The sequence below is a fragment of the Marinobacter sp. G11 genome, from assembly GCF_021282325.1.
Classification (GTDB): Bacteria; Pseudomonadota; Gammaproteobacteria; order Pseudomonadales; family Oleiphilaceae; genus Marinobacter; species Marinobacter vinifirmus.
In genome coordinates this window covers 169,948-226,033 of record NZ_JAJSPB010000001.1, presented here as the reverse complement: position 1 = coordinate 226,033, position 56,086 = coordinate 169,948, and the positions used below count along the sequence as shown (strand labels likewise).

Annotated in this window: 53 protein-coding genes, 3 tRNA genes and 1 pseudogene (2 of these 57 running past the window's edge); 35 read left to right on the top strand and 22 right to left on the bottom strand. The window is 59.4% G+C overall.

The window, feature by feature from the left end; all coding sequences use genetic code 11:
• From nadD to lipB, 9 genes are all read left to right on the top strand, one after another.
• Positions 1-501: the 3' portion of a nicotinate-nucleotide adenylyltransferase gene (gene nadD, locus LWH94_RS01045; RefSeq protein ID WP_022988719.1), read on the top strand. The gene continues 150 nt to the left of window position 1, outside the view; only the last 501 of its 651 coding nucleotides appear in the window; its start codon lies beyond the left edge, outside the window; its stop codon occupies positions 499-501.
• Positions 502-594: 93 nt separating this feature from the next.
• The gene (gene rsfS, locus LWH94_RS01040; RefSeq protein WP_022988720.1) at positions 595-945 is read left to right on the top strand and encodes a ribosome silencing factor; all 351 of its coding nucleotides are present in this window, start codon (positions 595-597) and stop codon (positions 943-945) included.
• Positions 946-947: 2 nt separating this feature from the next.
• A complete protein-coding gene (gene rlmH, locus LWH94_RS01035) occupies positions 948-1,418 on the top strand; it encodes a 23S rRNA (pseudouridine(1915)-N(3))-methyltransferase RlmH (protein ID WP_022988721.1) in 471 nt (156 codons plus the stop codon).
• Positions 1,419-1,426: 8 nt separating this feature from the next.
• A complete protein-coding gene (gene mrdA, locus LWH94_RS01030) occupies positions 1,427-3,322 on the top strand; it encodes a penicillin-binding protein 2 (protein ID WP_232900862.1) in 1,896 nt (631 codons plus the stop codon).
• Positions 3,322-4,464 carry a rod shape-determining protein RodA gene (gene rodA / locus LWH94_RS01025; RefSeq protein WP_022988723.1) on the top strand — a complete coding sequence of 381 codons (1,143 nt, stop codon included), beginning with the start codon at positions 3,322-3,324 and terminating at the stop codon, positions 4,462-4,464. The genes mrdA and rodA overlap by 1 nt, the downstream gene beginning before the upstream one ends.
• 113 nt (positions 4,465-4,577) lie before the next feature.
• Positions 4,578-5,477, top strand: coding sequence for a septal ring lytic transglycosylase RlpA family protein (locus LWH94_RS01020; protein WP_022988724.1), 900 nt, complete (start codon positions 4,578-4,580; stop codon positions 5,475-5,477).
• A 39-nt stretch (positions 5,478-5,516) separates the two neighbouring features.
• Positions 5,517-6,698, top strand: a complete 1,182-nt coding sequence (locus LWH94_RS01015) for a D-alanyl-D-alanine carboxypeptidase family protein (RefSeq protein WP_036219341.1) — start codon at positions 5,517-5,519, stop codon at positions 6,696-6,698.
• Positions 6,699-6,739: 41 nt separating this feature from the next.
• Complete coding sequence (locus tag LWH94_RS01010) at positions 6,740-7,009, top strand: HP0495 family protein (protein WP_036219349.1); 270 nt, start codon at positions 6,740-6,742, stop codon at positions 7,007-7,009.
• Complete coding sequence (lipB, locus tag LWH94_RS01005; RefSeq protein WP_022988727.1) at positions 7,010-7,648, top strand: lipoyl(octanoyl) transferase LipB; 639 nt, start codon at positions 7,010-7,012, stop codon at positions 7,646-7,648. It begins immediately after the preceding gene.
• 6 nt (positions 7,649-7,654) lie between these two features.
• Here lipB and LWH94_RS01000 read toward each other — a convergent pair whose 3' ends face one another.
• The gene (locus LWH94_RS01000; RefSeq protein ID WP_232900861.1) at positions 7,655-8,746 is read right to left on the bottom strand and encodes a GGDEF domain-containing protein; all 1,092 of its coding nucleotides are present in this window, start codon (positions 8,744-8,746) and stop codon (positions 7,655-7,657) included.
• 254 nt (positions 8,747-9,000) lie between these two features.
• Between LWH94_RS01000 and LWH94_RS00995 the strand changes: the two genes are divergently transcribed.
• Entirely contained in the window at positions 9,001-10,446 is a 1,446-nt protein-coding gene (locus LWH94_RS00995) for an ABC1 kinase family protein (protein WP_094624603.1), read from the top strand.
• On the opposite strand, the gene LWH94_RS00990 is transcribed toward LWH94_RS00995, so the two are convergent.
• On the bottom strand, positions 10,386-10,829 hold the full coding sequence (locus tag LWH94_RS00990; RefSeq protein ID WP_232900859.1) for a YqaA family protein: 444 nt from the start codon (positions 10,827-10,829) through the stop codon (positions 10,386-10,388). The two genes, LWH94_RS00995 and LWH94_RS00990, sit on opposite strands and share 61 nt — an antisense overlap.
• 131 nt (positions 10,830-10,960) lie before the next feature.
• Between LWH94_RS00990 and LWH94_RS00985 the strand changes: the two genes are divergently transcribed.
• Positions 10,961-11,203, top strand: coding sequence for a GrxA family glutaredoxin (locus LWH94_RS00985; protein WP_232900857.1), 243 nt, complete (start codon positions 10,961-10,963; stop codon positions 11,201-11,203).
• A gap of 75 nt (positions 11,204-11,278) precedes the next feature.
• On the opposite strand, the gene LWH94_RS00980 is transcribed toward LWH94_RS00985, so the two are convergent.
• Entirely contained in the window at positions 11,279-12,541 is a 1,263-nt protein-coding gene (locus tag LWH94_RS00980; protein ID WP_232900855.1) for a 6-phosphofructokinase, read from the bottom strand.
• A 145-nt stretch (positions 12,542-12,686) separates the two neighbouring features.
• Between LWH94_RS00980 and mpl the strand changes: the two genes are divergently transcribed.
• The 4 genes from mpl (at position 12,687) to LWH94_RS00960 (ending at position 18,001) form a co-directional block, all read left to right on the top strand.
• Positions 12,687-14,081: a UDP-N-acetylmuramate:L-alanyl-gamma-D-glutamyl-meso-diaminopimelate ligase gene (gene mpl, locus LWH94_RS00975; protein WP_232900853.1), complete on the top strand. Its 1,395-nt coding sequence runs from the start codon at positions 12,687-12,689 to the stop codon at positions 14,079-14,081.
• Positions 14,074-14,697, top strand: a complete 624-nt coding sequence (locus LWH94_RS00970) for a flavin prenyltransferase UbiX (RefSeq protein ID WP_232900852.1) — start codon at positions 14,074-14,076, stop codon at positions 14,695-14,697. The genes mpl and LWH94_RS00970 overlap by 8 nt, the downstream gene beginning before the upstream one ends.
• Before the next feature lie 122 nt (positions 14,698-14,819).
• Positions 14,820-15,959, top strand: coding sequence for an acyl-CoA dehydrogenase family protein (locus LWH94_RS00965; protein WP_094624608.1), 1,140 nt, complete (start codon positions 14,820-14,822; stop codon positions 15,957-15,959).
• Between the two features lie 143 nt (positions 15,960-16,102).
• Complete coding sequence (locus LWH94_RS00960) at positions 16,103-18,001, top strand: hypothetical protein (protein WP_232900849.1); 1,899 nt, start codon at positions 16,103-16,105, stop codon at positions 17,999-18,001.
• Positions 18,002-18,140: 139 nt separating this feature from the next.
• On the opposite strand, the gene LWH94_RS00955 is transcribed toward LWH94_RS00960, so the two are convergent.
• Positions 18,141-18,227, bottom strand: a tRNA-Leu gene (locus LWH94_RS00955).
• A gap of 253 nt (positions 18,228-18,480) precedes the next feature.
• Between LWH94_RS00955 and rnr the strand changes: the two genes are divergently transcribed.
• The 8 genes from rnr (at position 18,481) to alr (ending at position 26,595) form a co-directional block, all read left to right on the top strand.
• Positions 18,481-20,934, top strand: a complete 2,454-nt coding sequence (rnr, locus tag LWH94_RS00950; RefSeq protein ID WP_232900847.1) for a ribonuclease R — start codon at positions 18,481-18,483, stop codon at positions 20,932-20,934.
• Positions 20,935-20,959: 25 nt separating this feature from the next.
• Positions 20,960-21,697: a 23S rRNA (guanosine(2251)-2'-O)-methyltransferase RlmB gene (rlmB, locus tag LWH94_RS00945; RefSeq protein ID WP_232900844.1), complete on the top strand. Its 738-nt coding sequence runs from the start codon at positions 20,960-20,962 to the stop codon at positions 21,695-21,697.
• A 241-nt stretch (positions 21,698-21,938) separates the two neighbouring features.
• Complete coding sequence (gene rpsF, locus LWH94_RS00940; protein WP_058340370.1) at positions 21,939-22,355, top strand: 30S ribosomal protein S6; 417 nt, start codon at positions 21,939-21,941, stop codon at positions 22,353-22,355.
• A gap of 24 nt (positions 22,356-22,379) precedes the next feature.
• Complete coding sequence (gene rpsR / locus LWH94_RS00935; RefSeq protein ID WP_008937282.1) at positions 22,380-22,610, top strand: 30S ribosomal protein S18; 231 nt, start codon at positions 22,380-22,382, stop codon at positions 22,608-22,610.
• Between the two features lie 25 nt (positions 22,611-22,635).
• Positions 22,636-23,502, top strand: a complete 867-nt coding sequence (locus LWH94_RS00930) for a hypothetical protein (RefSeq protein ID WP_232900842.1) — start codon at positions 22,636-22,638, stop codon at positions 23,500-23,502.
• A 20-nt stretch (positions 23,503-23,522) separates the two neighbouring features.
• Positions 23,523-23,969, top strand: coding sequence for a 50S ribosomal protein L9 (rplI, locus tag LWH94_RS00925; RefSeq protein WP_022987835.1), 447 nt, complete (start codon positions 23,523-23,525; stop codon positions 23,967-23,969).
• Positions 23,970-24,115: 146 nt separating this feature from the next.
• Positions 24,116-25,522, top strand: coding sequence for a replicative DNA helicase (gene dnaB / locus LWH94_RS00920; protein ID WP_036218876.1), 1,407 nt, complete (start codon positions 24,116-24,118; stop codon positions 25,520-25,522).
• The gene (gene alr, locus LWH94_RS00915; RefSeq protein WP_232900840.1) at positions 25,522-26,595 is read left to right on the top strand and encodes an alanine racemase; all 1,074 of its coding nucleotides are present in this window, start codon (positions 25,522-25,524) and stop codon (positions 26,593-26,595) included. Before dnaB ends, alr begins: the two co-directional genes overlap by 1 nt.
• On the opposite strand, the gene LWH94_RS00910 is transcribed toward alr, so the two are convergent.
• The gene (locus LWH94_RS00910) at positions 26,570-26,926 is read right to left on the bottom strand and encodes a hypothetical protein (protein ID WP_022987832.1); all 357 of its coding nucleotides are present in this window, start codon (positions 26,924-26,926) and stop codon (positions 26,570-26,572) included. The two genes, alr and LWH94_RS00910, sit on opposite strands and share 26 nt — an antisense overlap.
• Positions 26,927-27,082: 156 nt before the next feature.
• On the opposite strand from LWH94_RS00910, the gene LWH94_RS00905 reads away from it, so the two are divergent.
• Positions 27,083-27,976 (top strand): sugar nucleotide-binding protein, encoded by an 894-nt coding sequence (locus LWH94_RS00905; protein ID WP_232900838.1) that lies wholly within the window; start codon positions 27,083-27,085, stop codon positions 27,974-27,976.
• Between the two features lie 38 nt (positions 27,977-28,014).
• Here LWH94_RS00905 and fnr read toward each other — a convergent pair whose 3' ends face one another.
• Both fnr and ylqF read right to left on the bottom strand, forming a co-directional pair.
• Positions 28,015-28,764: a fumarate/nitrate reduction transcriptional regulator Fnr gene (fnr, locus tag LWH94_RS00900; RefSeq protein WP_232900837.1), complete on the bottom strand. Its 750-nt coding sequence runs from the start codon at positions 28,762-28,764 to the stop codon at positions 28,015-28,017.
• Positions 28,765-28,849: 85 nt separating this feature from the next.
• The gene (gene ylqF, locus LWH94_RS00895) at positions 28,850-29,773 is read right to left on the bottom strand and encodes a ribosome biogenesis GTPase YlqF (RefSeq protein WP_232900835.1); all 924 of its coding nucleotides are present in this window, start codon (positions 29,771-29,773) and stop codon (positions 28,850-28,852) included.
• A 235-nt stretch (positions 29,774-30,008) separates the two neighbouring features.
• On the opposite strand from ylqF, the gene LWH94_RS00890 reads away from it, so the two are divergent.
• Together LWH94_RS00890 and LWH94_RS00885 are read left to right on the top strand one after the other, a co-directional pair.
• Positions 30,009-30,449 carry a Spy/CpxP family protein refolding chaperone gene (locus LWH94_RS00890; protein ID WP_232900833.1) on the top strand — a complete coding sequence of 147 codons (441 nt, stop codon included), beginning with the start codon at positions 30,009-30,011 and terminating at the stop codon, positions 30,447-30,449.
• 257 nt (positions 30,450-30,706) lie between these two features.
• Entirely contained in the window at positions 30,707-32,758 is a 2,052-nt protein-coding gene (locus LWH94_RS00885; protein ID WP_232900831.1) for a BCCT family transporter, read from the top strand.
• A 51-nt stretch (positions 32,759-32,809) separates the two neighbouring features.
• On the opposite strand, the gene LWH94_RS00880 is transcribed toward LWH94_RS00885, so the two are convergent.
• From LWH94_RS00880 to LWH94_RS00815, 14 genes and pseudogenes are all read right to left on the bottom strand, one after another.
• Positions 32,810-35,287 (bottom strand): efflux RND transporter permease subunit, encoded by a 2,478-nt coding sequence (locus LWH94_RS00880; RefSeq protein ID WP_232900829.1) that lies wholly within the window; start codon positions 35,285-35,287, stop codon positions 32,810-32,812.
• A gap of 88 nt (positions 35,288-35,375) precedes the next feature.
• A complete protein-coding gene (lipA, locus tag LWH94_RS00875; RefSeq protein WP_199456223.1) occupies positions 35,376-36,419 on the bottom strand; it encodes a lipoyl synthase in 1,044 nt (347 codons plus the stop codon).
• A 131-nt stretch (positions 36,420-36,550) separates the two neighbouring features.
• A pseudogene (locus LWH94_RS00870) lies at positions 36,551-37,820 on the bottom strand (O-acetylhomoserine aminocarboxypropyltransferase/cysteine synthase family protein).
• 117 nt (positions 37,821-37,937) lie between these two features.
• A complete protein-coding gene (locus LWH94_RS00865) occupies positions 37,938-39,149 on the bottom strand; it encodes a serine hydrolase domain-containing protein (RefSeq protein ID WP_232900828.1) in 1,212 nt (403 codons plus the stop codon).
• 25 nt (positions 39,150-39,174) lie between these two features.
• The gene (locus LWH94_RS00860) at positions 39,175-39,618 is read right to left on the bottom strand and encodes a PACE efflux transporter (RefSeq protein WP_094624621.1); all 444 of its coding nucleotides are present in this window, start codon (positions 39,616-39,618) and stop codon (positions 39,175-39,177) included.
• A 110-nt stretch (positions 39,619-39,728) separates the two neighbouring features.
• A tRNA-Met gene (locus LWH94_RS00855) sits at positions 39,729-39,805 on the bottom strand.
• A 91-nt stretch (positions 39,806-39,896) separates the two neighbouring features.
• Positions 39,897-40,988, bottom strand: a complete 1,092-nt coding sequence (ychF, locus tag LWH94_RS00850; RefSeq protein WP_022987812.1) for a redox-regulated ATPase YchF — start codon at positions 40,986-40,988, stop codon at positions 39,897-39,899.
• A gap of 84 nt (positions 40,989-41,072) precedes the next feature.
• Positions 41,073-41,663: an aminoacyl-tRNA hydrolase gene (gene pth / locus LWH94_RS00845; protein WP_232900827.1), complete on the bottom strand. Its 591-nt coding sequence runs from the start codon at positions 41,661-41,663 to the stop codon at positions 41,073-41,075.
• A 21-nt stretch (positions 41,664-41,684) separates the two neighbouring features.
• Positions 41,685-42,323, bottom strand: a complete 639-nt coding sequence (locus tag LWH94_RS00840; RefSeq protein WP_058340356.1) for a 50S ribosomal protein L25/general stress protein Ctc — start codon at positions 42,321-42,323, stop codon at positions 41,685-41,687.
• Between the two features lie 162 nt (positions 42,324-42,485).
• Positions 42,486-43,436, bottom strand: a complete 951-nt coding sequence (locus tag LWH94_RS00835; protein WP_058340355.1) for a ribose-phosphate diphosphokinase — start codon at positions 43,434-43,436, stop codon at positions 42,486-42,488.
• Positions 43,437-43,488: 52 nt separating this feature from the next.
• Positions 43,489-43,563: transfer RNA gene (locus LWH94_RS00830), tRNA-Gln, on the bottom strand.
• A gap of 22 nt (positions 43,564-43,585) precedes the next feature.
• Positions 43,586-44,446 carry a 4-(cytidine 5'-diphospho)-2-C-methyl-D-erythritol kinase gene (gene ispE / locus LWH94_RS00825; RefSeq protein ID WP_232900825.1) on the bottom strand — a complete coding sequence of 287 codons (861 nt, stop codon included), beginning with the start codon at positions 44,444-44,446 and terminating at the stop codon, positions 43,586-43,588.
• A 4-nt stretch (positions 44,447-44,450) separates the two neighbouring features.
• Positions 44,451-45,077, bottom strand: a complete 627-nt coding sequence (lolB, locus tag LWH94_RS00820) for a lipoprotein insertase outer membrane protein LolB (RefSeq protein WP_232900824.1) — start codon at positions 45,075-45,077, stop codon at positions 44,451-44,453.
• Positions 45,074-46,819, bottom strand: coding sequence for a tetratricopeptide repeat protein (locus tag LWH94_RS00815; RefSeq protein WP_232900823.1), 1,746 nt, complete (start codon positions 46,817-46,819; stop codon positions 45,074-45,076). The genes lolB and LWH94_RS00815 overlap by 4 nt, the downstream gene beginning before the upstream one ends.
• Before the next feature lie 236 nt (positions 46,820-47,055).
• Here LWH94_RS00815 and hemA point away from each other — a divergent pair, with 236 nt between their 5' ends.
• Genes hemA through LWH94_RS00795 form a run of 4 tightly spaced genes read left to right on the top strand, consistent with a single transcriptional unit; the run spans position 47,056 to position 51,029 of the window.
• A complete protein-coding gene (gene hemA, locus LWH94_RS00810) occupies positions 47,056-48,345 on the top strand; it encodes a glutamyl-tRNA reductase (protein ID WP_232900822.1) in 1,290 nt (429 codons plus the stop codon).
• Positions 48,342-49,430 (top strand): peptide chain release factor 1, encoded by a 1,089-nt coding sequence (gene prfA / locus LWH94_RS00805; protein WP_094624627.1) that lies wholly within the window; start codon positions 48,342-48,344, stop codon positions 49,428-49,430. The genes hemA and prfA overlap by 4 nt, the downstream gene beginning before the upstream one ends.
• Positions 49,420-50,274, top strand: a complete 855-nt coding sequence (prmC, locus tag LWH94_RS00800) for a peptide chain release factor N(5)-glutamine methyltransferase (protein WP_232900820.1) — start codon at positions 49,420-49,422, stop codon at positions 50,272-50,274. The genes prfA and prmC overlap by 11 nt, the downstream gene beginning before the upstream one ends.
• 11 nt (positions 50,275-50,285) lie before the next feature.
• A complete protein-coding gene (locus LWH94_RS00795) occupies positions 50,286-51,029 on the top strand; it encodes a HesA/MoeB/ThiF family protein (protein ID WP_232900819.1) in 744 nt (247 codons plus the stop codon).
• Between the two features lie 149 nt (positions 51,030-51,178).
• Here the strand turns inward: LWH94_RS00795 and phrB are convergent, their stop codons facing one another.
• Entirely contained in the window at positions 51,179-52,570 is a 1,392-nt protein-coding gene (gene phrB / locus LWH94_RS00790) for a deoxyribodipyrimidine photo-lyase (RefSeq protein WP_232900818.1), read from the bottom strand.
• Between the two features lie 138 nt (positions 52,571-52,708).
• Between phrB and LWH94_RS00785 the strand changes: the two genes are divergently transcribed.
• The 5 genes in view from LWH94_RS00785 to LWH94_RS00765 are tightly spaced (at most 23 nt apart) and all read left to right on the top strand, a layout consistent with a single transcriptional unit that may run on beyond the window.
• Positions 52,709-53,527: a hypothetical protein gene (locus LWH94_RS00785; RefSeq protein ID WP_232900816.1), complete on the top strand. Its 819-nt coding sequence runs from the start codon at positions 52,709-52,711 to the stop codon at positions 53,525-53,527.
• 23 nt (positions 53,528-53,550) lie between these two features.
• Positions 53,551-54,438, top strand: a complete 888-nt coding sequence (locus LWH94_RS00780; protein ID WP_232900814.1) for a mechanosensitive ion channel family protein — start codon at positions 53,551-53,553, stop codon at positions 54,436-54,438.
• Positions 54,419-54,910, top strand: a complete 492-nt coding sequence (locus LWH94_RS00775) for an ATP-dependent zinc protease family protein (protein ID WP_058340344.1) — start codon at positions 54,419-54,421, stop codon at positions 54,908-54,910. The genes LWH94_RS00780 and LWH94_RS00775 overlap by 20 nt, the downstream gene beginning before the upstream one ends.
• Before the next feature lie 2 nt (positions 54,911-54,912).
• Positions 54,913-55,818 (top strand): 30S ribosomal protein S6--L-glutamate ligase, encoded by a 906-nt coding sequence (rimK, locus tag LWH94_RS00770; protein WP_058091875.1) that lies wholly within the window; start codon positions 54,913-54,915, stop codon positions 55,816-55,818.
• 6 nt (positions 55,819-55,824) lie between these two features.
• Positions 55,825-56,086 carry the start of a succinylglutamate desuccinylase/aspartoacylase family protein gene (locus LWH94_RS00765; protein ID WP_058340343.1) on the top strand. The gene runs 806 nt beyond the window's last position, so only the first 262 of its 1,068 coding nucleotides appear in the window; the start codon lies at positions 55,825-55,827; its stop codon lies beyond the right edge, outside the window.

Genomic DNA, 56,086 nt, shown 5'->3' with positions numbered 1-56,086 from the left:
GCCCAGCGGCTCGAGCTGATCCGCCTGGCCATCGCCGGCGAAGAACGCCTGCGGGTGGATGACCGTGAACTTCAGCGGGCCGGTGCCTCTTACACCGCAGACACTTTGCGCCAGCTCCGGCAGGAACTGGGTGCGGAGGCGCCCCTGGTCATGGTCGTGGGTACTGATTCCTTTGCCGGCTTTGACCGCTGGCAGGACTGGCAGCAGATTCCCGAACTGGCGCACATTGTGGTGGTACGCAGGCCCGGCGCTGAGCTGCCTGAAAACAGTGGTGCGGCACACTTGCTTGCGGGCCGGCGCGCTGCCGGTGCGGCCAGTTTGCGGGAGAGCCCGGCTGGCCGGGTACTGGAGCTGGATCCGCCGCTGCTGGACATCTCGGCAACCGGCATTCGGGAGCGCATTGCAACCGGCCGTTCTCCCCGATACCTGATGCCCGATGCCGTGTGGCAGAGAGTGCAGGCACTGGGCCTTTATGGTTCCGGCAGCGCCAACGGTTTTTAGGAGTTATCCACAGCCGGCTTTGATGCTACAATCGCGGCTGAATATCACTTATCGGGTGGCCACTCCGGCCAGAGCCCGGAAAACAGGGTAATTATGCAGGCAGAACAACTGAAAGATCTGGTCGTAAACGCTCTTGAAGAGGTCAAGGCACAGGATATCAGCGTGATTGATGTCCGTGATCGCACCAGCGTGACCGACTTTATGGTTCTCGCATCGGGTACTTCCAACCGTCACATCAAATCCCTTGCCGATTCCGTGGTTATCGAAGCCAAGGAACAGGGTGTGCGCGCCAACAATGTTGAGGGCGGCGCCGGTAGTGACTGGATTCTGGTAGATCTGGGCGATGTAGTGGTTCACGTGATGATGCCTGCTACCCGCGAATTCTACGATCTGGAGCGCTTCTGGCGTGATGCTCCGGACCTTGGTGCAGCGGGCAGCGAGTAACCATGCGCCTGCGTCTGATCTGTGTCGGGCAGAAAATGCCCGACTGGGTCAGTGCGGGGTACAACGACTACGCCCGCCGGATGCCTCCGGAGTTGCCCCTCGAACTGACTGAAATCCCCATGGCCCATCGCGGCAAGAATCCGGATATTCCCCGGTTGATGCAGCGTGAAAGCGACGCCATCCTGTCGGCAGTGGGTCAGCGTGACCGCGTGATTGCACTGGAAGTGGGTGGCCGTCCCTGGTCCACCGAGAAACTGGCGAGTCAGCTGGAAAACTGGCAGCAGGATGGTCAGGATGTCTGCTTTCTGGTGGGCGGCCCCGATGGCCTGGCTGACGCCTGTCGCAACCGTGCCGACCAGCAATGGTCACTTTCCCCCCTTACCCTGCCGCACCCGCTGGTGCGTATCGTCCTGGCCGAACAACTGTACCGGGCCTGGTCCATCACCCGTAACCATCCTTACCACCGGGCATAGGGCTGCCAATGGCCTGGGGCGAATTCAAGGACACCGTAGCAGAGCGCCGACTGTTCCAGCGCCGGGCAATGGTTATGCTGGTGCTGGTTATGCTTGCGCTGGGTGGTTTGCTGGCGCGGATGTACCAGTTACAGATCGTCGAGCATGAAATCTATACCACGCTGTCTGACAAGAACCGGGTGCAGGTGCAGTCAGTGCCGCCTCCGAGAGGGCTGGTTTACGACCGTAATAACCTGCTGCTGGCGGAAAACCGGCCGGTGTTCAGCCTGACCCTGGTACCCGAGCGGGTGGGCAGCATGGATGAAACCCTGGCCCGGCTGACGGAAATCCTGAGTATTTCCGATGAAGACATTGAACGCTTCCAGCGCCGGCTGAATGAACCGCGCCGCCCGTTCCAGGAAATTCCCCTGAGTTACGACCTGAACGAAGAGGAAATCGCCCGGATGGCGGTACACCGGCACCGGTTCCCCGGCGTCGAGGTCAAGGCCGAACTGGTTCGCTATTACCCGCACAGTGAGTTGACCGCCCATGCCCTGGGCTATGTCGGCCGTATCAACCGGAATGAACTGCAGCGCATTGATCCGGTGAATTACGCCGGCACCAACTACATCGGCAAATCCGGTGTGGAGCGATTCTACGAAAAAGTGTTGCACGGCAAGGTGGGGTACCAGCACGTAGAAACCAATGCCCGGGGGCGGATACTCCGGGTACTGGAGCGGGAAAACCCGGTACCCGGGGAAGACCTGCAGCTGCACCTGGATTTGCGCCTGCAACGCAAGGCCCACGAATTGCTGGAAGGCCGGCGTGGCGCCATCATTGCGATCGAGCCCGCCACCGGCGGCATCCTGGCCCTGGCCAGCGTGCCCGGCTTCGATGCCAACAAGTTTGTGACCGGTATCAGTGTCAAAGACTACCGGGATTTGAGTGAAAGCATCGACAAGCCCCTGTTCAACCGGGCTCTGCGTGGCCAGTATCCTCCCGGCTCCACCATCAAGCCCATGATGGCCGTGGCAGCCCTGGACAGTGGCGTAACCACCCGCGAGCGAACCATCTGGGACCCGGGCTATTTCCAGCTCAAGGAAAGCGGTCGACGCTACCGGGACTGGAAGCGAACCGGGCATGGCTGGGTAGACCTGATGGATTCCGTGGCGGAGTCCTGCGATGTGTATTTTTATCAGATCGGCGTCGAAATGGGTGTCGACGTGATGTACGACTATCTGTCCCGCTTCGGGTTTGGTGAAGACGCCACCCTCGACGTCGCCGGTGCCCTCAGTGGTCTGCTGCCGTCCCGGGACTGGAAGCGGGCGGTCCGCAGTGAACCCTGGTATCCGGGGGATTCCGTCAATATGAGTATCGGCCAGGGCTTTTTCCTGGCTACACCCCTGCAACTGGCGACCGCCACGGCCCTGATTGCCAACCGGGGTGAGTGGGTAGAACCGCGCCTGCTGAAAGATATCCGTGGTGACCGCCCGGTGGAAGAGTTCCTGCCGGCATCCACCCATAAGCCCCTGGATCTCAAGAATCCTGACGATTGGGAATACGTGGTGGATACCATGGAAGAAGTTATGCACGGAACCCGCGGCACTGCTCGTGGTGCCGCCAGGGGTGCCAGCTACCGGATGGCGGGTAAAACCGGTACCGCCCAGGTGTTCAGCCTGGGTGAAGATGAAGAATACGATGCCGAGGAGATCCGCGAGCGCCTGCGGGATCACGCGCTGTTTGTCGGCTTTGCCCCCACAGACGATCCGAAAATCGCCGTTGCCATCATTGTCGAGAATGGCGGTGGCGGCAGCAGTGTCGCGGCACCGGTTGCCCGCGGGCTGTTTGATGCGTGGCTGGAGGAATTCCCTGCGGCAGAGGCGGCCCAGGTGGTGGGCCAGGCTGAAACCGGAGGTGAGGGCTGATGGCACTCGGAAAGCTGTTGAACAGCCAGGAATCGGGCGCTCTGGGCCGGCCCAGAAGCATCTGGTCAACGTTACACCTGGACCCCATCTTGCTGGCTCTATTGTTGCTGCTTGTCGGTGGTGGACTGTTTGTATTGTACAGCGGCGCAGACCGGAACTTTGCCGTGGTTAAGGGCCAGATGATCCGGTTGGGCGTGGCCTTTGTAGTGATGTTTGTGTTTGCCCAGCTGGACCCTGCAATATTCCGGCGCTGGGCTCCCTGGCTGTACCTGGCTGGCCTGGCCGGGTTGGTGGCGGTGTTGCTGGTGGGTGTTGGTGCCAAGGGTGCCCAGCGCTGGCTGGCGCTACCCGGGCTGCCCCGTTTCCAGCCTTCGGAGCTGATGAAACTGGTGGTGCCGATGATGGCGGCCTGGTATTTGTCCCGCTATTACCTGCCACCCACGTTTTCGCGGATTGTGGTTGGCCTGGTGATTGTTCTGTTGCCCATGTTCCTGATCATCCAGCAGCCTGACCTGGGTACTTCGCTGCTGGTGGGTATGGCAGGTATCTTCGTGGTGTTCTTTGCCGGCATCAGCTGGAAGCTCATTACGGCCTTTTTCGGCATGGTGGCGGTTTCCGCGCCGCTGATGTGGTTCTACGTGATGCGGGACTATCAGAAGCAACGGGTGCTGACCCTGCTTGACCCGCAAAGTGATCCCCTGGGCGCTGGCTGGAACATTATCCAGTCGAAAACCGCCATTGGCTCCGGTGGTATGGATGGCAAGGGCTGGCTCCAGGGCACCCAGTCGCACCTGGAATTCCTCCCGGAAAGCCATACCGACTTTATTGTGGCGGTGCTTGCCGAGGAATTCGGCTTTGTCGGCATGATGCTGCTGATGGCGGTGTATTTCCTGATTATCCTGCGGTGTCTCTATATTTCCGTAACCGCCCAGGATTCCTTCAGCCGTTTGCTGGCGGGAGCCCTGACCATGACCTTCTTCATCTACATCTTTGTGAACGTGGGAATGGTCAGCGGGCTGCTGCCAGTGGTTGGAGTTCCGCTGCCGCTGATCAGTTACGGGGGCACGTCCGGGGTGACCCTGATGGCGGCCTTCGGGGTGCTGATGTCGATTCACACTCACCGCCGGATGATCTCGGCGTAGCCTGGCTGGCAATAATGGCCGGCCGGTAATGGTGAATCACGCCTGGAACCCGTTACAATGTTGCCGGTCAGTAATGACTGACCAACCGAGACAATACAGGGGTAGGCGCTGATATGCTGCAGGTTCCGAAACATTGGCTGCCGGGGTTGATCACACTGGTTCTGGTGTCTGGCTGTGCCAGCACTCCGGCTCCGGAAACCGATCATTCCTCGCGCTATACCATAAAGCAGGATCGTGGCCCCTCCGGTGACTACGACATCAGCGGCCTGACCGACGCGGTGCCCCGGTATGAGGAGCCTCGCCGGGCCGGTAACAAATCCCCGTACACCGTGTGGGGCAAGAGTTACCGGGTGATCGACAGCAATGACGGTTATGTGGCCCGGGGTACAGCCAGCTGGTATGGTGAGAAATTCCACGGCCACAAAACGTCCAATGGCGAGACCTTCGACATGTACGCCATGTCGGCCGCCCACAAGTCGCTGCGCATACCGGGATATGCCCGGGTGACCAACCTGGACAATGGCCGGTCGGTGATTGTCCGGGTGAATGATCGTGGCCCGTTTCACGGCGACCGCCTGATTGATCTGTCCTATGCGGCAGCCAAGAAGCTGGATTATCACGCCCGCGGCACAGCCCGGGTGGAAGTGGCCGCTATCACGGTTCGTCCGGATGGCGCCATGTTCCTGGCGGGCGAGCCATTTGAGCCCACTGGCAAGGTCCAGGCACCGGTGCAGGTAGCCTCAGAACCTGCCTCTGCGCCGGCAGCATCGGGACAGGCGTTGTTTGTGCAGCTGGGTGCCTTCAGCAGCCGGGATCCGGCCGAAGCCCTGCTGGCCAGGGCCCGGAAAGCAACGGAGACTCCGGCACGATTGCGTGAAGTGAGCACCGGCTCGGGACGTTTCCACCGTGTACAGGTGGGCCCGTTCCCGAATGAAGACGAAGCCCGCTATGCCCGGAACCTGCTGGAATCCCGGGGTTTCGGCCAGCCCATAGTCCTGACGGATTCGCACTGAGTTGCCGCCGGCACACATAAGACCAACATCTGACGACGAATGACACAACCCATGGCTTTCAAAATGTTTACCCGAATTTTTCTACTGGCATTGGCTCTGTTTGTAACCACAGGGACGGCTTCGGCCCAGTCCCAGTCGGTCCTGATTCCTTCTCCTCCGGCCATTGCCGGCAGCTCCTGGGTTCTGATGGACCCCCTGAGCGGCCGTGTGATCATGGAGAATAACAGCAACGAGCGTTTGCCCCCGGCCAGTCTGACCAAGATGATGACGGCTTACATTGTTGAGCGCGAGCTGGACGAAGGCCGGATTTCCATGTCTGACATGGTGCCCATCAGTGTGAAAGCCTGGCGTACCGAGGGTTCCAGGACCTTCGTACAGGAAGGCACCACGGTATCCGTGGAAAACCTGCTGAAAGGCGTGATCATCCAGTCCGGTAACGACGCTTCCGTGGCCCTGGCCGAATTTATTGCCGGTAGTGAGGGTGCGTTCGTGGATATCATGAACCAGCAGGCGCAATTGCTGGGTATGACGAACACCAACTTCCAGAATGCCACCGGCTTGCCGGCCCCGGACCATTTTTCGACCGCCTACGACCTGGCCCTTCTGGCCCGGGCAATTATCCAGGACTATCCGGAAAACTATCCGCTGTATGCGGAGAAGCACTTCACCTACAACAATATCCGTCAGCCAAACCGCAACGCCCTGTTGTGGCGGGATGACAGCGTGGATGGCCTGAAGACCGGCCACACCGAAGAAGCCGGTTACTGCCTGGTGGCGTCTGCCAAGCGTAACGACACCCGGCTGATTGCCTCGGTAATGGGCACCTCGAGTTCCGAAGCCCGGGCCCAGGAAGTTCAGAAAATGCTGAACTACGGTTTCCGTTACTACGAAACCGAGCGTTTGTTCCGTGCCGGCCAGGAGCTGGTGCAGGCAAAGGTCTGGGGCGGCCAGGCTGACCAGATTTCCGTGGGTATGCCGGAAGATGTGTACGTAACCATTCCCCGCGGCTCCAGAAACCAGCTGGAATCTACCGTAGACCTTGATTCTGTGATCAAGGCACCCATCAATGTGGGAGACGAGCTGGGTCGCGTTCGGGTTATCCTGGATGGCGAAACCCTGGTGGACGAACCGGTACTGGCGCTGACCGAAGTGCCGGAAGGCGGGCTGTTCAAGCGGCTTTGGGATGCCATCAAGCTCTTTTTTGTTCAACTGTTTGAGTGAGCCACAGGCACAGAGTGTGCCCTGGCCGGGAGAAAGACGGCGTGAGTGAGCCGAAAGCACCGAAAATTGAATTTCCCTGCGATTACGTGATCAAGGTGATCGGTAACGCCGCCCCGGATTTCACGGAATTCGTGGTGGAAGTGGTGGAGCAGCACGCGCCGGGCATCTGCGAGGCAGATATCTCGGTAAACGACAGCAGCAAGGGCCGGTTTTCGTCTGTGCAGCTGAAAATCGTTGCCACCGGTGAAGAGCAACTCAAGGCACTGTTTGAGGACCTCAAAGCCAGTGGCCGGGTTCACATGGTGCTGTAAATGCCAGACCTGATTGTCCGCTCGCTGGGCCAGCAGCCCTACATGGAAGCCTGGGAGGCGATGAAAACTTTCACCGCCAACCGAGACGAATCCACGGTCGACGAACTCTGGTGCCTGGAACATCCCCGGGTGTTTACCCAGGGGCAGGCGGGCAAGGCCGAGCATATCCTGTTACCGGGTGATATCCCGGTTATCCAGGTAGATCGTGGCGGCCAGGTGACGTACCACGGCCCGGGCCAGCTGGTGATCTACCTGTTGATTGACCTGTCCCGGCGCAAGCTGGGAGTCCGGGCCCTGGTGGATGTGATCGAGCAGGCTATTGTGCGCACACTGGCCCAGTCCGGTGTGGAAGCGGCACCCCGTGCCGACGCGCCCGGTGTCTATGTGAACGGGGCCAAGATTGCATCGCTGGGCCTGCGGGTACGCCGGGGCTGTTCTTTCCACGGCCTGGCCCTGAACGTGAATATGGACATGGAACCGTTCTCCCGCATCAATCCCTGTGGCTATGCCGGCATGAATATGTGCCAGGTGAAAGACTTCGAGCAGGGCGCCTCGGTATACGAGCTTGAACGCCGCCTGGTGAAAGAGCTGGTAGCCGGGCTGGGCAACCAGCAGGTGGAGCATCGCCAGGGCTGGTAAGCCGGTTCAGCGTGCAGCCGTGGCCTCGATGCACACCTGGTCGCGGCCGCCGGACTTGGCGGCATACAGGGCTTCATCGGCCCGCTGCAACAGCCGGTCAATCGATTCCGATCCCCGAATGCTGGCAACGCCGGTACTGATGGTCACCCCCATGGTTTTGCCGCTTTCGGTCTGAACGGACTGCGTGGCTACTGCGGCCCGCATCCGTTCAGCGCTGGCATTGGCTTCGGCCAGGGTCGTCTCCGGTAACAGCACCAGGAATTCCTCCCCGCCCCACCGGGCAATGGTATCCATCTTGCGACAGCCGGATGCCAGCGTGCGCGCCACCAGGATAATCAGTTCGTCGCCCACCTGGTGGCCATGCTGGTCGTTCACGGTCTTGAACAGGTCAATGTCCATCAGTAACACCGAGAAAGGCCGCCCGTTGCGCAGGTAGCGCTGGTATTCGCCTTCGAGCTGGGTCAGGCCTTCGCGGCGGTTGGCCAGCCCGGTCAGGGCATCGTGCTTGGCCGCATATTCGAACTCGGCCGCCAGTTTCAGCAGCCCCAGCTTGCTGCGGCGCCGGCTCTGGTCGAGGATGTAGCAAGTGACCATCTCGAACGCGAGCACGATCACCAGGGAAATCCGGAAACTGCTGCTGTAAGGAGAGCCAAACAACCATTCGCCGGCGGGGCTGAACAGGAACAATACCGCCAGCCAGCCGCCAGCACAGGCAAACACGCCCACCCGGGCTTCACTGATGTAAAAGATGATGGGCGGGTAGGCAAACAGCCAGATAATGGCGGAGCCATCTTCCACCGCGTGCACGGCAAGGTAAGTGAACAGCACGGTGATCAGTGAAATGAAGCCCCGACGCTGCAAGGTTTTGTGGCGAAAGCCCAGAAACACCAGCAGGTTGAGTGCCAGCAGGCCGGAGAATACCAGCAGAACGCTAGCGTTCAGGTTGTCGCCATGCTGGCTCGAGCGCCAGGCGAAGAAGGCCAGTATGGGAACTGCGGCCGCGCTCAGCCAGTTGATCAGGGCCGGTACGGGAATTTCGCCTTTAACCCGAAACTGAGACAGCTCGGAATCGGCAGCGGAGTGGGGTGTCTGCGTCATGGCATTATTGTTGTGTAAGATTTCAGGGCGGCCATTCGTGGCCGGTCTGTACATAGTAGAGGCTCTTAAGCGCTGTGACTGTATCGAATCGTAACCTTCAGCGGGTACTGATTATTACTGGTTAAAGTTTGTGCACATTGGCCCCGGAAACGGAAATCCGGCGACGAATCGGTTAGCTTGTATCGGGGCAGGATCCGTATAATGCATGGAAGTATCGGAAAAGCAGCAAATTCCCAGACAAAGACAGGTCGTTCATGACAGAAAGGCGCTCCGGAAAATCCGTCTCACGCATCAAGACCGGTAGTTTTGAGCGTCGGCTGTCGCTGACCAAGGCCGGTCTCTTTGCTGGAACCCGCATGGCCTCCCACATGGCTACCAACTGGTTCAGCAGCAAAGACACCCGTGAGCAAAGGCACAAGGCCATGCTGTCCAGCCAGGCCCGGTTCCTGGTGGATGAGCTTGGCCGCCTGAAGGGCAGTGTGGTCAAGATCGGCCAGGTGATGGCGCTGTACGGCGAGCACTTTCTGCCGGAAGAAGTGACTGAAGCCCTGCATACCCTGGAAGACCAGACCACTTCCCTGGAGTGGCCGGCCATTGAACGGGTGCTGAAGGCGGAAATCGGTGCGGACCGGCTGGCAGAGCTGGAGGTAGACCCGGAACCCATAGGCGCTGCCTCGCTGGGGCAGGTGCACCGCGCCGTGCGCCGCAGTGATGGCCTGGAACTGGTGCTGAAGGTTCAGTACCCCGGCGTGGCCGATGCCGTAGACAGCGACCTCAACGCCGTGGCCCAGTTATTGAAAGTGGCCAGGCTGGTGAGCTTCGGCCCCGAATTCAATGACTGGCTCGAAGAAGTCCGGCAGATGATGCACCGGGAGGTGGACTACCGGCTGGAAGCCCGCACCACGGAAAAATTCCGCCAGATGCTGGCGGACGATCCCCGGTTTATCGTGCCTCGGGTTCTGCCGGAATATTCCACCGATCACATCATCGCCTCAACCTATGAACACGGCCATTCCGTAGGCTCCCAGGAAGTGCGGGAGCTGTCCCTGGAGCGCCGGAGCGCCCTGGGCAAGGCGGCCCTTGAGCTGTTTTTCCGGGAGCTGTTTGTCTGGGGCGAAATCCAGACCGATCCCAACTTCGGCAATTACCGCATTCGTATTGCCGGTGAAGCCGGGGAGGAGCCGGATTATGATCGCATTGTGCTGCTCGATTTCGGTGCGGTACAAAGCTATTCCCGGGAGTTTCTGGATCCGGTCATCCAGATGATCCGCGCGTCTTATGAAGACGACCTGGAGCAGGTGATCGAGGGCGGCGTGAAGCTGCGCTTTATGAGCTACGACTGGCCCCGGGAAGTGCTGGAAAAGTTCGGACAGGTTTGCATGTCGGTGCTGGAGCCCCTGGCCCGGGACCAGGGCCAGTGGCCGGACTATGCGGTGAACAGCCACGGCCAGTACCGCTGGAAACAGAGCGACCTGCCCTCCCGGGTGGCCCGGCAGGCGGCACGCTCGGCCATCAGCCGTTACTTCCGGGTACCGCCCAAGGAGTTCGTGTTTCTGAACCGGAAGCTGATTGGCGTGTACACCTTTGTGGCAGTGATGCATTCCGAGTTTAATGGTGAGCCACTGTTGCGCCGTTACCTTTACGGTGAGGATCCGACCAACCCGGACGCTTCGAGTACCACCCAGATCACAAAGGCGTAGCGCAAGCCCTTGCCGATGGCTACCAGCACCACAAAGTTGAGCCAGGGCACCCGCATAATGCCGCCCACTAGTGTGAGCGCGTCACCCCCGATCGGCAGCCAGCCGAGCAGCAAAGACCACTGGCCGTAGCGGTTGAACCGGTTGCGGGCTTTGTGCAGTTGCAGTTCGCTGACCGGAAACCAGCGTTTGTGTTTGAACCTGTCTACCTGCCGGCCAATGATGCCATTCACCACCGAGCCCAGGGTATTGCCGGCGGTGGCCCAGAACCAGATCCAGAACAGGGTGTAATCCTGGTTCACCAGGGTGCCCACCAGGATCTCGGAGTAGGCTGGCAGCAGGGTAGCGGCCGCGAAGGCGGTCAGGAAAAGGGTCAGGTAGGCCATGGCGTCTCCATGGCTGAATCGTAAAGTACTATGGCTGTAATGGTAAGTGCCAATTTCCAATCCCCGGACGAGCTGTCATCATTTGCGCAACTTTCAGGTTTTGGTTTTCCTTTATTTCCCGAGGAGGTTTTATGGAGCAGGTTACCATCTACGGTCGCATGAGCTGCCCGTTCTGCGTTGCCGCGAAGAATCTGTGCGAGTCCCGGAACATGCCCTACACATGGGTCGACATGATCGAGAAAGGGCTGAGCAAGCAGGATATTGCTGACAGGATTGGCCGCCCGGTGTATACCGTGCCGCAGATCCTGGTGGGTGACGAATGCGTTGGCGGCTACGACGATTTCTCCGCCTACGTGCGCAGGCAGCCCGCCTGACGCCATTTTCCGTCTTCCGGAAACACAAAGGCCCGACTGTAAAAAGCCGGGCCTTTGTGTTTCTGGCGATAGCTGTTACAGGGTGAACTCTGTTTTCAGCTTTTTCTCGGCCAGTTGGTTTTTCAGCTTGGCCACCTTGGGCAGGCCATTCTCGAACGGCGGGAAGCTCTCGCCCTCGATCAGCGGCTGCAGGTAGTCACGGCACTCCTGGGTAATGCCGAAGCCGTCATCCGTAATGTAGTGGATGGGCATTTTCTTTTCCTGGTTAGCCACTTCGCTCAGGTTGGCCTGGCCAATGCTCCAGCGGTAAGGCTTGGCCTGGTCCCGCACGATGGTGGGCATCAATGCCTGTTTGCCGTTCAGGGCCATTTCCACGGCAGCCTTGCCCACGGAGTAGGCCTGTTCTACGTCGGTAGCGGAGGCAATGTGCCGCGCTGCGCGCTGCAGGTAATCGGCAACGGCCCAGTGGTACTTGTGGCCCAGGGCCTGTTTCACCATATTGGCCAGGGCCGGTGCAACACCGCCCAGCTGGGTGTGGCCGAAGGCATCCTTGGCGCCAGCGTCGGCTACAAACCGGCCGTCTTCGTACTGGGCACCTTCCGAGGCAACCACCACGCAGTAGCCGTAATCTTTCACGCACTGGTCTACGCGCTCCAGGAACTTCTCCCGGTTGAACGGGATTTCCGGGAACAGGATGATGTGGGGCGGCTCCCCTTCACCCTGGCCGGCCAGGCCGCCGGAAGCGGCAATCCAGCCCGCGTGCCGGCCCATCACTTCCAGGATGAACACCTTGGTGGAGGTTTCGCACATAGACTTGATGTCCAGGCTGGCTTCCAGGGTAGAGGTGGCAATGTACTTGGCGACCGAGCCAAAACCGGGGCAGCAGTCGGTGAACGGCAGGTCGTTATCAACGGTCTTGGGCACGCCGATGCAGGTAATCGGATAACCCATCTTGTCGGCCAGCTGGGACACCTTGTAGGCGGTGTCCTGGGAATCGCCGCCACCGTTGTAGAAGAAGTAGCCGATGTCGTGGGCACGGAACACTTCGATCAGGCGTTCGTACTCGCGCTGGTTTTCTGACAGGTTCTTCAGTTTATAGCGGCAGGACCCGAAAGCGCCGCCCGGGGTATGAATCAGCGCCTGGATGGCGTCGTCTGACTCCAGGCTGGTATCAATCAGCTCTTCTTTCAGGGCGCCGATGATACCGTTGCGGCCGGCAAACACCTTGCCGATCTTGTCCGGGTGCTGGCGGGCGGTCTGAATAACGCCACAGGCACTGGCGTTAATAACGGCGGTTACCCCGCCAGACTGGGCATAAAACGCATTCTTGATAGCCATCTCGGGCTAAAGCCTCCTGCTGGTTCAATGATGGCGCAAATCATACGCGAATCAGGTGGAAGTTTCATGAGCATATACCGTGCCCTTGACCCCGTAGAAAGTATGGTAGAGGCTTGGCAGGTTTCAAACCGGAGGCCTTACCTTAATGCACATACACATACTGGGAATCTGCGGCACTTTCATGGGCAGCCTGGCGGTCATCGCCCGGGAACTGGGGCACACTGTGACCGGCTCCGACCAGGGGGTATACCCGCCCATGAGCACCCAGCTGGAGGCCCAGGGTATCTCGTTAATGGAAGGCTACCGGGTGGAGAACCTGGAGCCCAGGCCGGACCTGGTGCTGATTGGTAATGCCATGTCCCGGGGCAACCCGGAGGTGGAAGCGGTGCTCAATCGGCGCATTGATTACATGTCCGGCCCCGAGTGGCTGGCCCGGGAAGTCTTGCGCCATCGCTGGGTGATGGCGGTGGCCGGCACCCACGGCAAAACCACCACCACCGCCATGCTGCTGTGGATCCTGGACCAGGCCGGGTTTGATGCCGGCTACCTGGTGGGCGGAGTGCCCCAGGATTTCCCGGTGTCCGCGCGCCTGGGCAGCAGCGACTTCTTTGTCATCGAGGCCGATGAATACGACAGCGCGTTCTTCGACAAGCGCTCCAAGTTTATCCATTACCGCCCGAACACCCTGATCCTGAACAACCTGGAATACGACCACGCCGATATTTTCGAGAACGTGGAAGCCATCGAGCGCCAGTTCCACCACCTGGTGCGTACCGTTCCGTCCCAGGGGCTGATCATTCGTCCGGCCCTGGACCAGCACCTGGATAATGCGCTGGAAATGGGCTGCTGGAGCCCGGTGCAGGATACCGCCATCGGCAGCGAGATCAGCCGCACCGCAGACTGGCGCGCGGAGCTGCTGGCAGAGGACGGCAGCCGCTTTATGGTCATCCACCACGAGCAGCCGGTGGCTACCCTGAAGTGGAAACTGACGGGTATGCACAACGTGCGTAATGCGCTGTCAGCCATTGCCGCTGCCCGCCATGTGGGTGTAACGCCGGACCATGCCGTGGCCGCCCTGTGCCGGTTCTCCGGTGTTAAACGACGGATGGAGCTGGTGGGCGAGGTTGGTGGCGTGCGGGTGTATGACGACTTTGCCCATCACCCGACTGCCATTGCCCTGACCCTCGAGGGCTTGCGCAGCCAGGTGGGGGACGAGCCGATTCTTGCCATTATTGAGCCCCGTTCCAACACCATGAAACAGGGTGTACACCAGCAGACCCTGATTCCCAGTGCCGCGGCAGCAGACCGAGTGCTCTGGGGTAACCTGAGCGAGATGAACTGGCTGCCGGAACTGGTGAACGGCTGGCGTGCCGAGCACGGCGAGCTGGACCACCACGGCGTGGAAGAGTCGGTCGATGCCCTGATTGCCCGGGCCGTGGATCAGCTGCCGGAAACCTGCCACATTGTGATCATGAGTAACGGTGGCTTCGGTGGTATTCACCGCAAACTGGTCGCCGAACTGGAGAAGCGTCGTGGCTGAAACATCACCGGTAATTAACCTGGCATTTACCGGCGCGTCCGGGGCCCAATACGGACTGCGCCTGCTGCAGTGCCTGGTAGCCAACGGTTGCCGGGTGAACGTGATGATCAGCAAGGCGGCCCAGGTGGTGATGGCCACTGAAACCGATTTTCGCCTGCCCGGCTCCACACCCGCCATGGCGGAGGCTTTGGCGGCCTATGCCGGTGCTGAAGATGGCCAGGTGCAGGTGTTCGGCCGGGAAGAATGGTTCTCGCCCCCGGCCTCCGGCTCCGGCGAGAAAGCCCCGCTGGTGGTTTGCCCCTGCAGCACCGGCACCCTGTCGGCCCTGGCCACCGGTGCCAGCAACAACCTGATCGAGCGGGCCGGGGATGTTGCCCTGAAAGAGCGCCGCAAACTGATCCTGGTGTTGCGGGAAACTCCCTACTCCGAAGTGCACCTGGAGAACATGCTCAAGCTCACCCGTATGGGGGCGGTGATCATGCCGGCCAGTCCGGGTTTCTATCACAACCCTCAATCCCTGGATGACCTGGTGGACTTCATGGTGGCCCGGATTCTTGACCACCTGGACTTGCCGCAAACCCTCGTCCCGCGCTGGGGTGCAAAGAACGCGGACTGATGCCTTCCCGGGGCGTTGGTTTTGGCCAAAGCGATTGATGGTTTTCACCATTGAGCCAAAACCCGCTCCGCCACAGACTTGCTGGACACAACGATAAACCAACCCGTTCACCGAGGTTCAGCATGATTCCACGTACTCTGTTCGACGCCGATCTTGATGGCTTTCGCGATTCCGTTCGCAAGTTCCTGGAACAGGAAGCCGCGCCTTATCACGAGCAATGGGAAAAGGATGGCCAGGTCAGCCGCGAGCTCTGGCAAAAGGCGGGGGAGCTGGGCTTCCTGTGCCCGATGCTGCCGGAAGAGTACGGCGGCGTAGGGGCCGATTTCCGCTACTCGGCGGTGATTATGGAAGAAATCTCCCGGGCCGGTTTGTCCGGCATTGGCTGGGGGCTGCACTCCGATATTGTGGCGCCGTACATCCTGAACTACGGCTCGGAAGAGCAGAAGCAGAAGTACCTGCCGAAAATGGCCTCCGGTGAAATGATTACCGCCATCGCCATGACCGAGCCGGGCGCCGGTTCTGACCTGCAGGGCGTAAAGACCACCGCTATTCGTCAGGGCGACCACTACAATCTCAATGGCTCCAAAACGTTTATCACCAACGGTCAGCTGGCAGACCTGGTGATCGTTGTGGCCAAGACCGATCCCAAGGAAGGCGCCAAGGGCACCAGCCTGTTGCTGGTGGAAACCGCCTGGGAAGGTTTCGAGAAAGGCCAGAACCTGAACAAGGTGGGCATGAAGGCCCAGGACACCTCCGAGCTGTTCTTCCAAGATGTAAAAGTGCCGGCCGATAATCTGTTGGGCAGCATGGAAGGGCAGGGCTTCTTCCAGCTGATGCAGGAGTTGCCGGCGGAGCGCCTGCAAGTGGCTCTGACTGCCGTAGCCGCTGCCGAAGCAGCCTGGCAGTGGACCCTGGACTACGTGAAAGAGCGCAAAGCCTTCGGTAAACCGGTTATCGCGTTCCAGAACACCCGTTTCAAGCTGGCGGAGCTGAAAGCCGAAATCACGGCCGCCCGGGTGTTTACCGACCGCTGCCTTGAGCTGCACCTGGACAAGAAGCTGGATATCCCCACTGCAGCCATGCTCAAGCAGCACACCACAGACCTGCAGTGCAAGGTGATGGATGAATGTGTGCAGCTGCACGGCGGCTACGGCTATATGTGGGAATACCCCATTGCCAGGGCCTGGGCCGATTCGCGGGTGCAGCGCATCTATGCCGGCACCAACGAAATCATGAAGGAAATCGTGGCTCGTTCATTCTGAGGGTTTTGACCCGGCTGGCCCCGACACCGTGCGGGGCCAGTGCTTTACCAAACTTTACAATTTGCCAAGCCTGTCAAGGTCTCCCGGCGGTACATCCCCTAAAGTAGCGGCACAACCTCTAACAAGGATAACCGGTTGCCGCGATGAAACGCCTGACTGCTCTCTCCGTTCCCCTGCTTACCCTTGCCATCGCCGGTTGTGGCGAAGAATCCGACCAGCTGCCCGTGGATGGCCGCGAATTCGATGGCGTGAATTACAGCGAACCGGCGCCTTATCAGGGGCGGGTGATTGATGGCTATCTGAGGAATGCCAGGGTGTGGCTGGATGTGGATGGCGACGGCCAGTACACACCGGGTCCGCTGGAAGTCACGCTGGATAATGGAAATACTGCCGTGCTGGAGTCCGGGGAGCCCACCACCATGAGTGGCGAAGGTGGTGCCTTCAGCCTGGACATCAGTGAATTTCAGTTGCCGGCTGAGGTCGGGCGGGCATTGGACCCCCGGCAGTACCCCTTGCATGCCGTCGCTTTGCCGGGGCAGACCCTTGAGCAGAGCGATAGCGGTGACCGGCCGGTAGAGAAGGCGTTTGTTCTCTCGGCCAGCCCCGGTGTCACCAACGTTACTCCCCTGACCACCCTGGCGCGGCACCGAGCTCGCCTCAGCCTGGGCTCGTATCTGGGCATCCCTGATAACTCAGCGGTAGGCCTTGCCGGCATTAACCTCCTGGCCGACTACATTCGTGGCCAGGATGACCAGGCCCACGCCTATGCACGGGCACTGGCCCGGTTTATGGCCAGCCAGTTGCCGGAGGCCTATCAGGAGGCGCTTTCACAAGCCGGCAGCGATGGCACCGAGCGAGGCCTCAGCCTGCAGGCGGTGAACCTGCTGGCGATTTCGCTGGTGCAGAATGCACCAGCGGTGATTGCAGTGGTCGATGAAGCAGCCGGTGCTGGCGGAAATTATGCCGGTGTAGTCGCCGAGGCGCTGGAACTGCCGGAGGTCGCATTGGAACTAAGCGACCCGTTGCTGCTCTCAGCCCAGAGTGTCTATGCCCATCCGGAATCCGGAACCTTGCCCTCCGGCACGTCCGGCCTGGAGCTTTCCGCCGAACTTGAGTTCGAGTATTCGCAGGGCGGGCAACTGCTGGCTGTCCATGCCAATGGTTGTATGATGCCGTCCTTGCCTGAACTGGCACGGCTGATCGAGGTCAATGGGTTTCCCGGCCAGCTGGCCAGCCAGTGGCGCCCCGCCGTTTCACTGTCACCCCAAAGCCGGCAAGTGTCGGACCCGGACAATGATCCGGATGGTGTTGTGGATGAGCGCCTGAGCTTTGATTGGGCTGAGCAGCGTATTACCTTTGAAACGTCTACCACCTGCCACAGCCATGAGGGCATCTCACCGGACTCCACGGAACTGGGCGGAACTCCGGACGTCGTCTATAGCTGGAGCGAGGGCGAAAGTGGAGTGGAGGAAGTGGTTGCTGAGATCACCGCTACCGGCCAGAAAATCCGCTATGTTCCCGAGCCGGCTGAGGCACCGGCCGGCTTCCTTGGCTACCGGCTGGAAGAAGGTGACGTCGAAACAGCATCTCTCAGGTTCAGTGGTGAAGGCGAACAATGCGAGGCGATTGAGGACGCCGTGGAGAAAGACCACGTGGTTACCCGGAAGTATGGTTATGACTTTACGGGCTACGAGCCTCAGCCTGACGGATTCACCGGCCTGTTTGCGGATTATGACACCCGGGAGTTGGTTTCAGCTGGCGGGGAAACGCTGACCGTTAACCGGTTGCTTCGCTACGCGTTTCTGGATCCGGCCCTGGCGGGGCTGGATAACGTGAGCGCTGAAGGAGGCTTTCAGTGGGTCTTGCGTTACGCAGGGGTGCCCGAGCAGGAGAATGCTGAGCATATCGAGTTGGCCTATTTGACCGAGTACACGGGTAATCGGGCTTGTGGTACCGAAGTGGCTGCGCCAAGTTCCGCCTATGCCCGGGTAGAGTATGACTATCAGAGGCTTTCAGAATATTTGCTCGGGCAGCTCGAATAACGCCGGGCCCTGATGCTTCGCGGCTTGTCGGCGAGACAGGGCAAGCCGTGGCGAAAACAAAAAAAATCCCTGATCAGAGTCACTGACAGAGTTTATTGGGTATGATTCTGGAATCTTTGCCATTTCCTGGGGGAGGAAATGGTGCCGAGGAGAGGACTTGAACCTCCACGGGGTTGCCCCCACTAGCACCTGAAGCTAGCGTGTCTACCAATTTCACCACCTCGGCAGGTGATTTGCAGATTCGCTGTTAGTTTGTTGAAAACCTAGCGTTTCTGCCAGCCTGGTGAGGTGTTCCCCTCAACCGATGGCGCGTACTTTAATGATTCCGTTCGGGGCTGTCAAACATTTTTTCAAAAAAAGTTTTCGCCGTATTTGTGCCTATTAATTGTCCCCTGGTTAGGCAGGTTCGACATACCAACGTTATACTGCAGGGATAATGAATTCCGCCGCAGTATCGCGGCCAGATAGCAAGGATCCGAATGGTTTCCAGGAAGAAAGAACACAAAGACCCTCACGCCAGTCGCGAGGCTCAGAAATACGAAAACCCCATCCAGAGCCGGGAGTTTATTCTCCAGCACCTGAAAGAGCGGGGGGCACCGGCCACCCATGAGACTCTGTGCCAGGAGCTTGGGCAAACTTCCGAGGAAGGTATAGAAGCCCTTCGCCGCCGGCTGATTGCCATGTGCCGCGACGGGCAGCTGATTTGTAACCGCCGGGATGCGTTCCTGCCTATAGAAGAAGCAGACCTGGTAACCGGCCGGGTGGTCGGGCATCGGGACGGCTTCGGTTTCCTGATTCCTGATGATGGCGGTTCCGACCTGTTTCTCACCGCGCGCCAGATGCGCCAGGTGTTTCACGGTGACCGTGTAGCTGCGCGGGTTGACCAGGTGGATGACCGTGGTCGCCGGGAAGGCAAAATTGTTGAAGTGCTCGAGCACCGTACCGAGCAGATCGTTGGCCGCTTCTTCAAGGAAAGCGGTATTACCTTCGTGGTGCCCGAGAATGCCCGCATCAACCAGGAAATCCTGGTTCCGGACGAGCACGTAGGCAAGGCGGTGCATGGTCAGTATGTAGTCGTACAGATTCTGCGTCAGCCGACAATCCGTACCCAGCCGACAGGGCAGGTTGTCGAAATCCTGGGGGAGCACATGGCGCCCGGGATGGAAATTGATGTGGCCATCCGTTCCTACGAGATTCCCCACAGCTGGCCGTCCGCCGTGGGTGAGCAGGCAGCAGCGATTCCTGCCGAAGTGGCAGAGAAGGACAAGGCCAACCGGGTTGATATCCGCAATATGCGGCTGGTGACCATCGACGACGAAAGCGCCCGGGATTTCGATGACGCCATCTATTGCGAGCCGCGCCCCCGTGGCGGCTACCGCTTGGTAGTGGCGATTGCTGACGTATCCCACTATGTGCGTCCGGGCTCCCCGCTCGACGAAGAAGCCATTCAGCGTGGCAACTCGGTGTATTTCCCGGATCATGTCGTGCCCATGCTGCCGGAGAAGCTCTCCAATGGTCTGTGCTCCCTGAATCCGGGCGTGGATCGCCTGTGTATGGTGGCGGATATGACCATCAGTGCTGCTGGTAATATCAGTGGTTACACCTTCTACCAGGCGGTGATGCGCAGCCATGCCCGGCTGACCTACAACAAGGTCAGTGCCATGCTGGAGCATCCGGATACCGAGCAGGGCTACAAGCTCAGCAGCCATTACGCTGATTTGTTGCCGCACCTGCATAACCTGTATGAACTGTACAAGCTGCTGCGCCGTGCCCGCACCGAGCGGGGCGCCATCGATTTCGAAACCACCGAAACCAAGATTGTGTTCGATCCCGAGCGCAAGATTGAGGAAATCGTTCCGGTGCACAGGAACGATGCCCACAAGATTGTGGAAGAGTGCATGCTGTGCGCCAACGTGGCGACGGCGCGGTTCCTGAAAAAACACAAGATGCCGGCGCTTTACCGGGTACACGATGGCCCGTCGGAAGAGCGTCTGGGCAACCTGCGCCTGTTCCTGGGCGAGCTGGGTTTGCAGCTGGGTGGTGGTGACAAGCCCACCTCCGGTGATTACCAGCAGTTGCTGGAGCAGGTGGCGGATCGCCCGGATGCCAACGTCATCCAGATGGTGATGCTGCGTTCCCTGAGCCAGGCGGTCTATAGCCCGGAAGAAGCGGGCCACTTCGGCCTGGGCTTCCCCAGCTATACCCACTTTACGTCGCCGATTCGCCGCTACCCGGATTTGATTGTGCATCGGGCTATCAAGTCCCGCATCCATAATCCGGAAGTGACCAAGGATGTGGTCTCACCCAAGGTGGCGGATCCGCAGCTGGCAGAGTACCCCTACGACCTCGCCAAAATGGAACAGCTCGGTGAGCATTGTTCCATGACCGAGCGCCGGGCTGATGATGCCACCCGGGATGTGATGGCGTGGCTGAAGTGCGAATTCCTGCGTGACCACGTGGGCGAGGAGTACAACGGTGTGATTGCCGCCGTGGTGCCTTTCGGTTTCTTTGTGGAGCTGTCTGATATCTACATCGAAGGCCTGGTGCACGTTTCCACCCTCAGTGGTGACTACTTCCACCACGATGCCGCCAAGCATCGCCTGATCGGCGAGCGCACGGCAGTCAGCTTCCGCCTGGGTGATGAGGTGCGTGTGAAGGTGGTGCGGGTCGACCTGGAAGATCGCAAGATTGACCTGGAGCTGGTCAGCACCCCGAAGAAGCGCACGGCAGACCGCGATGCCCTGGATATGTCCAAGCGAGAGTCCCGTGGTCGGGGCGATCGTGCAGGCAAGGGTGGTAAAGGCGGTAAGCGTACCGGCAAGCCGGCCAGTGCCAAGGAAAAGCTGGCGGCTGAAGCGGCCAGGGACGCAGCGCGCAAAGGTGGCAAGGGCAAATCTCCGGCGGCAGGCAAGAAGCGCAAGCCCCGCAAGTAACCAGTTACACAGGAATTGATCGTTAGTGTCTCAGGAATATGTATTTGGCTGGCACGCCGTGGATGCGGTGCTGAAGCGGGAGCCGGAACGGCTTCAGCAGGTATGGATCCAGACCGGACGGCAGGACAAGCGCGTAAAATCGGTGACCGATGCCCTGGATAGCCTGGGTGTGCGCTGGAAAGTAGTGCACCGCCGGGAGCTGGATGAACGCGTGTCCGGCGTCCATCAGGGTGTTGTGGCGGCCGTGTCGGAAAGCCGTGAATGGACGGAAGACGACCTGCTGGCCCAGCTGTCCAATAGCGACAAGCCGCCGTTTTTGCTGGTCCTTGATGGCGTAACCGATCCGCACAATCTCGGTGCCTGCATGCGCACCGCAGATGCGGTTGGTGTCCAGGCCGTTATTGTGCCCAAGGACAAGTCCGCCTCGCTCACACCGGTGGCCCGTAAAGTGGCCTGCGGTGCGGCAGAAACCGTCCCCTTTGTGCGGGTAACCAACCTGGCCCGCTTCCTGCGGGAGCTGAAGGACCTGGGGGTGTGGCTGATCGGCACCGCCGGCGAGGCCGATGCCGGCCTGTACCAGGCTGATTTCAAGGGGCCGGTAGCGCTGGTTATGGGGGCCGAAGGCAAGGGTATGCGCCGGCTGACCCGGGAACACTGCGACCAGCTCATCAACATCCCCATGCAGGGCCATGTCGACAGCCTGAACGTATCGGTGGCGACCGGCGTTTGCCTGTACGAAGCCCTGCGCCAGCGACTCGGTTAATCCTTGCACTGCAGGCCCCTTGGGCCTAGAATACGTGACCCCTTTTTTAAGGGGCGGTTTTGTATTGCCTGTATTCCGGGCTGCAAAACGTCGCTTTTGATCTGGCCTTACCCGTAAGTGCCTTGTTGATAAAGCAAAAAAGAAGCCGGCAGCTTTGCTGTCACCTCCTTGCTTTCACGCTGGGTCGCGGTCCGGAAGGATCGCCGAAAGAAGAAAGCTGTTTAACCCGTAGGGAGAACTCATGCGTCACTACGAAATCGTTTTCATGGTACATCCGGATCAGAGCGAGCAGGTGCCCGCGATGATCGAGCGTTATACCAGCGTCATCACTGAAGATGGCGGTAAGGTACATCGCCTGGAAGATTGGGGCCGTCGTCACCTGGCATACCCGATCAACAAGATTCACAAGGCTCACTACGTACTGATGAACGCCGAATGTTCACAGGCCGCTATGGACGAGCTGACTCATAACTTCCGGTTCAACGATGCCATCATCCGTGACCTGATTCTGCGTCGCGACGAGGCTGTTACCGACATGTCTCCGATGAAAGCCGCTGAGTCCCGCGAGGACCGTCGTTCCGGCGGAGACGATCGTCCGCGTCGTTCAGCTGATTCTGACGACCGTCAGAGCAGCGCATCCCAGGACGAAGAAGAGTAATTAACCGGAGTTAGGAGTTACGTTATGGCTCGTTTTTTCAGACGTCGTAAGTTCTGTCGTTTCACGGCAGAAGGTGTTAAAGAGATCGATTACAAAGATCTGGACACCCTGAAAGGCTACATCACTGAAACCGGCAAAATCGTGCCCAGCCGCATCACCGGCACCAAAGCACGTTATCAGCGTCAGCTGGCTACCGCTATCAAGCGTGCCCGCTACCTGGCACTGCTGCCGTATACGGACAGCCACGATCACTAAGCACAGATAGACAGGACCCGGGACCATGCGTGCACTGGCACAGTATGTAATGCGCGGTCCCATGCAGGCCGGCGGGGTTGCGGCAGTTGCGACTGCATTACCCTTGCTGTTCTGGATTGGCGCAGCAGTTATCGGCCTGGTCATTTTGCGACTGGGCATCCGGCAGGGGCTGAATATCGGTCTCTGGGCAGTACTACCCGCACTGGGTTGGGCCACCTTCGGGCAGGATCCGACCGCGCTGGTGGTGCTGTTGCAGGTGATGCTCATGGCGTCGATTCTCAGAACATCGCTGTCCTGGGAGAGAGCGCTGCTGTCGGGCGCCTTTCTGATGATACTGACAGGGCTGATGATGCCCTTGATGTATCCGGCACTGCTGGACGAACTGGTCCAGGCCGGTGTCGGGTTTTACGAGCAATACAACGCCGAGGTGGCGCGGTCACTGGGCAGCGAACTTGAGCTGATCATCCGCAACACCATGAACGCCAGTATGGCGGGCACCTATTTCGCCACGGCCATTGGTATGACAATGCTGGCGAGGGCATGGCAGGCGGGGCTGTATAACCCCGGAGGTTTCCGCAAGGAATTCCATGCCCTGAGGTTGTCGCCGGCCATTGCGGTTGTGTGCGCTGTCACCATGGTGATAGGCCCGCTACTGGGGCTCAATTCCATGCTGCTGGCATGGGCTGCGGGTACACCGCTGTTCATCGCTTCGCTGGCACTGGTGCACGGGTTTGTTGGTCGTAAACAGTGGGGCGGGCAGGGATTGGTAGCATTCTATGTGCTACTGGTTCTGCTGGGTCCGAGTCTGATGATGCTTTTGTTGGTTCTGGCTTTTGTGGATAGCTGGCTGGATATCCGGGGGCGAATAAAACCCGCCGGGCCGGCTGAATAAAGCACGAAGAGGTTAACGAGATGGAAGTTATTCTGCTCGAGAAAGTAGCAAACCTTGGCTCCCTGGGTGACAAGGTAAAGGTTAAGGCCGGTTACGGTCGTAATTTCCTGCTGCCGTATGGCAAGGCTGTTCCTGCCACGGCTGCAAACGTACAGGCGTTCGAAGAGCGTCGTGCCGAGCTGGAAAAAGCTGCCGCTGAGAAGCTGGCCGCTGCCCAGGCCCGTGCCGAGGCTCTGGAAGGTGCGTCCTTCACCATCAGCTCCAAGGCTGGTGAAGAAGGCAAGCTGTTCGGTTCTATCGGTGTTCGTGACATCGCAGAAGCTGTTTCTGCCGGTGGCACTGAAGTCGAGAAGAGCGAAGTTCGTCTGCCGGAAGGTCCGCTCCGGACTGTCGGCGAGTTCGACATCGAACTGCAGCTGCACACTGATGTTGAAGTTACTATCAAGCTGGCGGTTGTTGCCGAGTAATCGGTAGCCGCTACAGGTAGCTTCAAAGGAGCTGAAACCCCGGGTTTCAGTTTCCCCAGACGGGCCCGAACCGGAGACGGTTTCGGGCCCGTTGCTTTCTGGTATTCTTGTACTCCCGTATTCCCATTTCAATGTTGTCGGTATTTATGGCCAATCCCACTCTGAAACCTGCGTCGATGGATCCCGAAACCAGCCGGATCAAGGTTCCCCCTCATTCGGTAGAGGCAGAACAGGCTGTTCTCGGTGGTTTGATGCTGGATAACCGCCGTTTTGACGAAATCTCCGAAGTTATTTCTGCCTCCGACTTTTACCGGCAGGATCATCGGCTGATCTTCGGTGCGGTGGAACGGCTGGCCAGCGAAAGCGAGCCGCTGGATGTGGTTACCCTGGCCGAGTTCCTGGAGCGGGCCGGCGACATTGAAGATGCCGGCGGCTTGTCGTACCTGGCCGAGCTGGCCGAGAAAACCCCGGGCGCGGCGAATATTCGCGCCTACGCTGACATTGTCCGCGAGCGTTCGATCCTGCGAAAGCTGGTGGAAGTTTCCGGCCAGATTTCCGACTCGGCCTTTAACCCGCAGGGTCGCAAAAGCAGCGAGATTCTGGACGAAGCCGAGCGCAGCGTGTTCCAGATTGCAGAATCCCGCAGCAAGGAGGGCTCTGGCCCCAAGGCCATCAACCCGATCCTGGCCACCACCCTGAGTCGTATTGAAGAGCTGTTCGAATCCGGTGAGCAGACCACCGGCCTGACCACCGGTTTCCGGGACCTGGATGACCAGACCTCCGGTATGCAGCCGGCAGACCTGATTATCGTGGCGGGGCGGCCCTCGATGGGTAAGACCACCTTCGCCATGAACATTGTTGAAAACGCGCTGATCAGCACCGGCACCCCCATCCTGGTGTTCAGTATGGAAATGCCCGCCGATGCACTGGCCATGCGTATGCTTTCTTCACTGGGCCGGATCGACCAGACCAAGGTACGGAGCGGCAAGCTGGAAGAAGACGACTGGCCGCGGTTGACCTCGGCGGTCAGCCTGCTGAAAGACAAGCCCCTGTACATAGACGACACCCCGGGCCTGAGCCCCACGGAAATGCGTTCCCGTGCGCGCCGTATTGCCCGAGAGAATGGCGGCAAGATCGGCCTGATCATGGTCGACTACCTGCAGCTGATGCGGGTGCCCGGTAACACCGAGGGCCGTACCGCCGAGATCTCGGAAATTTCCCGTTCCCTGAAAGGCATTGCCAAGGAACTGAGCTGCCCGGTGGTTGCCCTGTCGCAGCTGAACCGGAGCCTGGAGCAGCGGCCCAACAAGCGCCCGGTGAACTCGGACTTGCGGGAATCCGGTGCGATCGAGCAGGACGCCGACGTCATCATGTTTGTATACCGGGACGAGGTGTACAACGAAGACACCCAGGATAAAGGTATTGCCGAGATCATCATCGGTAAGCAGCGGAACGGCCCCATCGGCACCATTCGCCTGGCGTTTATCGGCAAGTACACCAAGTTTGAGGACCTCGCCCACGGGGATTACGGTGACTACGGTGGTGATTACTGATGCCACGCCCCACCGTTGCCCGTATCGACCTTGAGGCGATCAGGTTCAACTATCGACTGGCTCAGCAGAAGGCTGGCAACGCCCGGGCCATGGCTGTGGTCAAGGCCGACGGTTATGGCCATGGCATCCAGGCGGTGGCCGGTGCCCTGGACGGGCTGGCCGGGAAATACGCCGTAGCTTGCCTTGAAGAAGCGGAAGCCGTCCGTGAGGCGGGCCTGCAGCAACCTGTGGTGTTGTTGCAGGGCGTGCACGAAGCGAGAGACCTGGCCAGTTGTGCAGCCATGGACTTCGAGCCGGTGTTGCACTGCCGGCAGCAGCTGGACTGGCTGTCTGAAGCCTCGGTGCCGAGCTTCTGGCTGAAGGTAAATACCGGTATGAACCGGCTGGGTTTCCGGCCCCGGGAGTTACCGGAGGTAGTGGCCGGCCTGGAGTCCATGGGCGCCCGAACCCGGTTACAGGGCTTTGTCACCCACTTTTCCTGTGCGGATGACCTGGCCAGTGATTTCACCGGCCAGCAAACCCGCAGCTTTGAAGCGGCGGTCGCGCCCTGGCCGGATCTGATGCGCAGTGTCGGTAACTCGGCGGCCCATTTCCGGCCCAACCAACCCCTCTACGAATGGAGCCGGCCTGGCATCATGCTGTACGGCGCCTCGCCAATGATTGGTAAAACCGGGTTGGATCTCGGGCTGAAGCCGGCCATGACCCTGGAAGCACCGTTGATAACTACCCGCACCGTGCGTGCCGGTGAAGCCATTGGCTATGGGTGCACCTTTACCGCAGACCGGGACACCCGCATGGGCATGGTGGCGATCGGTTACGGCGACGGCTACCCGCGCCATGCGGGCACGGGAACGCCGGCGGCCATCAATGGCCAGCGCATACGGCTGCTGGGCCGGGTTTCCATGGATATGCTGGCGGTGGACCTGGGCAATGCGCCTCAGGCCCGTGAAGGGGACAGGGTGGAGCTTTGGGGCCCGACCGTCAGCGTGGATGAGGTGGCGGAATGTGCCGGCACCATCGGCTATGAGTTACTGACCGGGGTTTCTGCTAGGGTGCCTCGGGTTCATGAATGATCTCCTCGATGAAATCGAGAATCGCCGCCAGGCTACGGTCATCCAGTTTTTTCAGAACCTTGTGAATCACCATCTTGCTGCCCTTGAGCATGCTGCTGATGCCCATCCTGGCCATGCCCATCATCATGCTGCCGGCTTTCAGGCGGCGCAGCGGTTCGATGAAGAAGAAATCCAGCCCGGCTTCGGTCAGCTCGTTGATCAGGTCGTACAGCTGTTCAATAGCCTGCTTGTCGGCCTTGCCGCGGCTTTTCAGCTCGCTTACTGTGTACAGCGCGCGGGTACGGAGTTCATCGGGAATCGGGGCAACAATATGGCTCTGTTGTTTCAGCATAGGGCTTCCTGTTGTTGTATGCTCGCAAGTGAGACTTCAATTAACACCGGCGTTTCAGGTTGCAGGCATAGTGCAGCAACCCTCCGCTCCGGCCATTGGCCTGAGTGGTTCCCGACAGGCGTCATATCAGTGATATTCCGGAGGCGTTGATTCCGCGTGCATGTACTTGTTGTTCACGACTACGGCCCACTGGGGAAAGTGCTCCTGGAGCGCTTGCGCAAAACCCATCTGCGGGTGAGCCCTTTGCTGGTCAGCGACCCGGCCAACGCCGACCTGAAAGCCCTGGAAAGCTGGATTCCGGAAGATGCAGACCTGCTTGTGAATGCGCTCTGGCTGGCTGACCCGGAGAAGGCCGAAGCCAACCGGGAAGCGGCCCATGAGGTGGCCTTTTCGCTGCCCCTGTGCCTGGCCGAGCACGCCCGGGACCGAGGCATGGCTCTGCTGCAGTTGTCTTCCTGCTACGTGTTTGACGGCCGCAAACAGGGTGCTTACATAGCGTCTAACCCGGGCCAGCCAATCAACGAGCTGGGCCGCTGGCAGTGGGAGTGTGAACAGGCGCTGCGTACACTGCTGCCCCGGCACATCCTGCTGCGTACCGGTTGGAGCCTGGGCCGCTTTATCCGCAAGCTGTACGAAAGCACGGGGCGCGCAGACACCTTGTCGCTGCCCGGCCGCTGCCAGGGCCAGCCGGTGGCAGTCCAGGACCTTGCCCGGGTGATAAGCGCGATTGTGCTGCAACTGGATTGCGGTGCCGAAGTCTGGGGCACCTATCAGTATGCCGGTTCCGAAGAGATCAACCTGTATGAGCTGGGGCTGGCGATCGCCGGTATGCCCGGTATTCCGGAAGACATTCGCGTGGTGGACGAACTGCCAGAGTGGGGACACCTGGAGCCGGTAAACACCACCATGGTGTGCAGCAAGATCAAGAACACGTTCGGTATCAAGCAGCTGCCCTGGCGCACATGGCTAAATGAAGAGGTTGCCATGATCAAGGGTACGGGTAGTATCGACGAAAAAGCTGAAGAGAAGACCGAGCCGACGGACCTGTAATCCGCCGGCCAGTGATATTCAGAAAGGAGTCAGGTTGGTTACTGACAGCCCTGGCGGGCGAAGTCACGGGTAACCAGCTGCAGGGCTTCTACATCCAGCAGTTCTACTTCACGGCCACGGGCACGGATAATGCCCTGGTTCTGGAAGCGGGTGAACACCCGGCTAACGGTTTCTACTGCCAAGCCCAGGAAGTTGGCAATGTCGTTCCGTGCCATGGGCAGGCTGAAGTTGGTCGGCGACATGCGACGGCGACGGAAGCGGCTGGACAGTGACAGCAGCAGGGCGGCAATGCGCTCTTCTGCGGTGTTCTTGCTCAGCAACATGGCCAACTGGTGGCTGTTCTGGATTTCCTGGCTCAGCAAGTGGTACATATGATGCTGAAGCTCGGGCAGTTTGCCGGTGAGCTCTTCCAGCTTTTCGATCGGGAACTCGCACACACTGGTGCGTTCCAGGGCCTTGGCCGTGCAGGCGTAGGTGTCGCTGCTCATGCTGTCGAGCCCGACCAGTTCGCCGGGCATAAAGAAGCCGGTCACCTGCTCGTCACCGCCTTCGGTAATGATCGAGGTCTTCACTGACCCGCTCTTCACCGCAAAGCAGGACCGCATCGGGGTGCTCTGGTCAAAGATGTGCTCGCCCCGGTTGTAGATTTTGCCCTGCTGGACAATATCTTCAAGCCGCTCGAGATCGTTCGCTTCAACGGCAAGGGGAAGGCAGAGGTTGCTCAGGCTACACTGCTGGCATGAGGCTTTGAGCGGAGACACTTGGTGGAGATGAATTGCCTGGGCCATAGTTGATAAACCATCCGGGTTGATCCAAATCAAGCATAGCAGAATGGTAGCCTGATATGTAAGTGTTGAACAGCGAACGATCGATTCAGCGTTTCTTTCGTTTCCGCTGTTCGGCTTTGATGGCTTTTTCCTTCGCTTCCTGCTCTTCCTTGATACGCGCTTCTGCCAGTTCCTGTTCAACCATGTCCGGTGTTTCCAGGGAAATCTGCCCCAGTGTGCCGGCCCGGAATTCGTTCAGCAACACCTCGGAAACCTTGTGCAGGTCCGGTACGCCGCCGCGGCCCAGGAAGCGCCGCTTTTCCGCAATCGCGTCCATCAGCGCCAGCCCGTCCCGTGGCTTCTGGCCGAGGCCGTAGCGGGCCATGACCAGCTCCGGGTAGGCCTGCACCAGGTAGTCGGCTTCGAACATCGCAACATCTTCAAAATCCAGTACCGCGCTGCGGATGGCGCCGGTGACGGCCAGCCGGTAGCCGCACTGCTCCGGTGACAGCTTGGGCCAGAGAAAGCCCGGGGTGTCGTACAACAGCACGTTATCCGGCAGCTTGATGGCCTGCTGGGCCCGGGTAACCGCGGGCTCGTTACCGGTCTTGGCGGCAGGGCGACCGGCCAGGGTGTTGATCAGCGTAGACTTGCCCACGTTGGGGATGCCCAGAATCATTACCCGCAGGGCGCTTTTTTCCCGGTTGTGGGTAGGGGTCATTTCCTCGGCCAGCTTGAGGATGCCCAGGGCTTCCTGGCGCTGGTTGTGGGTGAGGGTGATGGCCCGCACTCCGCGTTCTTTTTCAATCCAGGCCAGCCATTGTTCGGTGATCGCCGGGTCTGCCAAGTCTCGCTTGTTCAAAACCTTAATCAGCGGCGTGTCGCCACGCAGCGACGGCACCAGCGGGTTCTCGCTGCTGAACGGGATTCTGGCGTCTACCACCTCGATGATCAGGCCCATCTGGGGCATGACCTGTTTGATCTCCTTGCGAGCCTTATGCATATGCCCGGGAAACCAGTTAATCGCCATCGGTGTTGCTCCGCCTGTTGCTGAAAGGCGCCATTATGCAGGGGAATGACTAAACTTTCACATTTATCGGAAGCCCCGTGATGTCTGGGCTGGCAACGGTTTTTCTGTGTGCTGTGTACAGAATGACGGGATATCGGGATGAAATCCGGTGTGTGATTGTTTTAGGGTGTGGGGTCTCAAACGTTAAGCCAATAAACGGCGGCTTTGACAGTGGCCGTCTGCGATGGAGAAAATTATGCAGCAAGTTGTGAAATTTATCGGTTCCGCACTGATTGCCCTGGGCCTGTCGGCCACCGCATTCGCCCAGCAGCCCGGCCAGCCGGACCAGGTTGCCCAGCTTGCAGAAATGGTGGGGCTGTCTGACGACCAGCAGAGCGAAATCCGCGGCATTATTGATGACATGCAGGGCGAGATCGGCGAGCTGCGCCAGAGTGCCCAGAACCTGCAACAGAAGCTGCAGGGTGAAATCAAGCCGGACTACAACGAATCCGCTATCCGCGACAACGCCGAAGAGCTGGGTGATGTAACCGGTGAAATTGCCGCGCTTTCCGCACTGATGCAAGCGAAAGTGGATGCCGTTTTCACTGAGGAACAGCGCGCAGAGCTGGACCGCCAGATGCAGGAAATGCAGCGTCAGATGCAGCAACAGCGCCAGATGATGCAGCCGGGCCAGTAAGTTCGCCCGTCGTAATACCGCCCGCGCCTGCCGATGCTGCAGGTGTGGGTTGTTTTCTCTCCGGTTACCCCCTTTGCCACTCCGCCTTTTCCCCGTAATTCCTTCTGCACAAAAGCCTTGACCGGTCTATAAGTTTATTTCACGGTTAGAAGTATTCTGTGTCATCCAAATAATGCATTTGATCCTATACTTTTCGTAATGCTCGAAAGGGCTCGCAAGAAGCCCTGTAAAACTCACTCATAACATGGATGGACTCTATGGCTTCAGATACGAAAGCTATCCGTTCCACTATCCTCGTACCGGTCTTTATTCCGGCCGTTGTTGTTGCGCTGTTGCTGGTGATCGGAACCATCAGCAATCCCGAGCTGGCAGGGGAAGCGTTCAGCGCGACCCTGGCCTGGATTACCGATACCTTCGGCTGGTTCTACATGCTGTCGGTTGCCATCTTCCTGGTCTTTATTGTCTCTGTGGGTGCATCCAAGTGGGGCAATATCAAACTGGGGCCGGACCACGCGGAAGCCCAGTACTCCTTCCCGGAATGGTTTGCCATGCTGTTCTCGGCCGGCTACGGTATCGCGCTGCTGTTCTTTGGCGTGGCCGAGCCTGTGCTGCATTACGCCACGCCGCCTGCCGGCGCTGCTGAAACCGTCGATGCGGCCAAGCAGGCCATGCAGATTGCTTTCTTCCACTGGGGCTTTCATATCTGGGCTATCTACGGCCTGGTAGGCCTGGTGCTGGCGTACTTTGCCTTCCGCCATGGTCTGCCGCTGTCTATCCGCTCCGCGCTCTACCCGCTGATTGGCGAGAAGATCTACGGCCCCATCGGCCATGCAGTGGATATCTTCGCCATTCTGGGCACCATGTTCGGTATTGCCACTACGCTGGGGCTGTCGGTTACCCAGATCAACGCAGGCATCAACTATCTCTGGCCGGAAGTTCCCATCAGTACCACGGTGCAGATTATTGCCATTGCGGTGATTACCGCGGCGGCGACCGTGTCGGTGGTGGCAGGTATGGATAAGGGTGTAAAGCGTCTGTCCATTCTTAATATGGTGCTGGCGGTATCCCTGATGCTGTTTGTGTTTGTGGTCGGGCCCACCATCCACATCCTGGAAACCTTCCTGCAGAACACCGGCAGCTACCTGAGCGGTATTGTCGAGCGTACCTTCAACCTGCAGGCCTACACCCGCAGTGACTGGATCGGTAACTGGACGCTGTTCATCTTCGGCTGGACCATTGCCTGGGCGCCGTTTGTGGGCATGTTTATCGCCAAGATCAGCCGCGGCCGTACCATCCGCCAGTTTGTGTTCGGCGTCATGCTCGTACCATCGGTGTTCACCTTCCTGTGGTTCTCGATATTCGGCGACACCGCCCTGAACCTGATCATGAATGAAGGCCTGAATACCCTGATCACGGACGTGCAGGATGACCACGCGGTTGCCCTGTTCAAACTGTTCGACGTGCTGCCCTGGTCGTTCTTTATTTCTCTTCTGACGGTGCTGCTGATCATCACCTTCTTTGTCACCTCGTCTGACTCCGGCTCGCTGGTGATTGACTCCCTGGCTTCCGGTGGCGTGATCAATACCCCGGCATGGCAGCGGGTGTTCTGGGCCGTGCTGGAAGGTGCGGTTGCAGCGGTGCTGCTGCTGGCAGGCGGGCTGAGTGCCTTGCAGACCATGACCATTGCCAGCGCCTTGCCATTTGCCATCATCATGCTGATTGCCGCCGTTGGTATGTGGCGGGCCCTGGTGATTGAAGGGCACCGTGAAACCAGCCTGCAGGCGCACATGATGAGCAGCCGGCACATGACCGGCTCCCAATGGAAGCATCGCCTGGCGGCGATTGTGGAATTCCCGGGCAAGCACGAAGTGGAAATGTTCATCAAGAACACTGCCATGAATGCCATGCGGGAAGTGGAGCAGGAACTGAAGGCCAAAGGCTGGGATGCAACCGCCGAGTTCGATGCCGAGAACCTGCGTTCACACCTGCAGGTGCACCGTGAGCACCATGTCGACTTCATCTACGATGTGCGGCTGACCGAGCACCCGATGCCGGGCTTTGTCTACGGCGAGCTCAAGCGTGACCCGGACGAGCCTGAAGCCTATTACCGGGCAGAAGTCTATCTGCGCCGGGGCGGTCGTTCCTACGACGTGTTCGGCTACGATGAGCATGACATCATCAAGGACATTCTTGACCAGTTCGAGAACTACCTGCACTTCCTCAATATCTCGCCGGGCAAGCTGCCGTGGGATATGAATGAGCATGATGACATGATCAACACCGACGACTCGGAGCCAGGCAAGGCCTGATCCGGTAACTACAAAAAACCCCGCCCGAGCCATGCTCCGGCGGGGTTTTTATTATGGGGCAGGGAAAGGCTTGATCAGGACAATCAGCCGGGGCAGCAGGGTCAGGGCGCCGAGCAGGGCCATGAACATGGCGAAGCCGGTGAACAGGCCGAAGTAGATCGTGGGAATAAAGTTCGACAGCACCAGGATCGAGAACCCGGAGATGATGGTCAGCGAGGTAAAGAACATGGCCTGGCCGATGCTGCGATGGCAGCGGTGCATGGTGGCCAGGTAGTCACCGTCTTTGGCGAACTCGGTTTTGAACCGGTGGATGTAATGAATGGTGTCATCCACGGCGATGCCAACGGTAATGGCGGCTACGGTAATGGTCATCATATCCAGCGGAATGCCGAGCCAGCCCATCAGGCCCAGCACCGAGCCGGCGGCAATCAGGTTGGGTGCCATGCCGATCAGGGCCAGCTTTACCGAGCGGAACAACAGCAGGAACATGGCCAGGATGGCGCCAAACACGACCCCGATGGTTTTGATCTGCGAATCGAACAGGCTTTGCAGCATGTTGTTGTACATCACCGTCATGCCTGAAAGCAGGATACGGTCTTTGTCGTAACCCAGTTCGGTGGTCAGGTGGCTGCGGATTCTGTCCAGCAGCTCCTGCCGGCGCAGTTCCGGCAGGGTTTCCAGTATGCGGATGCTGAACCGGGCCTGGTCGTGCTCTTCGGAAATATAGGGGGTGAGCAGGATGTCCTGTAAGTCCTCTGGCACGGCAGCCGGTACAAAGGCCAGCTGCAGGGCATCCAACGGTTCACCGCCGTTTACCTGTGCCAGCAGGTCCAGCGTTGTGCTGATCGACAGCACCTTGCCGGTTTCCGGCAGGCTGTGCAGGTAGTCGTGTACGGCGCCCAGATCCCGCATTTTCTGGTAGGTGTACCAGGTGTCCCGGTATTCCTCGTCGCCGCAATCGTCCAGGAACGGATCGCAGTCGCTGGCAAAGGGGTCGTCGCCCGGGTTCTCGGGTGCCGGTTCATCGGTAATCACCACATCCAGCGGGGTCGTGCCGCCCAGCCGGTCGTCGATGGTGATCATGCCCTGGTGAATCTCGGTAGAGGATTTGAAGTAATCGATAAAGCTGTTTTCCACCGTCAGCCGGTTCAGGCCGATCACACACAGCGCAGCGATGATTGCCGAGCCGACCAGGACGGTGCCGCCGAAATGTTCGGTAAAACGGGCAAAGGCGTCGGTGAAGGGCACCTTGTTTGACGTTACGCGGTTATCCAGCGGTGGTGGCAGCAGGCTAAGCAGGGCGGGGAAGACCAGGAAGGTGATCAGGAACGCCACGGTAAGGCCCAGGGTCATCATCCAGCCGAAGTCGATTACCGGGCGGATGCCGCTGAAGGTGAGTGAGCCGAAGGCCACGATGGTGGTCACCGCCATGTAAAAACAGGGTTTGATCATGGCCATGATGGTGCGGCGCAGGACATCCCGGGGCGCGGCACCTGGTTCGTCGTGCTGGAATTCCCGGTAGCGCACAATCAGGTGGATGGTGAGCGACAGGGTCATGATCAGCAGCAGGGAAATAAAGTTGGAGGAAATCACGGTCACCGGCCACTGGGCCCAACCCAGAAAGCCGATCATCAGCCACACGGTGAAGCCACAGCACAACAGTGGCACCAGTACCCATCGCCACTGGCGGAAAATAATCGCCAGGGTCAGTAACAGGAAGGCCAGTACGCCCAGGCCAAAGGTGGACAGGTCGCTTTCGATAAAGCGGATCATGTCGGCGACAATCATCGGTACGCCACCCAGGTGGATGCTGGCGTGCTCCCGGTAGTTGTCCAGAATGCTGCGCACCTGCCCAATGGTGGCATCCCGCTCGGCACCCAGCTGTTCGGTGTAGTCGATGAACTGCCGGCTGACCTGTTCCAGTTGCTGCTGGTCTTCGGCACTGGCATTGCCGCTGCTGGCCTTGTCTCGCAGTTCGTTGCGGCGGTTCAGCAGTTCAAAATAGCGCTCCGGTGTCGGCAGGTTCACCTGGATCGCCGTGGTACCGGCGTCTTCGCTGAGCAGCAGGTTCGGGTACATGGGGTTGTCGAGCAGGGCCTGGCGGGCGGTTTGGGGCGCCACATCGTGGTCGTCCAGGGTTTTGATTTCACTGTCGACGGTATCGAGGGTCAGGTCCGGGCTGTGCAGCAGGGGTACGTTAAGAATGCTGTTGGTAGAGCCGACCGCCTCCAGGGCCTGGAGTTCGTCTCTCAGTGCTGCCAGCCGTTGCAGGCCGGTTTCACTGAACAGGTCTTCCCGGGGGGAATAGGTCACCACCAGGAAGTCGTCAGAGGTAGTGAATATCCGGTTTACCTGCCGGTACTCTTCCAGGGAACGGTCGTTTTCCAGGACCAGGGATTCGGCGGAGGCATCCAGCCGGAACTGATCAAAGCGCAAGGCTGCCAGGGCCAGGATGGCACCGAACAGGATCAGCACAATCCAGGGGTGGGGGAGGATAAAACGGTCGTACAGGGCGCCGAGGCGATTCATGGCTTACTACTCTGCTGAAAAAACGAGTGCAGAGTGTGCCACAAACCCGGGCCGACTGTGACCTCCGGCCCGGGAATCTGTGAACGGATCAGTCGACGGCTTTCACCGGGATCTGCATGGCGTTGGAGGCGGGCACTTCCGGCACGGCCAGCCCCAGGTTGTTCTTGTCGAACACCCGGTCAGCGCGATAGCTGGAGCGCACCATGGGGCCGGAGGGCACTTCCATAAAGCCCTTTTCCAGGCCGATTTCACGGTAGCGGTTGAACTCTTCCGGAGTCACATAGCGTTCCACCGGCAGGTGGTTCGGGGTGGGGCGCAGGTACTGGCCGATGGTGAGGATGTCTACGCCGATGGCGCGCAGGTCATCCATGGTTTCCAGGATTTCTTCTTCGGTTTCACCCAGACCGACCATCAGGCTGGTCTTGGTGAGCACGTCTGGCCGGTGTTTCTTGGCGTGGGCCAGGACGCTCAGGGTTTTCTCGTATCCGGCGCGGGGGTCGCGCACACGGCTGGTCAGGCGTTTGACGGTTTCCACGTTCTGGGCGAATACATCCAGGCCGGAATCCACGACTTTTTCCACATCGCTCATCACCGCATCAAAGTCCGGAGTCAGGGCTTCAACGGCCACTTCCGGGGTGCGCTGTTTGATGGCAGATACGCAGGCGGCGTAGTGAGCCGCGCCGCCGTCGTCCAGGTCATCCCGGTCGACCGAGGTCAGCACGATGTAACGCAGCCCCATCAGCTCAACAGACTTGGCGGTGTTCTCCGGCTCTTCCGGGTCCAGCCAGCCTTTCGGGTTGCCGGTATCCACTGCGCAGAATTTGCAGGCGCGGGTGCACACAGAACCCATCACCATGATGGTGGCCGTGCCGTTGGTCCAGCATTCACCGATGTTGGGACAGTGGGATTCCTGGCACACGGTGCTCAGGCGATGTTCCGAGACATTGCGGCGCACGGCGTCATAGCGCTCGCCACCGGGCATACGCGCCCGCAGCCATTTCGGCTTGCGCTCCAGGGGCTTGTCTTCCGTGTTTGAAGAGGAACGTTTTACGCCGTCCTTGATGGCGGAAAAGCCGTGTTCGTTACGGAATTTGGAACCACTGGTAATGCGGGACTTTGCGCTGTCGCTCATGGGGCCGGAAACTCTCGGGTCAACGTATGGAGAACCTTAAAGAGTAATCCTGCGGCAGGGCAGTTACAAGGCGGGTAGGGGGAATCACGGGGTAACCGGGCACGACATTGGTCGTACCCGGTTGATCAATATCAGGCCTGGGATTTGTCCAGGGCCTGGGTGATGTCGGCGATGATGTCGTCGGCGTCTTCAATACCGATAGACAGCCGCACCAGGTCTTCGCTCACACCGGCACTCTTCAGCTCGTCTGCGTTGAGCTGGCGGTGGGTAGTGGTGGCCGGGTGGCAAGCCAGGGACTTGGCATCGCCGATGTTCACCAGGCGCAGGATCAGATCCAGGGCGTCGATGAACTTCGCGCCGGCCTCGCGGCCACCCTTGATGCCGAAGCTCAGAATGCCGGAGGCCTTGCCGCCACAGATCTTGTCGCAGGTGGCTTTGTAGGGGCTGTTGGCCAGGCCGGCGTAGTTCACCCACTCAACAGCCGGGTGATCCTGCAGGAACTGGGCAACCTTCTGGGCGTTGTCGCAATGACGCTCCATGCGCAGAGCCAGGGTTTCCAGCCCCTGCATGATCAGGAACGAGTTGAACGGCGACAGGGCTGAGCCGGTGTTACGCAGCGGCACTACGCGGCAGCGGCCGATGAAGGCAGCTTCGCCCAGGGCTTCGGTGTAAACCACGCCGTGGTAGGACGGGTCCGGCTGGTTCATCATCGGGAACTTGTCGGCGCTGGCTTTCCAGTCGAACTTGCCGGAATCCACTACGATACCCGCCACTGTGGTGCCGTGGCCGCCAATGTACTTGGTCAGGGAGTGGATCACGATGTCCGCGCCGTGTTCGAACGGACGGCACAGGAAGGGCGTCGCTACGGTGTTATCGACAATCAGCGGAATGCCGTGCTTGTGGGCAATTTCGGCCCACTTCTGGATATCCACCACGTTGCCGGCCGGGTTGCCGATAGATTCGCAGAACAGGGCGCGGGTCTGGTCGTCGATGGCGTTCTCGACTGCCTCGAAATCATCGTGGCGCACCATCTTGCACTCGATGCCCTGGTTCGTGGGCAAACAGGTTGTAGGTGCCGCCGTAGAGCTGGCCGGTGCTGACAATGTTGTTGCCGACCTTGCAGATGGTTTGCAGGGCATAGGTGATGGCGGCCATGCCCGAAGCCACCGCCAGGGCGCCAACGCCGCCTTCCAGCGCAGTCATTCGCTCTTCCAGCACATTGTTGGTCGGGTTCATGATGCGGGTGTAAATGTTGCCCTGAACTTTCAGATCAAACAGATCGGCACCGTGCTGGGTGTCATCAAAGGTGTAGGACGTGGTCTGGTAAATAGGAGTGGTAGCGGCCTTGGTGGTCGGGTCGCTCTTGAAGCCGGCGTGCAGCGCGAGAGTTGCTGGTTTCATCACAACATTCCTTGCGGGTGGATTGTTCATTATTGGTTTGAGAAACCGAGTATGCCACAGGCTATTGCGGTTCGGCACGGTACCAGCAGTTATAGCCTTATAAAGCAGATGGCGGTATCAGTTCAGGGCTCCGTACACCAGTGCCCGGAGGTCCTGGCGGATGGGGTAGGAGGAAGATGGCATCAGCTGGGTCATGAAAATCACCACCATGTCTTCCACAGGATCCACAAAGAAGCTGGTGCTGGCCAGTCCGCCCCAGCCGAATTCGCCTTCCGAGCCGATGGTGGCAGAACTGGCAACATCGGTTTTCACCGAAAAGCCCAGCCCGAAGCCGCTGCCGGCATAGGGTGTTTCGCTGAAGCCGCCAATAGAGAGCCCCGGCAGGTCCTTGCCGCCGGGCAGGTGGTTCAGGCGCATGAATTCCAGGCTTTTGCGCCCGATGATGCGCTGGCCCTGATACGCTCCACCCTGGCAGAGGGCCTGGGCGAACCTGAAATAGTCATCAATGGTGGACACCAGTCCACCTCCGCCAGACAGGAACTTTGGCTCCTTCAGGTAGCGGGAGCGCTCCGGGTCGTCCTGCAGCTTCATGGTGTCGCCGGGTTGGTACAGGTAGCAGGCAGCGAAACGTTCCTGCTGGTCCTGCCGGACCTGAAAGCCGGTGTCGGCCATGCCCAGTGGTTCGAAAATGTGCTCACGGAAATACGCATCCAGTGGCTTGCCGGATAACAGCTCAACCAGGTAACCCAGTACATCGGTGGATACGGAATAGTTCCACGCGGTGCCCGGTGAGAACTCCAGTGGCAGTTCTGCAAGGCGATCCACGAGCTTGTCCAGGGTCAGGATGGAGCTGCCATCCAGTTTCAGCTGGCGATAGGCGGCATCGACTTCTGTTCGCTCGGTGAAACCGTAGGTCAGCCCGGAGGTGTGGGTCATCAGGTCCCGGATGGTCATGGTGGTGGTTGCCGGTTCAGTTTCGAAATCCGGGTAGCGGCCACCCTTGTACACCTGAAGGTTTCGCCAGGATGGGATGTACTTGTGTACCGGGTCGTTCAGCAGAAATTTGCCTTGCTCATACAGCTGCATCATGGCGATGGAGGTGATGGGCTTGGTCATGGAGTAGATGCGGAACACTGTATCCCGTTCCATGGGCAGGTTGCGTTCGACATCTCTCAGGCCCTGGGCTTCACACCAGAGAACCTTGCCATGCCGGGCCACCAGCGTGACCGCCCCCGGAATCTTGCCGGGTTGAATATAGTTCTGGTCAAAGTGGCGGGTAATACGCTTCAGGCGATCCAGGGAAACGCCGGAGGTGATTGATTCCTGCATGGCAGCGGGCAGCCTTTTGTTCGGTTTAACGGATCTGGTTGGTAGATGCCGGGCCGGCATCGTTATCGGGAAACACGGTATCGTAGCACCAGGTAAACACAAAGGCGTAAACCAGGTAAAACACCACAAAGGCGATATCTACGATCAGCGCATCCAGCAGGCCGATGTCGAGCCACCAGGCGATCACTGGCAGGAATGCCAGCATTAGCCCGAACTCGAAACTGATGGCATGCAGGAATCGCAGCTTGAGGGTTTTCCGGGTAGTGCCGGTGAACCGCTTCAGGCCGTGATCAAACATCAGGTTGAAGATATAGTTCCACAGGGTGGCCATGGTGGCGCCGATGGCGGCAAGTACACCGGTTTCCCCAAGATCCAGGCCAAAGACAAAGGCGGCCAGGGGAGTTGATATGAGCAGGCCGATCACTTCAAAGGAAATGGCCTGGCGGATTCGGTCTTTTGTGGTTCGCATGGTGTTGGGAGTAGCGTAGGCGGGTCGTCCCGCGTTCTGTTCCCGGGCAGGGTGGGGTCGTCCCCAGAACTGAAAAAGCCCGGCTCTTTCGAACCGGGCTTTCAGAATACTGGTAGCAAGGGGCGGAGTCGAACCGCCGACCCCAGCATTATGAGTGCTGTGCTCTAACCAACTGAGCTACCTTGCCATTTCGCTTCAGGGCATGCCCCAAACGAGGCGCGTATTTTCGGTATTTGAGCTCGGGGTGTCAAGGCCTTGAGCCCAAAATTCCGGAAAAATTACACGTTAAAGCGGAAGTGGATAACGTCGCCGTCTTTGACGATGTATTCCTTGCCTTCCAGGCGCCACTTGCCGGCATCCTTGGCGCCGGCTTCGCCGTTGTACTGTACGAAATCGTCATAGCCGATAACTTCGGCGCGGATGAAGCCCCGCTCGAAATCGGTGTGGATAACTGCGGCGGCCTGGGGAGCGGTGGCGCCGATTTTTACGGTCCAGGCGCGGACTTCCTTAACCCCGGCGGTGAAGTAGGTCTGCAGGCCCAGCAGGCCGTAGCCGGCGCGGATGACGCGATCCAGGCCCGGCTCTTCCATGCCCATTTCATCCAGGAACATGGATTTCTCTTCGTCTTCCAGTTCCGAGATTTCTGCTTCCAGTTTGTTGCAGATAGGCACGACCACCGCATTTTCGGACTCGGCGATTTTGCGCACAGTGTCCAGGTGCGGGTTGTTCTCGAAGCCGTCTTCGTTCACGTTGGCGATGTACATAGTGGGCTTGACGGTAAGCAGGCACAGTTCACGGATCAGTGCCATCTGGTCTTTGTCCAGGCCCATGCCGCGAACGGGTTTGCCTTCGTTCAGCACCGGCAACAGCTTTTCAAACATCTCCAGCTGGGCCTTGGCTTCCTTGTCGCCGCTTTTGGCCACGCGCTGTACTCGCTTGATCGCTTTCTCGACGGTGTCCAGGTCAGCCAGTGCCAGTTCGGTGTTGATCACTTCGATGTCCGAGGCCGGGTCTACCTTGTTGGCTACGTGAATCACGTTGCCGTCTTCAAAGCAGCGCACCACGTGGGCGATGGCGTCGGTCTGGCGGATGTTGGCCAGGAACTGGTTACCCAGGCCTTCACCCTTGGATGCACCGGCAACCAGGCCGGCGATGTCCACGAATTCCATGGTGGTGGGAACCACGCGCTCAGGCTTTACAATTTCCGCCAGCTTGGTCAGGCGGGGGTCCGGCATGGCCACCACGCCGGCGTTCGGCTCGATGGTGCAGAAGGGGAAGTTTTCCGCGCCGATGCCGGCTTTGGTCAGTGCGTTGAACAGGGTGGATTTGCCGACGTTGGGAAGGCCGACGATGCCGCAGTTAAATCCCATGGAATGCCTCTGCTGGAACTGAAAAATTTGGGCGGATTATACCGGTGTATCGGTAAGGGTGCGAGTAAGGGGTTGTGCCCCTGCTCAGGGAGCCGGTTTGAAGCTGTGCAGGCGGTTCATGGCCGCGGCCAGTTTTCCGCTGGCAGCATCGGGCAGTACCCGCATCACTTCGTCGAAGACGGCATTGAGCTGCTCGGTTTCTTGCTTGCCCAGGCGGCCCAGTACGTAACCGGTTACCTTGCGGCTGTCGCCGGGGTGGCCGATGCCAAGGCGTAAACGCTGGAAGTCGTTGGTGCTCAGGTGGGCAATGGTGTCCCGAAGACCGTTGTGGCCGCCGTGACCGCCGCCTTTCTTGAGCTTGGCCGTGCCGGGAGGCAGGTCGAGTTCATCGTGGGCGACAAGAATCTGTTCGGGGGGAATCTTGAAAAAGTCCGCCAGGGCTTTGATTGCGGTGCCGCTGCGGTTCATAAAGGTGCTGGGGTTCAGCAAGTGCAGGTCTAGGCCCTGCCACTGAATGCGGGCATACAGCCCGTGGTACTTCTTTTCGGGGCGCAGCGTCTGGCCCGCATCGCGGGCCAGCGCTTCGACGAACAGGGCGCCGGCGTTGTGGCGGGTATTCTCGTAGTCGGCACCGGGGTTCCCCAGTCCAACCACCATGACAATATCCTGTGCCATTCGCCTTTGCCCCCGGAGTGATTACTCCTCGCCGCCTTCCTCGCCTTCGGCTTCCTCGGCGTCGTCCGCCTTGGCACCCTTCGGCTTGTGGATAGAGGCAACCGGCTGGTCGTGGTCTTCGCCCTGCAGCAGGGCAGCAACCTGAACGCCCTTCGGCAGTTTCAGATCGCTCAGGTGAACAACCTGATCCATCTCTACTTCGTTCAGGTCTACTTCGATGAACTCGGGCAGGTTCTGCGGCAGACAGATAACTTCAACTTCAGTCATGGTGTGGGAAACAACACCACCCTGCAGTTTCACGGCCGGAGCAACATCTTCGTTGATGAAGTGCAGCGGTACGTTAACGTGGATCTCATGATCCTTGTCAACGCGCAGGAAGTCAGCGTGGGTCAGCAGCAGCTTGTACGGGTGACGCTGCAGATCCTTCAGGATCACGCTTTCTTTCTTGCCCTGAATGTCGATAGTCAGGATGTGAGAGAAGAAGGCTTCGTTTTCGAGGGCCTTTTTCAGCTCGTTGTGCCAGATGGCTACCGGAGTTGCGTCTTTGCCGCCACCGTAGATGATGGCCGGGATTTTACGCTCTTCGCGACGCAGGCGGCGGCTCGCACCTCTCCCCTGATCGTCACGAGGAAATGCTTCAATTACGAATTCCTGGGACATGGTATGTACCTCGTTATTCATCTGAACGGCCCGCGACCAGGCTTGGAACAGATGAGTTCTCTGAAAGGCCAGTTATCTGGCCTACTAAAAGAGTCGGGAGCCCAGCTGGACTCCCGACCCGAAAACTGCCTTTAAGTCTGAGTGTTACGGCGTTTTGCCGGCTCAGACGTTCTCGAACATGGCACTGATGGACTCTTCGTTGCTCACACGACGAATGGATTCGGCGAGCAGCCCAGCCATGCTGAGGGGGCGGATTCTATCACAATTTTTTGCTTTGTCACCCAACGGGATGGTGTCACAGACCACCAGTTCGTCCAGCTCCGAGTTGCTAATGTTCTCGATAGCCGGGCCGGAAAGTACCGGGTGGGTAATGTAGGCAACCACGCGGGAAGCGCCGTGCTCTTTCAGGGCATTGGCGGCTTTGCACAGGGTGCCGGCAGTATCGACAATGTCGTCTACCAGGATGCAGGTCTTGTCTCGTACATCACCGATGATGTGCATCACCTGTGATACGTTGGCCTTGGGGCGACGCTTGTCGATGATGGCCAGGTCGGCATCATCCAGACGCTTGGCTACGGCGCGGGCGCGGACAACGCCGCCGACGTCCGGAGAGACAACCACAAAGTTTTCGAAACGCTGCTTCTCGATGTCTTCGAGCAGAACCGGCGTGGCATAGATATTGTCTACCGGGATGTCGAAGAAGCCCTGAATCTGGTCTGCGTGCAGGTCTACAGTCAGTACACGATCCACGCCGATGCTGGAAATCATGTCGGCTACTACCTTGGCGCTGATGGCAACACGGGTAGAGCGAACGCGACGGTCCTGACGGGCGTATCCGTAATAGGGGATAACGGCGGTGATCCGTGTGGCGGAAGCGCGGCGCAGGGCGTCGGCCATCACGATCAGTTCCATCAGGTTGTCGTTGGTCGGGTAGCAGGTGGGCTGGATGATAAAGACATCGTGGCCGCGCACATTTTCGTTGATCTCAACGGTGGTTTCACCATCGCTGAAACGACCAACAGTGGCCTGACCCATGGGAATATGAAGTTTCTTGGCAATATCCTGGGCAAGTTCAGGATTGGCGTTGCCGGCGAAGATCATCAATTTGGACACGACAGTATCCTTCTCAGTATCGGCGTTTGATTCAGAAGAAGCGGGAGAAAGGTGGCTGGGGTGGCAGGATTCGAACCTGCGCATGACGGGATCAAAACCCGTTGCCTTACCACTTGGCGACACCCCAATATCATCGTGCTTTCTTGGCATCATTTCAGCTCTGTTAGCTTTTGGTGTAGAGGCGAAATGTTCACCCCTTTAGCTACGAACCCCGTGATGCCGGAGGGTTTGCTTTCCCAGATAATCCGGGCTGCGGATTCTGTAGGGAAACGTCCAAAAATGCAAGCCCCGGTTCCGGTTAATCTTGCAGGTCCGAATTGTGAAAGCCATTCCAGGCTCTGGTTAACCTCCGGATACAGTTTGCGAACTACATCCTCACAGTCGTTTCGGTACCTCGAGGCGTCTCCCTCAAAAGCGGGGCGTATTTTGATTTTTGGTGTGTCCCTTGTCAACCCTTGTTCTGAAAAAATCTTTCCGGTGTTTATTTCGCACTCAGGTTTCAGGACAACAAACCAGTCTTCCGGCGGGTTTACGGGGGTCAGTTTTTCGCCGACACCCTCGCCAAAGGCGGCGTGGCCGCGCACAAATACCGGTACGTCGGCGCCCAGGCCAAGGCCGATTTCTGCCAGCTGGTCTTCATCCAGGTGCAGCTGCCACAGGTGGTTCATGGCCAGCAGGGTGGTTGCTGCATTGGAACTGCCGCCACCCAGGCCGCCGCCCATGGGCAGGCGTTTGTGCAGGTGAATGGTTACGCCGGGCAGGGGGGCTTCGCTGAGTTCTGCCAGTGCCAGGGCAGCCCGCACCACCAGGTTGTCGCTGTCGGGCACGCCGGGAATCGGGTCAGCCAGGCGTACACCGGGTTCATCCGGGGTCAGGGTAAAGCTGAGCTGGTCCCCGTAGTCGAGAAACTGGAACAGGGTCTGCAGCTCGTGATAGCCGTCAGGCCGGCGGCCGACAATGTGCAGGAACAGGTTGAGCTTGGCGGGCGAGGGCAGGGTCAGGTCGGCCACAGGTTTAGTCCTCCCGGCGCCAGTCGGCAATCACCACGCGAACCCGCTTGTCTTCTTTCAGGGCGGTGATACGGGCCGGTAACGAGGGCAGGTCTTCGATAAAACCGTGCCAGCGGTCGTAGCGTATTTCCCAGCCATCCTGCCTGATGATGGCCAGTTGGTTTTGTTCGTCGAACAGCAGGCGGAAGTCGCCATCCGGTGATGGCAGCCCGCGAATCCACCAGCTCAGGCTGTCGATGGGCAGCTGCCAGCCGGTCGCGGCATTCACCAGGGTTTCCGGGTCGGAAGACTGGTAAACATCGCCATTGGCCAGGGTGAGCTCGATAAAGCCCGGAACGCCCTGAAGCCGGGTAGTGCCCATGCCCAGAAACGATGACGACAGGGACAGATCGTATTGCTCGCCATTCTGGAACCAGCGATTGATCACGGCGGTGCCGCTGTCGGAGGGCTGCTTGACGGCAAGCTTGCCGGACAGGTGCCAGTGGTCAAAGCGGCCCAGGTTCCGGCTGCGTTCTGTCCAGTCTGCCGGTGGCTGGTCTGTCATGCCTTCCGGCAGCGGTTCCAGCGCAATGGTGGTGCAGCCGCTGAAGGTCAGTACGGCAAGGAGTATCAGGGGTAGCCTGGCCGTCATTGGTTGCCCCCGTTCCGGGTGAGGCGCTCAATGGTTTCGTTCAGGATTTCATGGTTCGGGTCTTCGTCCAGGGCTTCGTCCCAAACCACGCGGGCCTGCTCTTCGTTGCCGGTTACCCAAAGCACTTCGCCATAGTGAGCGGCTACTTCAGGGTCCGGGTAGATGGCCCACGCCCGGGACAGGTATTCCAGTGCGCCTTGGTTGTCTCCCTGGCGGAACAGGATCCAGCCCATGCTGTCGAGAATGGCCGGGTTTTCAGGGTCCAGGCCCAGGGCTTTCTCGATGTGCGCGCGCGCTTCGTCCAGCTGATCGGTACGCACGGTCAGGATATAGCCCAGGGCATTCAGGGCGACGGCGTTCTCCGGCTGGGCTTCAATGATGGCGCGCAGGTCGGTGATGGCCGGGTCTGTATCGCCCATGGAGTCTTGAAGCATGGCGCGGGCATAGCGGATTTCGATGTTTTCCGGATAGCTCTCCAGGGCCAGGTTGGCCGCCTCCAGGGCCTGCTGTTCCCGTTCCTGGTCCAGCAGGAGATTGACTTCCAGCAACCAGAAGCGTTCGGCCTGGTCCGGGTTGGTGTCCCGGAGTTGCCGGATGTTCGCCAGGGCGTTGTCCAGCTCGCCCAGTTCGGCCTGCAACTGGCTGGCGCGGGCCAGGGCCGGGAAGAAATAATTGCCCTGTTCCACGCTCTGGTAATAGCCGATGGCCTGAATGGTGTTTTCGGCCTGCTCTTCTACCTGGCCCAGGTAGTAATTGGCTTCGTCAGTGTGGTGGCCTTGTTCGGTCAGGCGGGTGAGCTCTTCCCTGGCCAGGTCCGGTTGCTGGTTTTCAAGGGCCACCAGGGCGTGGGACAGCCGCAGCCCCGGGGTGTCCGGATAGCGTTTTACCAGGCGGGCGAATTCGTCCTGGGCGGCCTGCAGCTCGCCTTCGTTGATCAGCATGCGGCCGTACAGGGTGCCCATCTGCCGGTTGGCAGGGAAGCGCCGGGTGGCGGCGGTCATGTGATTCAGGGCGTCGCGGTTCTGCCCGGTCTGATACAGCAAGTCACCTTTCAAAATGATGGCTGGCTGGAAGTCGGGTTCCCGGTTGAGCAGGGTGTTCAACTGTTCCAGTGCGGTCTCCGGCTCGCCGGTGATTTTCCGGAGCAGGGCAATGCTGTATTCCAGTTCGGGGGTTTCCGGGTGCCGTTCGGCCAGGTTCTGGTACAGCTCCAGCAGTTCCTGTTGCTGGGCCGGTGGCAGTCGGGCGGCCATGGCGGCCAGGCTGTCGAAGTCGGCATCTTCACCCTGATCCATAATCTGCTCCATATGGAACAGGGCGGTTTCCAGGTTCTGGCGCTTTACTGCCTGAATGGCCGCTACCCGGTGTGCCTGCAGGTTGTCCGGATCAATATCCAGCCAGAGCGTGGCCAGCTGCTGCTGGGCGTTGTCGGCGTTGAGGGTCTGGGCAATCCGCATGGCCCGGTCGATCACTCCGGGGTCTTCCGAGGTCTTGGCCGCTTGCAGGTAATTCACCAGGGTTACGTCATAGCGGCCACGCTGTGCGGCTATTTCTGCGGTAAGCAGCTGGTACAGCACTTCCGGTTCAAAGTCGGCGTACCGGATTTCTTCCGTTTCAGCCTGCTCGGCCTGAACCGGAGGTGCCGGTTCTTCGGCGGTTCCGGAAAAACTGGCGCAGCCCGGCAGGACAGCTACGGTAAAACCCAGCAGGCAGGTAACCAGGTACGGTGCGGATTTGTGCATGCAATTTCCTGTGTGTTTCAGGCGATTTTTCAGGAAAGACCATCTTTTCGCCCCGTTAATTGAGGCAAATCGGATTGCGGTCGTGGCCGAAACCCTATAATGGCATAAGCGTCTTATCTTGCCCAACCTGTCCGCAGTTCCCGAAGCACCGGTGTTTTCGGGTGGCAGGCGGGGCCTTGCGCCGGTAGAATGCTGTTTGAATATCCACGACTGGAACAGGGTTATCTGACCATAAAATGGCGTTGCTGACACTGGGAATCAATCACCGAACCGCACCCGTAGAAATTCGCGAGCGTGTAGCGTTCACTCCGGAGCGGATGGCGGAAGCCTTTTCCGAACTGCGTGCTGCCTCCGGTGCCGGTGAGGCTGCCATTCTGTCTACCTGTAACCGTACCGAGCTGTACCTGGCCGGTGACGACGACTGCGCGCCTACCGTGCTGCGCTGGCTGGCGGGCTTCCACGACCTGGACGCAGCAGACCTGGAGAACGTGCTATACCTGCACCGGGATTCCGATGCCGTTCGCCACATGATGCGCGTTGCCTCCGGCCTGGACTCCATGGTGCTGGGCGAGCCGCAGATATTCGGCCAGCTGAAAGATGCCTATTCCCTGGCCCGGGAACACGGTGCCACCGGTTCCTTCCTGACCCGGTTGTTCGAACACACTTTCTCGGTTGCCAAGCGGGTGCGAACCCAGACTGCCATCGGCGAAAACCCGGTATCTGTGGCCTATGCCTCGGTCAGCATGGCGCACCATATCTTTGCGGACATGTCCCGCAACAAGGCCTTGCTGATTGGTGCCGGTAAAACCATCGAGCTGGTTGCGCAACACCTTGCAGAAGCCGGTGTGCGCCAGTTCCTGATTGCCAACCGTACCCTCGAGCGGGCCCAGTCCCTGGCCGAGGCCCACGGCGGCAAGGGCATTCTGCTGTCCGAGATTCCGGACCACCTGGCGGATGTCGACATTGTCATTTCCTCCACCGCCAGCCCGCTGCCCATTCTGGGCAAGGGTGCCGTTGAGCGGGCCCTGAAAAAACGCAAACACCGCCCGTATTTCATGGTGGATATCGCCGTACCGAGGGATATCGAACCGGAAGTTGCCTCGCTGGCAGACGTTTACCTGTATACCGTTGATGACCTCAAGCAGGTAATCGAAGAAAACATCCGCTCCCGGGAAGGCGCAGCCCGTGAGGCCGAAAACCTGATCAGCAGTGGCGTCCAGGATTTCCTGGAGCAGCTGCGGGCCCTGAATGCGGTTTCTACCCTGAAAGTCTTCCGTCAGCGGGCAGAAGTGATGCGCGATGCGGAAACCGAAAAAGCCCTGCGCGCCCTGCGCAACGGCGCAGACCCCGAGACAGTGCTGCGAAGCATGGCCCGGGGCCTGACCAACAAACTGCTGCACCAACCTTCCATCCAGGTTCGCAAGGCCATGGCCGAGGGCCGGACGGAAGTCACGGAATGTCTGAGGGAGCTCTACCAGCTGGATACGCTGGATGCGGACGAGCCCATCACCACGGAAAAACTATGAAGCCATCCATCCAGTCCCGCCTCGAACGTTTGGTAGAGCGGTTCGAGGAGGTGAGCGCACTGCTGAGCGATGCCTCCGTTATCTCCAACCAGGACAAGTTCCGTGAGTTATCCCGGGAGTTTGCCGAAATCGAGCCGGTGGTAAAGTGCTTCCAGTCCTGGCAACAGTCTCTCGACGACATCAGTGAAGCGAAAGAGCTGTTGAAAGACGGCGATGCCGACATGCGCGCCATGGCTGAAGAAGAGCTGGACGGCGCCGAAGCCCGCAGTGAAGAGCTGGATGAAGAACTGCAGCGCCTGATGCTGCCGAAAGACCCCAACGACACCAAGAACGTGTTCCTGGAAGTCCGGGCCGGTACCGGTGGCGATGAAGCCGCCATCTTTGCTGGCGACCTGTTCCGCATGTATTCCCGCTACGCCGAGAAACGCCGCTGGCAGGTAGAAGTGCTGAGCGAAAACGAAGGCGAACACGGCGGCTATAAAGAAGTGATTGCCCGGTTGTCCGGCGACGGCGTATACGGTGCTCTGAAATTCGAGTCTGGCGCGCACCGGGTACAGCGGGTACCGGAAACCGAATCCCAGGGCCGTATTCACACCTCCGCCTGCACCGTGGCGGTGATCCCCGAGGCGGATGAAGCCGAAGCCATCGAAATCAACAAGGCCGACCTGCGGGTGGACACCTTCCGTTCCTCCGGCGCCGGTGGCCAGCACGTTAACAAGACCGACTCCGCCATTCGCATTACCCACCTGCCGACCGGCATTGTGGTGGAATGCCAGGAAGAGCGCTCCCAGCACAAGAACCGGGCCAAGGCCCTGAGCCTGCTGGCGTCACGCCTGCAGAACGCCGAGCTGGAAAAACAGCAGAAAAGCATGGCGGAAACCCGTAAAAGCCTGGTGGGCAGCGGCGACCGCTCCGAGCGCATCCGCACCTACAACTTCCCCCAGGGCCGGGTAACCGACCATCGTATCAACCTGACCCTGTATAAGCTCGACGAAGTGATTGCCGGCGACCTGGATGCGGTGGTTCTGCCGCTGCAGCAGGAACACCAGGCTGAATTGCTGGCTGAACTGGCCAATGAGCAGTGAGCCCTCGCTGACCTGCGAAGCCCTTCTAAAAACCGCCGCCGACCAGATTGGCGGCGACTCGCCCCGGCTGGATGCCGAACTACTGCTGAGCCATGTAACCGGCCTGGGCCGAACCAGCTTCCGGGCCTGGCCCGAACGGGAAGTGCCGGCGGAACAGGCTGAGCGGTTTATGAACCTGGTGGCACAGCGCGCCAGTGGCCAACCGATTGCCTACCTGCTGGGCGAGCAGGAATTCTGGTCGTTACCCCTGAGAGTCAGCCCCTCCACCCTGATTCCCCGGCCCGATACCGAGTGTGTGGTAGAGGCCGCGTTATCACTGGAACTACCCGCTAACGCCCGGGTACTCGACCTTGGCACCGGCACGGGCGCCATAGCACTGGCCCTGGCCAGCGAACAGCCAGGCTGGCAAATCCTGGCCAGCGACCGGGTTGAAGAGGCAGTAGCCCTGGCCCGGGACAACAGCCAGAAACTGGGCTTGCCCATCACCGTAGTGCAGAGCCACTGGTTCGACCAGATTCCGGCTGGAAGCTTCGACCTTCTTATCTCCAACCCGCCCTACATCCCGGCCAGCGATCGCCATTTAAAGGAAGGCGATGTACGCTTCGAACCCGAGTCTGCCCTGGTGGCCGGAGAAGATGGCCTGGACGACATCCGCCTGCTGGTCACCGAAGGCCTGGACTGGCTCAACCCCAACGGCTGGATGTTGCTGGAGCACGGCTACGATCAGGGCGAAGCCGTGCGGGATTTGTTTGCCAAAGCCGGATGGCGCAACATAGAAACCCGTAAAGACTACGGCGGCAACGATCGCATGACCCTGGCCCGCAAGCCCGCCCGCGACCAATAGCGAGAACAACCATGCTCAGCGACGAAGAACTGCTCCGCTACAGCCGACAAATCCTGATGCCCCGGTTCGACATCGCCGGCCAGCAAAAGCTCAAAGCCGCCCATGTACTGGTCATCGGCGCCGGCGGCCTGGGTTGCCCCGTGGCACTGTATCTGGGCGCCGCCGGTGTCGGCCACCTGACCCTGGTAGACGACGACCAGATCGAACTGGCCAACCTACAACGGCAAATCGCGTTTCAGCAAAGCTGGATTGGTGATTCAAAAGCCGAGCGTTTGGCCGAGCGGGTGCGGGCCATCAACCCGGAGATTACCGTTAACGCCGTCAATCGCCGGGTGGATGGAGATGATCTGCGCCAGCTGGTGAGCGAATCCTCACTGGTGCTGGACTGCACAGACAACTTCAATACCCGTTTCGCACTGAATCGGGCTTCGGTTTCTTCGAAAGTGCCCCTTGTTTCAGGTGCGGCAATAAGAGGTGAAGGCCAACTCTCCGTTTACGACCCCGGCCAACCCGAAAGCCCTTGTTACCACTGTCTGTATCCCGAACAAGGCAATGAAGATCTGACTTGCTCGGAAGCGGGTGTTATAGCGCCACTGGTAGGTATGATCGGCTCAGCCCAGGCCATGGAAGCCATAAAGGTTATCTCAGAAGTGGGTAACCCACTGGTTGGTCGCTTGTTGATCCTCGACGCCTGGCAAATGGAATGGCGAGAAATGAAACTCGCAAAAGACCCAGACTGCCCGGTGTGCCGCTGACTTGGGTTGACTCCGGAGTGGGGCAGGGTTGGGTTCGCCTTTCCAAAAACCGCTCCTTACGGCACATCCATGTGGCGCTTCTGCTCCGCCATCCATGGCTCCGCAAATTTTTGGAAAGGCGAACCCAACCCCGCCCACCAGCTTCTGGGTTAGTCCTTTAGTGCCTGAAACCTTGCTATGGCTTCTTTTCGGGATTCTTTTAGATCGACAATTGGTCTGGGGTAGCCTTTCGGGATAACGCCCCCCTTGGATGGATCATGAATCCGCTTGTTATCCAGTTTGGCCAGCTCCGGCATCCACTGCCGGATAAACTCCCCCTTTGGATCAAACCGCTCACTCTGTGTGACCGGGTTAAACACCCGGAAATAGGGTGCTGCATCGGTGCCCGTTGAGGCACTCCACTGCCAGCCACCGTTATTGGATGCTAAAAAACCATCCACCAGATTTTGCATAAACCAGGCTTCGCCCAGTCGCCAGTCGATAAACAGGTTCTTGGTCAGGAACATGGCGGTGATCATTCGCAGGCGGTTGTGCATCCAGCCGGTTTCCTTCAGCTGACGCATAGCGGCATCGACGATCGGAATGCCGGTGCGGCCTTCTTTCCAGGCTTCAAAATTCTCGCCGGGTTTATTCCACACCAGAGCCTCGGTTTCCTCCTTGAACGCCCGCCCCATGCTTACTCTCGGGTAGTGATAAAGGATGTTTATGTAAAAATCCCGCCAGGCGATTTCGTTTATCCAGGTTTCGATGCCATCACCAGAAACGCCGGCCTGCCGGGCAGCAATCAGGCACTGTCTGCCGGACAGTACGCCGTTTGCCAGGTACGGCGATAGCTGGCTGGTGCCGTCCAGGGCCGGGAAGTCGCGATTGTCTTTGTAGTCTTTTGCTCGCTCGGCCAGGAATTCTTCCAGCTGGTCGTGGGCGGCGCCTTCTCCGGTGGGAACCAGGGGTTCCGGTGCATCGCTGAACGGTGCGGGTAGGGTGTCGGTCTGCTCAGGATGTACTTCAGGGCCCTGGGCTGAGGGCGCCGGGTACAGCGTGGGCTGGGTTTCTTCTATCCAGCTGCGCCAGCGCCGTGAAAACGGGGTAAACACCGAATAGGGTTCGTTCTGCTGGGTAAGTATCTGGCCCACCGGTGCCACGGTCTGGTCACGGTATTTGTTTACCTTGACAGACAGCTCGTCCAGGCGGTCGTGGACCTGCTTGTCGCGGCGGCGTTCGTTGATGCCGTACTCTTCGTTGAAGTGCAGGGCGCTAATGCCATGCTCTTTGCAGAAAGATTCAAGCGTGCCGAGGCTGTCGGCAAAGGTGTCAGCGTTCAGGAATGACAAGCCTATGCCCAGCCTGGCGAGCTGCCGGGCCAGGCTGTTGGCGTGTTCCAGCACAAATTGTACCCGGGCCGCAGACCAGTCGTGTTCCTGCCACTGTTTCGGGGTAACAATAAAGCAGGCTCGAACGGGATTGCCGCTGCGGCAGGCCGCAGTCAGGGCGGGGTTGTCGGCAAGGCGCAGATCGTTACGGAACCAGACCAGCTGTGTCATTGGAACATCCATTTTGGCCAGAGGGTGAATAAGGGTAATTACACTCTTAAATCATTGGCCTGTATATTCGCTGCCGGGGCGATACTGGATTATAGTTAAACATCACGGCCTGCCATGAAAAGGAGCATTTTCCGCAGCATGAGTGTTTACCCCGAAGGCCAGCGCGACGGTGTCTGGGCACACCCGTATCAACTGGCTTCCGGCCAGACCCAGCAACACCAGTTGGGGCATACGCATTTGTGGGTCACCCTGCTGGACCAGGAGTGGCAGGTGCGTTTTGTGGTGCAGCAGCCGGAAGATTCGGCAGACCCGCTTACCTGGTTCGAGACCATCGGCCACAGCCTGCCGTCGTCGGAAATCCCTGTACAGCGCTTCGTGCGTTCCGGTGATAACGGCGAGGTGTGTTTTATTCCCGCAATGGCCAGCTTGCCCACGGTAATCCGCCCGTCCCAGCCTTTAACGGTGCCGGCTGGTGGCCGCTGTGTGCTCTATGTGGGGACCAATCTCTGGATGAAGGTATGTGTGGGCGAAGGCCGTAGTGAGCTCACAGAAGTGCCGCTGGCGGTACCGTCACGAACCTGGCTTGGCCGGAACTCGATGGAGGGGGAAATCTGCTACGCCTCTTCCACCTATGGCCGGCTGGCCCTGGAGGCAGTACCGAAGCGGCCGTGGCGGGCGGTTACGCCGGTCACCATCATCAACCGCCGGGAAAGGCCTTTGTTGCTTGAGCGGTTCAGCCTGCCCACACCGCTGCTGTCGGTGTACCGTAATGGCCAGGGACTGCTCTGGACGCCGGGGATAACCGTCGAATGCGAAACGGATATGAACTCCGCCAGCCTGCGCATTGATCAATCGGCACCGCAGGCTGCCGGTGAATGCGAGTTGCTGGCACCGGCCAGGGAAAAACTCGCCAAGGGCCGGAGACTGGTGCGTGCGTTTGATCATATATTCGGTTAATCACGGCACAGGGAGCCGCGAAGGTGCTTGAAACGTTACAGACAACCATCGCACAGGTGATCGGCAGTATTGCCTGGGGCAAGTGGCTTTCGGCGGGCTTTTTGCTGGTGCTGGGTAGTGTGCTGGCCACCTTTGTTGCCCGCAGTGTCGGCCGCCTGGTAGAAGCCCGGACAACCCGCCATCACCAGGTGATGATCCGGCGGGTGTGCTTTTACCTGGTGTTTCTGCTGTTTGCCATTGCCGCGCTCAGGGAGGCCGGTTTCTCCCTGGAAGTGGTGCTGGGCGCCGCAGGTATTCTCACGGTCGCTATCGGCTTTGCCTCCCAGACCTCCGCCTCCAACATCATCAGTGGCCTGTTCCTGGTGATGGAAAAGCCGTTCGAGATTGGTGACACCATCGAGGTGGATGCCACCATCGGGGAAGTGGTGGCAATCGACCTGCTCAGCGTAAAGCTCAGGACGGCCGACAACCTGTACGTGCGCATCCCCAACGAAACCCTGATCAAAACCCGGGTGATCAACCGCTCCCGCTTTCCGATCCGCCGGATCGACCTGGTTCTGGGCATCGCCTACGCGGAGGACGTGGAAAAAGTGCAGGATTTGCTGCTGGAACTGGCGCAGCAGAACACCGTGTGCCTGGAAGAGCCGAAACCCTTTGTTCTGGTTACCGGGTTTGGGGCGTCTTCGGTCGATTTACAGTTCTCCTTCTGGGTGCCCAGAGAAGAATTCCTTGATGGCCGGGGCAGCATGATGATTGCCGTCAAAAAAGCCCTGGACGAGCACGGCATTGAAATACCTTTCCCCCATACCAGCGTGTATGCCGGTAGTCATTCCGAGCCCTTCCGGGTGCAATTGATGGCCCCGGAACAACAAAAAGATAAGGATTCCCCGGATGTCGACAGAAACGACTGAAGTGATCAAAACCACTCCGCCCACCGAAGCTGAAAACAAGGTGTCGCTTGGCTGGCGCGAATGGGTGGGCCTGCCGGACCTCGGCATTGGCCGGATCAAGGCCAAGGTAGATACCGGCGCGCGCACCTCGTGCCTGCACACTTTCCGGACCGAACCCTACACTGAAAACGGCGAGCGCCGGGTGAAGTTCTGGGTGCACCCGATACAGAACGACCTGCACCATGTGGTGGAATGCGACGCCCGGGTGCTGGATGAACGCACCGTGTCGGATTCCGGTGGCCACAAAGAACAACGGCTGGTGATCGAAACCACCCTGGTACTGGGTGACGAGAGCTGGCCCATTGAAATGACCTTAACCAACCGGGACTCCATGCGGTTCCGGATGTTGCTGGGGCGCACTGCCATGGCGGGGCGAACCACCATTTATCCCGAAGCTTCTTACCTTGCCGGCAAGCCGGCACCAAGGAACTGATTATGAAAATTGCGGTACTGTCGCGAAACCGTCACCTGTATTCCACCCGTCGCCTGGTGGAGGAAGGCATCAATCGTGGCCACGAAGTGAAGGTGATAGACGCGCTGCATTGCTCCATGAACATCACGTCTGCCAACCCGCTGATCCATTACCACGAAGAAGTGCTGGAAGACTTCGATGTGGTGATTCCGCGAATCGGCGCCTCGGTCACCTTTTACGGCACCGCGGTACTGCGCCAGTTCGAGATGATGGGTGTATTTCCACTCAACGAATCGGTGGCCATTACCCGCTCCCGTGACAAGCTGCGTTCCCTGCAGCTGCTGGCCCGTAAGGGCGTGGGCATGCCGGTAACCGGGTTTGCCAACAAACCGGACAACGTGCCGGAGCTGCTGAAGATGGTGGGTGGCGCGCCGGTGGTCATCAAACTGCTGCAGGGTACCCAGGGCATTGGTGTGGTGCTGGCGGAAACCCGCAAAGCGGCGGAGTCTGTGATTGAAGCCTTTATGGGCCTGAAAGCCGACATCCTGGTGCAGGAATTTATCAAGGAAGCCGGCGGTGCCGACATCCGCTGCTTTGTCATCGGTGACAAGGTTATCGCGGCCATGAAGCGCCAGGGCGCGGAAGGCGAATTCCGCTCAAACCTGCACCGGGGCGGCACCGCTTCGCTGGTGCGGATTACCCCGGAAGAGCGCCGCACCGCCATTACCGCGGCCAAGGCCATGGGCCTGAACGTGGCCGGTGTGGATTTGCTGCGTTCCAGCCGTGGCCCGCTGGTGATGGAAGTAAACTCTTCACCGGGCCTGGAAGGCATCGAGAATGCTACCGGCAAGAACGTGGCCGGCATGATCATCAACTGGACTGAAAAGAACTACAAACCCTGGAAAACCAAGACCCGGGGCAGAGGATAAGCGCGCATGGCAAGAGCACCGTTCGAGATTGCCGGAGTACAGGTAAAGCCGGGTACCCGTGTGACTGTGGAAGTTCCGGTAGCCAAACTCTACACCCACACCCCGCTGCATATTCCGGTGGAAGTGGTGCATGGCCGCCGTGACGGGCCTGTTCTGATGGTGTGTGGAGCGATTCATGGCGACGAGATCAACGGTGTGGAAATCATCCGCCGGGTACTGAAGAACGGCGCCTTGCGGCACCTTCGCGGCACCCTGGTGGCGGTGCCGA

Excerpts from the sequence above, each read along its gene's own strand:
- rsfS (WP_022988720.1), top strand. The coding sequence starts at position 595 with ATGCAGGCAGAACAACTGAAAGATCTGGTCGTAAACGCTCTTGAAGAG.
- rlmH (WP_022988721.1), top strand. The coding sequence starts at position 948 with ATGCGCCTGCGTCTGATCTGTGTCGGGCAGAAAATGCCCGACTGGGTC.
- mrdA (WP_232900862.1), top strand. The coding sequence starts at position 1,427 with ATGGCCTGGGGCGAATTCAAGGACACCGTAGCAGAGCGCCGACTGTTC.
- rodA (WP_022988723.1), top strand. The coding sequence starts at position 3,322 with ATGGCACTCGGAAAGCTGTTGAACAGCCAGGAATCGGGCGCTCTGGGC.
- LWH94_RS01020 (WP_022988724.1), top strand. The coding sequence starts at position 4,578 with ATGCTGCAGGTTCCGAAACATTGGCTGCCGGGGTTGATCACACTGGTT.
- LWH94_RS01015 (WP_036219341.1), top strand. The coding sequence starts at position 5,517 with ATGACACAACCCATGGCTTTCAAAATGTTTACCCGAATTTTTCTACTG.
- lipB (WP_022988727.1), top strand. The coding sequence starts at position 7,010 with ATGCCAGACCTGATTGTCCGCTCGCTGGGCCAGCAGCCCTACATGGAA.
- LWH94_RS01000 (WP_232900861.1), bottom strand. The coding sequence starts at position 8,746 with ATGACGCAGACACCCCACTCCGCTGCCGATTCCGAGCTGTCTCAGTTT.
- LWH94_RS00995 (WP_094624603.1), top strand. The coding sequence starts at position 9,001 with ATGACAGAAAGGCGCTCCGGAAAATCCGTCTCACGCATCAAGACCGGT.
- LWH94_RS00990 (WP_232900859.1), bottom strand. The coding sequence starts at position 10,829 with ATGGCCTACCTGACCCTTTTCCTGACCGCCTTCGCGGCCGCTACCCTG.
- LWH94_RS00985 (WP_232900857.1), top strand. The coding sequence starts at position 10,961 with ATGGAGCAGGTTACCATCTACGGTCGCATGAGCTGCCCGTTCTGCGTT.
- LWH94_RS00980 (WP_232900855.1), bottom strand. The coding sequence starts at position 12,541 with ATGGCTATCAAGAATGCGTTTTATGCCCAGTCTGGCGGGGTAACCGCC.
- mpl (WP_232900853.1), top strand. The coding sequence starts at position 12,687 with ATGCACATACACATACTGGGAATCTGCGGCACTTTCATGGGCAGCCTG.
- LWH94_RS00965 (WP_094624608.1), top strand. The coding sequence starts at position 14,820 with ATGATTCCACGTACTCTGTTCGACGCCGATCTTGATGGCTTTCGCGAT.
- LWH94_RS00960 (WP_232900849.1), top strand. The coding sequence starts at position 16,103 with ATGAAACGCCTGACTGCTCTCTCCGTTCCCCTGCTTACCCTTGCCATC.
- rnr (WP_232900847.1), top strand. The coding sequence starts at position 18,481 with ATGGTTTCCAGGAAGAAAGAACACAAAGACCCTCACGCCAGTCGCGAG.
- rpsF (WP_058340370.1), top strand. The coding sequence starts at position 21,939 with ATGCGTCACTACGAAATCGTTTTCATGGTACATCCGGATCAGAGCGAG.
- rpsR (WP_008937282.1), top strand. The coding sequence starts at position 22,380 with ATGGCTCGTTTTTTCAGACGTCGTAAGTTCTGTCGTTTCACGGCAGAA.
- LWH94_RS00930 (WP_232900842.1), top strand. The coding sequence starts at position 22,636 with ATGCGTGCACTGGCACAGTATGTAATGCGCGGTCCCATGCAGGCCGGC.
- rplI (WP_022987835.1), top strand. The coding sequence starts at position 23,523 with ATGGAAGTTATTCTGCTCGAGAAAGTAGCAAACCTTGGCTCCCTGGGT.
- dnaB (WP_036218876.1), top strand. The coding sequence starts at position 24,116 with ATGGCCAATCCCACTCTGAAACCTGCGTCGATGGATCCCGAAACCAGC.
- alr (WP_232900840.1), top strand. The coding sequence starts at position 25,522 with ATGCCACGCCCCACCGTTGCCCGTATCGACCTTGAGGCGATCAGGTTC.
- LWH94_RS00910 (WP_022987832.1), bottom strand. The coding sequence starts at position 26,926 with ATGCTGAAACAACAGAGCCATATTGTTGCCCCGATTCCCGATGAACTC.
- fnr (WP_232900837.1), bottom strand. The coding sequence starts at position 28,764 with ATGGCCCAGGCAATTCATCTCCACCAAGTGTCTCCGCTCAAAGCCTCA.
- ylqF (WP_232900835.1), bottom strand. The coding sequence starts at position 29,773 with ATGGCGATTAACTGGTTTCCCGGGCATATGCATAAGGCTCGCAAGGAG.
- LWH94_RS00890 (WP_232900833.1), top strand. The coding sequence starts at position 30,009 with ATGCAGCAAGTTGTGAAATTTATCGGTTCCGCACTGATTGCCCTGGGC.
- LWH94_RS00885 (WP_232900831.1), top strand. The coding sequence starts at position 30,707 with ATGGCTTCAGATACGAAAGCTATCCGTTCCACTATCCTCGTACCGGTC.
- LWH94_RS00880 (WP_232900829.1), bottom strand. The coding sequence starts at position 35,287 with ATGAATCGCCTCGGCGCCCTGTACGACCGTTTTATCCTCCCCCACCCC.
- lipA (WP_199456223.1), bottom strand. The coding sequence starts at position 36,419 with ATGAGCGACAGCGCAAAGTCCCGCATTACCAGTGGTTCCAAATTCCGT.
- LWH94_RS00865 (WP_232900828.1), bottom strand. The coding sequence starts at position 39,149 with ATGCAGGAATCAATCACCTCCGGCGTTTCCCTGGATCGCCTGAAGCGT.
- LWH94_RS00860 (WP_094624621.1), bottom strand. The coding sequence starts at position 39,618 with ATGCGAACCACAAAAGACCGAATCCGCCAGGCCATTTCCTTTGAAGTG.
- ychF (WP_022987812.1), bottom strand. The coding sequence starts at position 40,988 with ATGGGATTTAACTGCGGCATCGTCGGCCTTCCCAACGTCGGCAAATCC.
- pth (WP_232900827.1), bottom strand. The coding sequence starts at position 41,663 with ATGGCACAGGATATTGTCATGGTGGTTGGACTGGGGAACCCCGGTGCC.
- LWH94_RS00840 (WP_058340356.1), bottom strand. The coding sequence starts at position 42,323 with ATGTCCCAGGAATTCGTAATTGAAGCATTTCCTCGTGACGATCAGGGG.
- lolB (WP_232900824.1), bottom strand. The coding sequence starts at position 45,077 with ATGACGGCCAGGCTACCCCTGATACTCCTTGCCGTACTGACCTTCAGC.
- LWH94_RS00815 (WP_232900823.1), bottom strand. The coding sequence starts at position 46,819 with ATGCACAAATCCGCACCGTACCTGGTTACCTGCCTGCTGGGTTTTACC.
- hemA (WP_232900822.1), top strand. The coding sequence starts at position 47,056 with ATGGCGTTGCTGACACTGGGAATCAATCACCGAACCGCACCCGTAGAA.
- prfA (WP_094624627.1), top strand. The coding sequence starts at position 48,342 with ATGAAGCCATCCATCCAGTCCCGCCTCGAACGTTTGGTAGAGCGGTTC.
- prmC (WP_232900820.1), top strand. The coding sequence starts at position 49,420 with ATGAGCAGTGAGCCCTCGCTGACCTGCGAAGCCCTTCTAAAAACCGCC.
- LWH94_RS00795 (WP_232900819.1), top strand. The coding sequence starts at position 50,286 with ATGCTCAGCGACGAAGAACTGCTCCGCTACAGCCGACAAATCCTGATG.
- phrB (WP_232900818.1), bottom strand. The coding sequence starts at position 52,570 with ATGACACAGCTGGTCTGGTTCCGTAACGATCTGCGCCTTGCCGACAAC.
- LWH94_RS00785 (WP_232900816.1), top strand. The coding sequence starts at position 52,709 with ATGAGTGTTTACCCCGAAGGCCAGCGCGACGGTGTCTGGGCACACCCG.
- LWH94_RS00775 (WP_058340344.1), top strand. The coding sequence starts at position 54,419 with ATGTCGACAGAAACGACTGAAGTGATCAAAACCACTCCGCCCACCGAA.
- rimK (WP_058091875.1), top strand. The coding sequence starts at position 54,913 with ATGAAAATTGCGGTACTGTCGCGAAACCGTCACCTGTATTCCACCCGT.